This is a genomic window from Bacillus sp. PS217, from assembly GCF_037963535.1.
Taxonomy (GTDB): Bacteria; Bacillota; Bacilli; order Bacillales; family Bacillaceae; genus Bacillus; species Bacillus subtilis.
This window is the reverse complement of sequence record NZ_CP150157.1, coordinates 3709715-3765109: the sequence shown is the minus strand read 5'-3', so window position 1 is coordinate 3765109 and position 55395 is coordinate 3709715. Positions and strand designations below refer to the sequence as shown.

The 55395-nt window shown below is 44.3% G+C and carries 68 protein-coding genes and 3 pseudogenes (1 of these 71 running past the window's edge); 57 read left to right on the top strand and 14 right to left on the bottom strand.

Translation table 11 applies throughout. The features are described from left to right. The first annotated feature begins 36 nt into the window (after positions 1-36). The 4 genes from rpmE to NSQ83_RS19530 all read left to right on the top strand — a co-directional run bounded on the left by rpmE (position 37) and on the right by NSQ83_RS19530 (position 3941). Positions 37-237, top strand: coding sequence for a 50S ribosomal protein L31 (gene rpmE / locus NSQ83_RS19545; protein ID WP_003151132.1), 201 nt, complete (start codon positions 37-39; stop codon positions 235-237). 88 nt (positions 238-325) lie between these two features. Beyond that, entirely contained in the window at positions 326-913 is a 588-nt protein-coding gene (locus NSQ83_RS19540) for a thymidine kinase (protein WP_003243018.1), read from the top strand. A 289-nt stretch (positions 914-1202) separates the two neighbouring features. Further along, positions 1203-2900: an oxaloacetate-decarboxylating malate dehydrogenase gene (gene malS, locus NSQ83_RS19535; RefSeq protein ID WP_003244309.1), complete on the top strand. Its 1698-nt coding sequence runs from the start codon at positions 1203-1205 to the stop codon at positions 2898-2900. A gap of 81 nt (positions 2901-2981) precedes the next feature. After that, positions 2982-3941 (top strand): AEC family transporter, encoded by a 960-nt coding sequence (locus NSQ83_RS19530; protein ID WP_003242497.1) that lies wholly within the window; start codon positions 2982-2984, stop codon positions 3939-3941. Positions 3942-3975: 34 nt separating this feature from the next. On the opposite strand, the gene racA is transcribed toward NSQ83_RS19530, so the two are convergent. Both racA and NSQ83_RS19520 read right to left on the bottom strand, forming a co-directional pair. Continuing rightward, positions 3976-4530: a chromosome-anchoring protein RacA gene (racA, locus tag NSQ83_RS19525; protein WP_015251007.1), complete on the bottom strand. Its 555-nt coding sequence runs from the start codon at positions 4528-4530 to the stop codon at positions 3976-3978. 121 nt (positions 4531-4651) lie between these two features. Further along, entirely contained in the window at positions 4652-5038 is a 387-nt protein-coding gene (locus tag NSQ83_RS19520; RefSeq protein WP_015251008.1) for a VOC family protein, read from the bottom strand. A 125-nt stretch (positions 5039-5163) separates the two neighbouring features. Between NSQ83_RS19520 and prfA the strand changes: the two genes are divergently transcribed. The 3 genes from prfA to NSQ83_RS19505 are packed head-to-tail and all read left to right on the top strand — an operon-like array spanning position 5164 to position 7449. Continuing rightward, a complete protein-coding gene (prfA, locus tag NSQ83_RS19515; RefSeq protein ID WP_003227645.1) occupies positions 5164-6234 on the top strand; it encodes a peptide chain release factor 1 in 1071 nt (356 codons plus the stop codon). Position 6235: 1 nt separating this feature from the next. Further along, positions 6236-7102 carry a peptide chain release factor N(5)-glutamine methyltransferase gene (gene prmC / locus NSQ83_RS19510; RefSeq protein ID WP_003227647.1) on the top strand — a complete coding sequence of 289 codons (867 nt, stop codon included), beginning with the start codon at positions 6236-6238 and terminating at the stop codon, positions 7100-7102. A gap of 59 nt (positions 7103-7161) precedes the next feature. Beyond that, positions 7162-7449: a DUF5316 family protein gene (locus NSQ83_RS19505; protein WP_038429779.1), complete on the top strand. Its 288-nt coding sequence runs from the start codon at positions 7162-7164 to the stop codon at positions 7447-7449. A 16-nt stretch (positions 7450-7465) separates the two neighbouring features. Here the strand turns inward: NSQ83_RS19505 and NSQ83_RS19500 are convergent, their stop codons facing one another. After that, the gene (locus tag NSQ83_RS19500; protein ID WP_014478265.1) at positions 7466-7828 is read right to left on the bottom strand and encodes a UPF0715 family protein; all 363 of its coding nucleotides are present in this window, start codon (positions 7826-7828) and stop codon (positions 7466-7468) included. 140 nt (positions 7829-7968) lie between these two features. Between NSQ83_RS19500 and spoIIR the strand changes: the two genes are divergently transcribed. The 18 genes and pseudogenes from spoIIR to NSQ83_RS19410 all read left to right on the top strand — a co-directional run bounded on the left by spoIIR (position 7969) and on the right by NSQ83_RS19410 (position 22254). Then, positions 7969-8643, top strand: coding sequence for a stage II sporulation protein R (spoIIR, locus tag NSQ83_RS19495; RefSeq protein WP_003227654.1), 675 nt, complete (start codon positions 7969-7971; stop codon positions 8641-8643). A gap of 66 nt (positions 8644-8709) precedes the next feature. Continuing rightward, positions 8710-9153, top strand: a complete 444-nt coding sequence (locus tag NSQ83_RS19490) for a hypothetical protein (RefSeq protein WP_003244265.1) — start codon at positions 8710-8712, stop codon at positions 9151-9153. Between the two features lie 156 nt (positions 9154-9309). Next, entirely contained in the window at positions 9310-10350 is a 1041-nt protein-coding gene (locus NSQ83_RS19485) for an L-threonylcarbamoyladenylate synthase (protein WP_198878431.1), read from the top strand. A gap of 78 nt (positions 10351-10428) precedes the next feature. Beyond that, positions 10429-10986 (top strand): manganese efflux pump MntP family protein, encoded by a 558-nt coding sequence (locus tag NSQ83_RS19480; protein ID WP_003227661.1) that lies wholly within the window; start codon positions 10429-10431, stop codon positions 10984-10986. A 75-nt stretch (positions 10987-11061) separates the two neighbouring features. Continuing rightward, entirely contained in the window at positions 11062-11514 is a 453-nt protein-coding gene (gene prpB, locus NSQ83_RS19475) for a protein arginine phosphatase PrpB (RefSeq protein ID WP_014478261.1), read from the top strand. Between the two features lie 156 nt (positions 11515-11670). After that, on the top strand, positions 11671-12120 hold the full coding sequence (gene rpiB, locus NSQ83_RS19470) for a ribose 5-phosphate isomerase B (RefSeq protein ID WP_003221910.1): 450 nt from the start codon (positions 11671-11673) through the stop codon (positions 12118-12120). Positions 12121-12132: 12 nt separating this feature from the next. Continuing rightward, positions 12133-12675, top strand: coding sequence for a TIGR01440 family protein (locus tag NSQ83_RS19465; protein WP_106073312.1), 543 nt, complete (start codon positions 12133-12135; stop codon positions 12673-12675). A 206-nt stretch (positions 12676-12881) separates the two neighbouring features. Beyond that, complete coding sequence (gene glyA / locus NSQ83_RS19460; protein ID WP_003227669.1) at positions 12882-14129, top strand: serine hydroxymethyltransferase; 1248 nt, start codon at positions 12882-12884, stop codon at positions 14127-14129. Positions 14130-14263: 134 nt separating this feature from the next. After that, positions 14264-14893 (top strand): uracil phosphoribosyltransferase, encoded by a 630-nt coding sequence (upp, locus tag NSQ83_RS19455; RefSeq protein WP_003227670.1) that lies wholly within the window; start codon positions 14264-14266, stop codon positions 14891-14893. A gap of 422 nt (positions 14894-15315) precedes the next feature. Then, a complete protein-coding gene (gene atpI / locus NSQ83_RS19450) occupies positions 15316-15699 on the top strand; it encodes an ATP synthase subunit I (RefSeq protein WP_024571492.1) in 384 nt (127 codons plus the stop codon). Between the two features lie 7 nt (positions 15700-15706). Continuing rightward, a complete protein-coding gene (atpB, locus tag NSQ83_RS19445) occupies positions 15707-16441 on the top strand; it encodes a F0F1 ATP synthase subunit A (protein ID WP_003242621.1) in 735 nt (244 codons plus the stop codon). A gap of 45 nt (positions 16442-16486) precedes the next feature. After that, positions 16487-16699 carry a F0F1 ATP synthase subunit C gene (gene atpE, locus NSQ83_RS19440; protein ID WP_003151167.1) on the top strand — a complete coding sequence of 71 codons (213 nt, stop codon included), beginning with the start codon at positions 16487-16489 and terminating at the stop codon, positions 16697-16699. 162 nt (positions 16700-16861) lie between these two features. After that, positions 16862-17374, top strand: coding sequence for a F0F1 ATP synthase subunit B (gene atpF / locus NSQ83_RS19435; protein WP_003244051.1), 513 nt, complete (start codon positions 16862-16864; stop codon positions 17372-17374). Then, entirely contained in the window at positions 17371-17916 is a 546-nt protein-coding gene (locus tag NSQ83_RS19430; RefSeq protein WP_003227679.1) for a F0F1 ATP synthase subunit delta, read from the top strand. Before atpF ends, NSQ83_RS19430 begins: the two co-directional genes overlap by 4 nt. Before the next feature lie 16 nt (positions 17917-17932). Next, positions 17933-19426, top strand: a pseudogene (atpA, locus tag NSQ83_RS19425) (F0F1 ATP synthase subunit alpha); the annotation flags it as partial. Between the two features lie 95 nt (positions 19427-19521). After that, entirely contained in the window at positions 19522-20385 is an 864-nt protein-coding gene (gene atpG / locus NSQ83_RS19420; RefSeq protein WP_032727048.1) for an ATP synthase F1 subunit gamma, read from the top strand. A gap of 25 nt (positions 20386-20410) precedes the next feature. Continuing rightward, on the top strand, positions 20411-21832 hold the full coding sequence (gene atpD / locus NSQ83_RS19415; RefSeq protein WP_003227686.1) for a F0F1 ATP synthase subunit beta: 1422 nt from the start codon (positions 20411-20413) through the stop codon (positions 21830-21832). Positions 21833-21855: 23 nt separating this feature from the next. After that, positions 21856-22254 (top strand): F0F1 ATP synthase subunit epsilon, encoded by a 399-nt coding sequence (locus NSQ83_RS19410; RefSeq protein WP_021480810.1) that lies wholly within the window; start codon positions 21856-21858, stop codon positions 22252-22254. Positions 22255-22287: 33 nt separating this feature from the next. Here the strand turns inward: NSQ83_RS19410 and NSQ83_RS19405 are convergent, their stop codons facing one another. Next, positions 22288-22761, bottom strand: a complete 474-nt coding sequence (locus tag NSQ83_RS19405) for a hypothetical protein (RefSeq protein ID WP_003243900.1) — start codon at positions 22759-22761, stop codon at positions 22288-22290. Positions 22762-22930: 169 nt separating this feature from the next. On the opposite strand from NSQ83_RS19405, the gene NSQ83_RS19400 reads away from it, so the two are divergent. From NSQ83_RS19400 to NSQ83_RS19305, 20 genes and pseudogenes are all read left to right on the top strand, one after another. Continuing rightward, entirely contained in the window at positions 22931-23161 is a 231-nt protein-coding gene (locus tag NSQ83_RS19400; RefSeq protein WP_003227691.1) for a DUF1146 family protein, read from the top strand. Positions 23162-23295: 134 nt separating this feature from the next. Next, the gene (locus NSQ83_RS19395) at positions 23296-24036 is read left to right on the top strand and encodes a YwmB family TATA-box binding protein (protein ID WP_019712590.1); all 741 of its coding nucleotides are present in this window, start codon (positions 23296-23298) and stop codon (positions 24034-24036) included. A gap of 33 nt (positions 24037-24069) precedes the next feature. Next, the gene (gene murA / locus NSQ83_RS19390) at positions 24070-25380 is read left to right on the top strand and encodes a UDP-N-acetylglucosamine 1-carboxyvinyltransferase (RefSeq protein ID WP_029726057.1); all 1311 of its coding nucleotides are present in this window, start codon (positions 24070-24072) and stop codon (positions 25378-25380) included. A 195-nt stretch (positions 25381-25575) separates the two neighbouring features. Then, on the top strand, positions 25576-26607 hold the full coding sequence (gene spoIID, locus NSQ83_RS19385; RefSeq protein WP_198878432.1) for a stage II sporulation protein D: 1032 nt from the start codon (positions 25576-25578) through the stop codon (positions 26605-26607). A gap of 385 nt (positions 26608-26992) precedes the next feature. Continuing rightward, positions 26993-27676, top strand: a complete 684-nt coding sequence (locus tag NSQ83_RS19380) for a VWA domain-containing protein (protein WP_003227700.1) — start codon at positions 26993-26995, stop codon at positions 27674-27676. Positions 27677-27806: 130 nt separating this feature from the next. Beyond that, positions 27807-27947 (top strand): hypothetical protein, encoded by a 141-nt coding sequence (locus NSQ83_RS19375; protein ID WP_198878433.1) that lies wholly within the window; start codon positions 27807-27809, stop codon positions 27945-27947. Positions 27948-27999: 52 nt separating this feature from the next. Continuing rightward, positions 28000-28674: a VWA domain-containing protein gene (locus NSQ83_RS19370; RefSeq protein ID WP_003243553.1), complete on the top strand. Its 675-nt coding sequence runs from the start codon at positions 28000-28002 to the stop codon at positions 28672-28674. Between the two features lie 94 nt (positions 28675-28768). After that, on the top strand, positions 28769-28930 hold the full coding sequence (locus NSQ83_RS19365) for a hypothetical protein (RefSeq protein WP_003227706.1): 162 nt from the start codon (positions 28769-28771) through the stop codon (positions 28928-28930). 232 nt (positions 28931-29162) lie between these two features. Further along, positions 29163-29951, top strand: a complete 789-nt coding sequence (gene fdhD, locus NSQ83_RS19360; RefSeq protein ID WP_003227709.1) for a formate dehydrogenase accessory sulfurtransferase FdhD — start codon at positions 29163-29165, stop codon at positions 29949-29951. A 15-nt stretch (positions 29952-29966) separates the two neighbouring features. Further along, positions 29967-30992, top strand: a complete 1026-nt coding sequence (gene moaA / locus NSQ83_RS19355; RefSeq protein ID WP_015483814.1) for a GTP 3',8-cyclase MoaA — start codon at positions 29967-29969, stop codon at positions 30990-30992. 191 nt (positions 30993-31183) lie between these two features. Beyond that, positions 31184-32317, top strand: a complete 1134-nt coding sequence (rapB, locus tag NSQ83_RS19350) for a response regulator aspartate phosphatase RapB (protein WP_015251020.1) — start codon at positions 31184-31186, stop codon at positions 32315-32317. A 153-nt stretch (positions 32318-32470) separates the two neighbouring features. Continuing rightward, positions 32471-32950: a hypothetical protein gene (locus tag NSQ83_RS19345; protein WP_198878434.1), complete on the top strand. Its 480-nt coding sequence runs from the start codon at positions 32471-32473 to the stop codon at positions 32948-32950. A 72-nt stretch (positions 32951-33022) separates the two neighbouring features. Then, positions 33023-33211, top strand: coding sequence for a stress response protein CsbD (gene csbD, locus NSQ83_RS19340; RefSeq protein WP_003227718.1), 189 nt, complete (start codon positions 33023-33025; stop codon positions 33209-33211). Between the two features lie 214 nt (positions 33212-33425). After that, positions 33426-33638, top strand: a pseudogene (locus NSQ83_RS19335) (urea ABC transporter substrate-binding protein); the annotation flags it as partial. Between the two features lie 233 nt (positions 33639-33871). After that, positions 33872-34032 (top strand): annotated as a pseudogene (locus NSQ83_RS19330) (hypothetical protein). Positions 34033-34223: 191 nt separating this feature from the next. Further along, positions 34224-34541: an urease subunit gamma gene (ureA, locus tag NSQ83_RS19325; protein WP_198878435.1), complete on the top strand. Its 318-nt coding sequence runs from the start codon at positions 34224-34226 to the stop codon at positions 34539-34541. Then, complete coding sequence (gene ureB, locus NSQ83_RS19320) at positions 34538-34912, top strand: urease subunit beta (RefSeq protein ID WP_003227726.1); 375 nt, start codon at positions 34538-34540, stop codon at positions 34910-34912. Before ureA ends, ureB begins: the two co-directional genes overlap by 4 nt. Further along, positions 34909-36618 (top strand): urease subunit alpha, encoded by a 1710-nt coding sequence (gene ureC, locus NSQ83_RS19315; protein WP_198878436.1) that lies wholly within the window; start codon positions 34909-34911, stop codon positions 36616-36618. The genes ureB and ureC overlap by 4 nt, the downstream gene beginning before the upstream one ends. 134 nt (positions 36619-36752) lie before the next feature. Further along, positions 36753-37154: an Rrf2 family transcriptional regulator gene (locus NSQ83_RS19310; RefSeq protein ID WP_003227734.1), complete on the top strand. Its 402-nt coding sequence runs from the start codon at positions 36753-36755 to the stop codon at positions 37152-37154. Positions 37155-37221: 67 nt separating this feature from the next. Continuing rightward, positions 37222-37863, top strand: coding sequence for an NAD(P)-dependent oxidoreductase (locus tag NSQ83_RS19305; protein ID WP_015714860.1), 642 nt, complete (start codon positions 37222-37224; stop codon positions 37861-37863). A 34-nt stretch (positions 37864-37897) separates the two neighbouring features. Here NSQ83_RS19305 and NSQ83_RS19300 read toward each other — a convergent pair whose 3' ends face one another. After that, positions 37898-38281, bottom strand: coding sequence for a DUF5362 family protein (locus NSQ83_RS19300; RefSeq protein ID WP_014478231.1), 384 nt, complete (start codon positions 38279-38281; stop codon positions 37898-37900). Between the two features lie 144 nt (positions 38282-38425). On the opposite strand from NSQ83_RS19300, the gene mta reads away from it, so the two are divergent. Further along, positions 38426-39199: a transcriptional activator Mta gene (gene mta / locus NSQ83_RS19295; protein ID WP_198878437.1), complete on the top strand. Its 774-nt coding sequence runs from the start codon at positions 38426-38428 to the stop codon at positions 39197-39199. Between the two features lie 20 nt (positions 39200-39219). Here the strand turns inward: mta and cls are convergent, their stop codons facing one another. Further along, positions 39220-40668 carry a cardiolipin synthase gene (gene cls, locus NSQ83_RS19290; protein WP_003243311.1) on the bottom strand — a complete coding sequence of 483 codons (1449 nt, stop codon included), beginning with the start codon at positions 40666-40668 and terminating at the stop codon, positions 39220-39222. 242 nt (positions 40669-40910) lie between these two features. On the opposite strand from cls, the gene NSQ83_RS19285 reads away from it, so the two are divergent. Next, positions 40911-41345: a DUF5392 family protein gene (locus NSQ83_RS19285; RefSeq protein ID WP_003244359.1), complete on the top strand. Its 435-nt coding sequence runs from the start codon at positions 40911-40913 to the stop codon at positions 41343-41345. On the opposite strand, the gene NSQ83_RS19280 is transcribed toward NSQ83_RS19285, so the two are convergent. The 3 genes from NSQ83_RS19280 to NSQ83_RS19270 form a co-directional block, all read right to left on the bottom strand. Then, positions 41342-41473, bottom strand: coding sequence for a hypothetical protein (locus tag NSQ83_RS19280; RefSeq protein ID WP_003227748.1), 132 nt, complete (start codon positions 41471-41473; stop codon positions 41342-41344). The two genes, NSQ83_RS19285 and NSQ83_RS19280, sit on opposite strands and share 4 nt — an antisense overlap. Before the next feature lie 158 nt (positions 41474-41631). Continuing rightward, positions 41632-42150, bottom strand: coding sequence for a DUF5362 family protein (locus tag NSQ83_RS19275; RefSeq protein ID WP_198878438.1), 519 nt, complete (start codon positions 42148-42150; stop codon positions 41632-41634). Next, the gene (locus NSQ83_RS19270) at positions 42147-42638 is read right to left on the bottom strand and encodes a GNAT family N-acetyltransferase (protein ID WP_198878546.1); all 492 of its coding nucleotides are present in this window, start codon (positions 42636-42638) and stop codon (positions 42147-42149) included. Before NSQ83_RS19270 ends, NSQ83_RS19275 begins: the two co-directional genes overlap by 4 nt. 140 nt (positions 42639-42778) lie before the next feature. Here NSQ83_RS19270 and spoIIQ point away from each other — a divergent pair, with 140 nt between their 5' ends. Both spoIIQ and NSQ83_RS19260 read left to right on the top strand, forming a co-directional pair. Further along, positions 42779-43651: a stage II sporulation protein spoIIQ gene (gene spoIIQ / locus NSQ83_RS19265; RefSeq protein WP_014481160.1), complete on the top strand. Its 873-nt coding sequence runs from the start codon at positions 42779-42781 to the stop codon at positions 43649-43651. A gap of 110 nt (positions 43652-43761) precedes the next feature. Continuing rightward, the gene (locus tag NSQ83_RS19260) at positions 43762-44184 is read left to right on the top strand and encodes a VanZ family protein (protein WP_029726047.1); all 423 of its coding nucleotides are present in this window, start codon (positions 43762-43764) and stop codon (positions 44182-44184) included. Positions 44185-44224: 40 nt separating this feature from the next. On the opposite strand, the gene bcrC is transcribed toward NSQ83_RS19260, so the two are convergent. From bcrC to amtB, 3 genes are all read right to left on the bottom strand, one after another. Further along, entirely contained in the window at positions 44225-44806 is a 582-nt protein-coding gene (gene bcrC, locus NSQ83_RS19255) for an undecaprenyl-diphosphate phosphatase BcrC (RefSeq protein WP_198878439.1), read from the bottom strand. A gap of 181 nt (positions 44807-44987) precedes the next feature. Beyond that, on the bottom strand, positions 44988-45338 hold the full coding sequence (locus NSQ83_RS19250; RefSeq protein WP_003221829.1) for a P-II family nitrogen regulator: 351 nt from the start codon (positions 45336-45338) through the stop codon (positions 44988-44990). Between the two features lie 11 nt (positions 45339-45349). Continuing rightward, the gene (amtB, locus tag NSQ83_RS19245; protein ID WP_015251031.1) at positions 45350-46564 is read right to left on the bottom strand and encodes an ammonium transporter AmtB; all 1215 of its coding nucleotides are present in this window, start codon (positions 46562-46564) and stop codon (positions 45350-45352) included. Positions 46565-46845: 281 nt separating this feature from the next. Between amtB and NSQ83_RS19240 the strand changes: the two genes are divergently transcribed. From NSQ83_RS19240 to NSQ83_RS19220, 5 genes are all read left to right on the top strand, one after another. After that, the gene (locus tag NSQ83_RS19240; RefSeq protein ID WP_198878440.1) at positions 46846-47301 is read left to right on the top strand and encodes a DoxX family protein; all 456 of its coding nucleotides are present in this window, start codon (positions 46846-46848) and stop codon (positions 47299-47301) included. A 183-nt stretch (positions 47302-47484) separates the two neighbouring features. Further along, positions 47485-48054 (top strand): hydrolase, encoded by a 570-nt coding sequence (locus NSQ83_RS19235; protein ID WP_015251033.1) that lies wholly within the window; start codon positions 47485-47487, stop codon positions 48052-48054. Beyond that, entirely contained in the window at positions 48054-49412 is a 1359-nt protein-coding gene (locus NSQ83_RS19230; protein WP_029726045.1) for an MFS transporter, read from the top strand. Before NSQ83_RS19235 ends, NSQ83_RS19230 begins: the two co-directional genes overlap by 1 nt. Positions 49413-49590: 178 nt before the next feature. After that, a complete protein-coding gene (gene pucI / locus NSQ83_RS19225; protein ID WP_198878441.1) occupies positions 49591-51063 on the top strand; it encodes an allantoin permease in 1473 nt (490 codons plus the stop codon). Positions 51064-51166: 103 nt separating this feature from the next. Further along, positions 51167-52573 (top strand): right-handed parallel beta-helix repeat-containing protein, encoded by a 1407-nt coding sequence (locus NSQ83_RS19220; RefSeq protein ID WP_198878442.1) that lies wholly within the window; start codon positions 51167-51169, stop codon positions 52571-52573. 92 nt (positions 52574-52665) lie between these two features. On the opposite strand, the gene NSQ83_RS19215 is transcribed toward NSQ83_RS19220, so the two are convergent. Together NSQ83_RS19215 and NSQ83_RS19210 are read right to left on the bottom strand one after the other, a co-directional pair. Continuing rightward, positions 52666-53856: an MFS transporter gene (locus tag NSQ83_RS19215; protein WP_003227769.1), complete on the bottom strand. Its 1191-nt coding sequence runs from the start codon at positions 53854-53856 to the stop codon at positions 52666-52668. A 21-nt stretch (positions 53857-53877) separates the two neighbouring features. Further along, entirely contained in the window at positions 53878-54291 is a 414-nt protein-coding gene (locus NSQ83_RS19210) for a MarR family transcriptional regulator (RefSeq protein ID WP_003227771.1), read from the bottom strand. A gap of 224 nt (positions 54292-54515) precedes the next feature. Here NSQ83_RS19210 and NSQ83_RS19205 point away from each other — a divergent pair, with 224 nt between their 5' ends. The 3 genes from NSQ83_RS19205 to mbl form a co-directional block, all read left to right on the top strand. After that, a complete protein-coding gene (locus tag NSQ83_RS19205) occupies positions 54516-54626 on the top strand; it encodes a protein usd (protein WP_010886628.1) in 111 nt (36 codons plus the stop codon). Positions 54627-54640: 14 nt separating this feature from the next. Beyond that, a complete protein-coding gene (gene spoIIID / locus NSQ83_RS19200; RefSeq protein WP_003221804.1) occupies positions 54641-54922 on the top strand; it encodes a sporulation transcriptional regulator SpoIIID in 282 nt (93 codons plus the stop codon). A 165-nt stretch (positions 54923-55087) separates the two neighbouring features. Next, positions 55088-55395 carry the 5' portion of a cell shape-determining protein Mbl gene (gene mbl / locus NSQ83_RS19195; RefSeq protein WP_003227776.1) on the top strand. Its footprint extends 694 nt past the window's final position, so 308 of the gene's 1002 nt are visible here — the first part of the coding sequence; it begins with the start codon at positions 55088-55090; its stop codon lies beyond the right edge, outside the window.

Genomic DNA, 55395 nt, shown 5'->3' with positions numbered 1-55395 from the left:
TCCACACGGGATTCAGGGCGGAAGGAGATGGATACAATGAAAGCAGGAATTCATCCTAATTTCAAAAAAGCAACAGTTAAATGCGCTTGCGGAAATGAATTTGAAACAGGCTCAGTAAAAGAAGAGGTACGCGTTGAGATTTGCTCTGAATGCCACCCATTCTACACTGGCCGTCAAAAATTCGCTTCTGCTGATGGTCGTGTTGATCGCTTTAACAAAAAATACGGTCTTAAGTAATAATAGATTTCTCAACAGGCAAGCAGCAGTCTTGCCTGTTTTTTATATTGTCTAAAACACAGCTGGCAGAGAGAGGGGAGCGAAGCCTATGTACATAATGAAACAAAGCGGGTGGCTTGAGCTGATTTGCGGCAGCATGTTCTCGGGGAAATCTGAAGAGCTGATCAGAAGAGTGAAGAGAGCAACTTATGCCAAGCAGGAAGTCAGGGTATTTAAGCCTGTAATTGATAACCGATACAGCGAAGCTGCTGTTGTCTCCCATAATGGAACATCGATGACGAGCTATGCCATTTCGTCTGCTGCGGACATTTGGGATCACATCAGTGAAAGTACAGATGTGGTTGCGGTTGATGAAGTGCAGTTTTTTGATCAGGAAATTGTTGAGGTTTTATCATCTCTTGCCGATAAAGGCTACCGTGTGATAGCAGCAGGCCTTGATATGGATTTTAGGGGAGAGCCGTTCGGTGTCGTCCCGAATATCATGGCGATTGCGGAAAGTGTGACAAAGCTGCAAGCCGTCTGTTCTGTTTGCGGATCACCGGCGAGCAGAACACAGCGCCTCATTGACGGCAAACCTGCTTCTTACGATGATCCGGTCATTTTGGTTGGTGCAGCTGAATCATATGAAGCAAGATGCAGACATCATCACGAAGTCCCAGGTAAATCTAAAAAATAGTCCAAAACATGGGTATAAAGATAGAATGCACCGGCTAAAAACACCGGTGTTTTTTTTATATTCTGATAATATTCAATTAAAAAATTTAAATAAGTATATTAAAAAATTAAGTAATTTTCTTCCCTTGAATTTTGATTTTGACAGGCATACAATAGCTTACGTAATGTAAATAGTTTTGAGACATTGTTCGAATAATTGTCACAAAGTCGCATAAAGATCATGATCGGTCATATTTTAGATGGGTTATTACTTAACTTGGTTAACTATTTCAAGAAAGAAGGAGATTTGCTTGAATAACATAAAAAAAACGAAAGAAGGCCACTTAGAAACAACTCTTAGAGGAAAAGAAGTTTTATCTATTCCTACTTTAAATAAAGGCGTTGCTTTTTCACTAGAAGAAAGACAAGAACTCGGCTTAGAAGGGCTTCTGCCGCCAACTGTACTTTCTCTTGATCAACAAGCACAACGCGCGTACGAGCAATTCCAAGCGCAGCCTGACCGCCTTCGTCAAAATGTTTACTTAAGTGATCTTGCAAACCGTAACGAAGTTCTTTTCTATAAATTGCTGAAAAACCATCTTCGCGAAATGCTTCCTGTTGTGTACACGCCAACAGTTGGTGAAGCGATTCAGGAATACAGCCATGAATATAGAAGACCTCAAGGAATCTACTTATCAATCGATAACATTGACGGTATTGAAAAAGCGTTTGAAAACCTTCATGCGACAGCAGGCGATATTGATCTTATTGTTGCTACTGACTCCGAAAGCATTCTCGGTATCGGTGACTGGGGTGTAGGCGGTATTAATATCGCAATCGGTAAATTGGCTGTTTACACTGCTGCAGCTGGTATTGATCCTAGCCGTGTTATCCCGGTTGTGCTTGATGTCGGTACGAACAACGAAAAACTTCTAAACGATCCTTTATATATTGGTAACAAGCATGAACGTGTTCAAGGTGAACGCTACGAAGCTTTCATTGACGCTTATGTAAAAGCTGCATTGAAATTCTTCCCTAAAGCGCTTCTTCACTGGGAAGACCTTGGCAACAAAAATGCACGCAATATCATGAAAAAATACAATCATGAAATCCTGACATTTAATGATGATATTCAAGGTACTGGCGCGATTACACTTGCAGGTGTGCTTGCTGCTATGAAGAAAACCGGCGCTTCTATTAAAGATCAGCGTGTTGTTATCTTCGGTGCTGGTTCTGCTGGTATCGGTATTGCTGACCAAATCCGTGACACAATGGTGCTAGCCGGATTATCTGAAGAAGAAGCTAACAAACGTTTCTACACACTTGATTACAGAGGCTTGCTGACTGAAGACATCGAAGGCATCCTTGATTTCCAAAAACCTTACCTTCGCAATGCGGATGAAGTGAAAGACTGGAAGCGCGATGAAAAAGGTCAAATTCCATTCGATGAAGTTGTTCGTCAAGCGAAACCAACGATCTTGATTGGTACTTCTGGGGTTTCAGGTGCATTCACAGAGGAAATTGTAAAAGAAATGGCATCTCACGTAGACCGTCCGGTTATCATGCCGATGTCTAACCCGACTCACCTTGCTGAAGCTGTTCCTGAAGATCTGTTCAAATGGACTGACGGAAAAGTGCTTATTGCAACAGGAAGCCCATTTGACAATGTAGAATACAACGGTGTTTCTTATGAAATCGGACAATCTAACAACGCATTCGCGTTCCCTGGCCTTGGACTTGGTTCAATTGTAGCTGAAGCGCGTATCATTACACCTGCTATGTTTGCTGCAACTGCTGATGCGATTGCTGAAATGGTTGATCTTGAAACACCTGGAGCAGGATTGCTTCCAAGCATTGATAAGCTTCAAGAGGTTTCTATCCAAGTTGCGATTGCCGTTGCTGAAGCAGCAATTAAAGATGGCGTGGCAAATCGTCAGCCTGAAGATGTGAAACAAGCGGTACTTGATGCAATGTGGACACCTGAATACAAAAAAGTCATCGCGAAATAATTAGCGAGTAAATTTTTCTGTCCGAGGGAAAGCTTTTTGTAAAGCTAAAGTATACGGACATAGGATTTGGAGGAGAATATTTTGAGCATCTTAGATATCTTAATCCTCCTGGCGCCGATCTTCTTTGTTATCGTGCTGGGTTGGTTTGCAGGACATTTTGGAAGTTATGATGCCAAGTCGGCAAAAGGGGTAAGTACGTTAGTAACGAAATACGCACTTCCAGCTCACTTTATCGCTGGTATTTTGACAACTTCCAGAAGTGAATTTTTATCACAAGTACCTTTAATGATTTCTTTAATTATTGGGATTGTTGGTTTCTATATCATCATTCTTTTGGTTTGCAGATTTATTTTCAAGTATGATTTAACGAACTCATCTGTATTTTCTTTGAACTCTGCACAGCCGACATTCGCATTTATGGGTATCCCGGTATTGGGAAGCTTATTCGGAGCGAATGAAGTTGCGATTCCGATCGCGGTCACAGGTATCGTGGTTAACGCGATTCTTGATCCGCTCGCGATCATTATCGCTACTGTTGGTGAGTCTTCTAAGAAAAACGAAGAGAGTGGCGACAGCTTCTGGAAGATGACAGGAAAATCAATCCTGCATGGTCTTTGTGAGCCGCTTGCAGCTGCTCCGTTAATCAGTATGATCTTAGTGCTGGTTTTCAATTTCACTCTTCCTGAGCTGGGTGTTAAAATGCTTGATCAGCTTGGAAGCACAACATCTGGTGTTGCTCTCTTTGCTGTCGGTGTTACCGTTGGTATTCGTAAAATTAAACTCAGTATGCCGGCTATCGGTATTGCGTTACTAAAAGTTGCGGTTCAGCCTGCATTAATGTTCTTGATTGCTCTTGCTATCGGACTTCCGGCTGACCAAACAACAAAAGCAATCCTTCTTGTTGCATTCCCTGGTTCTGCCGTTGCAGCCATGATTGCGACTCGTTTCGAGAAACAAGAAGAAGAAACTGCAACTGCGTTTGTGGTCAGTGCGATTCTGTCATTGATTTCACTTCCAATCATTATCGCGCTTACTGCGTAACAAAAAAAGCTCCCTTTACGGGGAGCTTTTTGCTTTAGGTTTGAAATTTGAACAGTGACAGCAGCGGTTTTTTTCTTGTTTTGGTTTTTTCAGAAGCAGCAGCAGTCTCGGGGATCGGCTGAGCGGTGAATTCTTTCATTTGTGAGGTCAGTGATTGCAGATCTGCAAGAATATCATCGATTTCTCTGCGGTGCTGAAGCAGCTGGTAAGATACACCTTCATCGGCTTTTTGTTTCAGCTGGCGTTCCAGTTCCGACATCCTTGCCATCAATTCGCTTTCGTCCTGCCTTTGCTGTAAAAGGGTGTCCAGCTTTTGTTCAAGCTGCTCGATTCTTCGTTCTGTGTCGCTACTTGTTTTTTGGACAAGGAAGCCTGTGCGCTTTTTAGCGCTTTTCGGCAGATGAATATCCTGAATCGCCGTGCCTTCAGAGATTTGTTTTTGAACGGATTTTAGAACCTTCACGTCTTCTGCCGTGAACGAATAGTGTCCGAGCTCATTGCGTTCGGCCGGAAGATTCAGCTGCTTCACCCACCGCTGCACCGTTTTTGCGGAGACGCCGAGTTCACTTGCTACCATATTTGTATTCATGATCCCATACCTCCTTTTAAGCTAGGTATTCGACCATAGAATGCGGTTCCCTTCCCGTTAGACAAAACAAGAAAAGATTCGGCAAAGAAAGTGGGTATCTCCTTTTTTTCTTCAAAAACTGTTATTGTTCATACAGTTCTAATGGAAGCTGGTCAGGATCAAAAAAGAAGGTGAAACGCTTGCCGGTCAGCGGATCTGTTCTGATTGGCTCTGTTTCGATTCCTTTTTCATGAAGCTCCTGAACCGCCTTATCCAAGCTGACGACTGTAAAGGCGAGGTGACGCAGGCCTGCGGCTTCAGGCCGGGTTTGTCGTTCGGGCGGATCGGGAAACGAGAACAGCTCAATGACATACGAGCCGTTAAGCGACAAATCAAGCTTATAGGAGCCGCGCTCTTCGCGGTACGTTTCTTGAATCACCTGAAAACCAAGCTTATGTACGTAGAAAGCTTTCGACTTTTCGTAATCTGAACATATGATTGCAATATGATGTATGGATTTCAGCAACATCATCCCTCCTCGAATTCCAGTATAGCAGAGGGGGCTTTTCCAGCTGGGATTGAAATGCTTTTGACTGGGGTTAATCACTATACTATAATGAGAATGTTACGCACAGGAAAACAGAGGTGAAGACCGTGTTAGACCGTTTAAAATCAATTGAAGAACGATACGAGAAATTAAATGAGCTTTTGAGCGATCCAGAAGTAGTCAACGATCCGAAAAAGCTAAGAGAATATTCAAAAGAGCAATCTGATATACAAGAAACAGTTGACGTATATAGACAATACAGAGATGCGTCAGAACAGCTGGCTGATGCAAAAGCGATGCTTGAAGAGAAGCTGGACGCTGAGATGCGCGACATGGTGAAGGAAGAGATTTCTGAACTTCAGAAGGAAACGGAAACACTGTCAGAACGGCTGAAAGTGCTCTTGATCCCGAAAGATCCTAATGATGACAAAAACGTTATTATGGAGATCCGCGGGGCTGCGGGAGGCGAGGAAGCCGCTTTATTCGCGGGCAACCTGTACAGAATGTATTCCCGTTATGCCGAGCTTCAGGGCTGGAAAACAGAGGTCATGGAAGCGAATGTAACCGGAACAGGCGGCTACAAAGAGATCATCTTTATGATTACGGGAAGCGGCGCGTATTCTAAACTCAAATATGAAAACGGCGCCCACCGCGTACAGCGTGTTCCGGAAACAGAATCAGGCGGACGCATCCATACATCCACTGCAACAGTAGCATGTCTTCCTGAGGCAGAAGAGGTAGAGGTTGACATCCATGAGAAGGATATCCGTGTCGATACGTTTGCTTCAAGCGGACCGGGAGGACAAAGCGTTAACACAACAATGTCTGCGGTTCGTCTGACTCACTTGCCGACAGGTGTAGTTGTATCATGCCAGGATGAAAAATCTCAAATTAAGAACAAAGAAAAAGCAATGAAGGTTCTCCGTGCCAGAATCTATGATAAATTTCAGCAGGAAGCCCAGGCTGAATATGATCAAACACGGAAATCAGCAGTCGGATCTGGTGACCGCTCTGAACGTATCCGCACATACAACTTCCCGCAAAACCGTGTGACGGATCACAGAATCGGTTTGACGATTCAAAAGCTTGATCAGATTCTTGAAGGAAAACTTGACGAAGTGGTTGAAGCGCTGATTGTTGAAGATCAGGCAAGCAAGCTTCAGCAGTCGGAAGGTTAAGATGAAGACGATATTCGAAGCCCTGAAATGGGCTTCTTCTTATTTAACCGAAGCGGGAAGAGAAGAAAATGCGGCCGAGCTCCTATTGCTTTATGATACCGGAATGGAGAGAAGCAAGCTGCTCGCAAGCTTACAGGAACCGATTGGTGAAGACGAACTGTATCGCTTTAAGCGTCACGTTGAGATGCATAAAGAGGGCGTGCCGGTTCAATACATTATAGGAAAAGAGTTTTTTTATGGACGGGAATTTATGGTGAATGATGATGTGCTGATCCCGCGGCCGGAAACTGAAGAAGTTGTCTTTCATTTGCTTGAAAAATATCGGAGTGTTTTTTCTGAAGACGGCAAGCTCGAAGTTGTTGACGTTGGTACAGGGAGCGGCGCAATAGCCGTCACGCTTGCGCTTGAAAACCAAAGCTTTTCTGTGTCGGCGGTCGATATTTCGAAAGAGGCGCTGCAAGTCGCCTCTGCCAATGCAGAAAAACTTGGAGCGAATGTGCGCTTTTATCAGGGCGATCTGCTTGAGCCTTTTATTAAGGCGGGAAAAAAAGCGGATATCATTGTCTCAAACCCGCCATATATTTCAGAGGAAGAAATGGCTGATTTATCGGAAATTGTCCGTTTTCATGAGCCGCTGCACGCACTCACCGATGGCGGAGACGGGCTGAAATTTTATAAGCGGTTTATGGAAGACATTCCGCTTGTCATGAAGGATAAAGTATTTGTTGTTTTTGAAATCGGCTGGAAACAGGGAGCGGCGGTCAAAGACCTGATCCTCAAGGCGTTTAAGGGGGCGGAAGTGGAAGTGCTGAAAGATATTAATGGAAAAGACAGAACCATATGCGCTCTGATTCATAAAAATAAATAAGCAGCTTGCTGGCGAGTGAATGGATCAAGCTGTTTAACACCAGCAAAGGGGATGTAAACATGAAAAAGGCCCTGACAGCAGGAATCCTGCTCATTGCGATTGAGAGCATGATTGGCACCATTTTTCCGCAGGCTCTTTCATATGAAGCGATTTTTGGCGTTGCGTCTCTCGCTTTAGTGGGGCTCGCGATCATTACATCGGGTTTGGCTGTAAGCGGAAGCGATCAGCGGGCAAACTACCATTCAGAAACCAAAGAAGGCCGTACATCTCGCATGAAAATGGCGGCCGCTTTCTTTGTTGCGGCGATACCTTCCATTCTATGTTATTTGCTGACGATTTTGTTTTAATAAAAAAGGAAGCCTCTTAGGCTTCCTTTTTTTGCAGTAAAACAGAATCCCATATCCAATAGATAAGAGCTGTTAATACAGCGAAAAGATAGAAGGCTGTATTTTGAAACAAAGATTGTCCCGAAGGCTGAAGCACGCCGAAAATGATCGCGTTGGCAATAAAAGCAGCGGCAAGGTAATACAGCAGATACAAAGGGCTGAACCGTTTCGGCTTTTTATTCATCATGATTTGAAGCGGCAGTGCGAAGATCAAATAAGGAAACAGAAAATAAAATGCCATTGTGATGAGAGCGGCAATGATAAATGAATGAATATAAATTACTGAATAAAGAACGGACATCGTGAATGCTGATAACAGCACTGTATAATTGTATTTCATCTTAAACCTCCTAAAACACTATCGTACCATAAATAAGATTAACAGCTTGCTAGATTTTTTTCACCCTGCACGTTTACCCCCGGCTCTCCTTGTCCATAATAGGGCTAGAAACAAAGCACGGAGAGGAACGGTGGGGACCGATGAAAAAAACAGTAATCATTTGTATATATATCTTTCTTTTATTATCTGGAGCGCTCGTAGGGCTGGCAAAAGAAGAGACGGCACAGAAATCGGAAAATCAGCCGGTGGTCATACCGGATCAGGCGATTCGTTTGAGAATATTGGCAAACAGCGATAGTGATCAAGACCAGCAATTAAAACGTCATATAAGAGACGCGGTGAATAAAGAAATCACAACTTGGGTAAAGGATATTACTTCTATTGAAGAAGCGCGTCGCGTGATTCGTTCAAAGCTGCCTGAAATCAAAGCAATTGCAAAGGAAACAATGGAGAAAGAAGGAGCGAATCAGTCGATATCCGTTGATTTTGACAAAATCTCGTTTCCGACAAAGCTTTACGGCAACATGGTATATCCTGCCGGTGAGTATGAAGCGATTTTGATTACGCTTGGAAACGGAGACGGCGCCAACTGGTGGTGTGTGCTGTTCCCGCCCCTCTGCTTTCTCGATTTTTCTAACGGGGAAGCCGTCAAAGAACAAGAAGATAAAGAAGCCTCAAAAAAGCAGACTGAAAAAGTGCTTGAGGACGTAACCGCTAAAGCGGAAAAAGCCAAAAAAGAAGAGAACGAAGAAAAAGAAGACGGCACAGAAGTGAAATTCTTTTTAGTCGAATGGATTTCCGACCTTTTTTCCTAATCATCTGGTCTAAAAATAGATTTGCCTCATAGATTGGAAGAAAGAACGCAAAAACGGGGTGAACGGATGTTTTATCAACTGCGGGTGGCAAGGGAAAAAGACGGAGATGTGCTCGAGGCATTTTTAAAACAGGCAAAAACCAGCTATGAAGGCGTGAAAGAAGGCTTCACTCAATTTCTTATGCTGGAGGACAGTGAGAAAAACATTGCCGGATGCCTCGGTATTGAAAAAATAAGCTGTGACCAGGGGCTGCTGCGATCACTTGTCATATCGGACAAGCTTCACCAAGGCCACATCGTCACGCTTTTTCAAAGCATGGAGGTGCTGTGCGAAAAGCATCAGATCAAAACCGTGTACCTAGTAGCAAATCAGCATTCCTCTGCGGACTTTTTGACGGCCATGGGTTTTGAAAGAGCTGAGAGTGTACCGGAGGAGCTGTTTTCTTCTGATCACTTCTGTGAATCGCGGCAAACAGAAGGAGCCGTTTTGATGAAAAAAGCGTCTGGATAAGTGCAGTTTATACACATACTTATCCACTTCTTCATTAGCGTTGTCCACAATTTGTGGATAACGCTTGTTTTATTACAGGACATCTTTTATACTTTCAAAAGGATTACACGCGTAAAACAATCGTTTTATTGTTGTGAATAAGGAGTTTGGTCAGAAATGAAAACGAAAAGATGGTTTGTGGATGTAACTGACGAGTTATCCACAAATGATCCACAAATTGCACAAGCAGCCGCTTTGCTCCGAGAAAATGAGGTCGTTGCCTTTCCGACAGAAACAGTATATGGCCTAGGCGCAAACGCAAAAAATACGGATGCCGTCAAAAAAATATATGAGGCGAAAGGGCGGCCGAGCGATAATCCCCTGATTGTCCACATTGCGGATATCAGCCAGCTTGAGGATTTAACGGGCCCAGCGCCGGAAAAGGCGAAAACATTGATGAAACGGTTTTGGCCGGGAGCACTTACGCTCATTCTGCCTTGCAAACCTGGTGCGCTTTCACCTCGTGTAACGGCAGGTCTTGAAACGGTTGCCATTAGAATGCCGGATCACCCGCTTGCCCTTGCATTGATTCGCGAATCGGGACTGCCGATTGCAGCACCGAGCGCCAATCTATCAGGCAAGCCAAGTCCCACAAAAGCGGAGCATGTGGTTCACGACTTGGATGGCCGCATAGCCGGTATTATGGATGGAGGCCCTACCGGAATCGGGGTCGAATCAACTGTGCTTTCATGTGCGGACGACATCCCTGTTCTCTTGCGTCCTGGCGGCATTACGAAGGAACAAATTGAAGCGGTGATCGGGCCGATTCATGTGGATAAAGGGCTCAGCGATCAAAACGAGAAGCCGATTTCTCCAGGGATGAAATATACACATTATGCGCCGACAGCGCCTCTTGCCATTTGCGAAGGCAGCCCAGAGCGCATTCAGCACCTCATTCAAGAATATCAACAGGGCGGAAGACGGGTCGGTGTCCTGACGACAGAAGAAAACGCGGGCGTTTATTCCGCTGATTATGTGAAGAGCTGCGGAAGACGGGCTCAGCTTGAGACTGTTGCGGCAGGGCTGTATGATGCTTTGCGCAGCTTTGATGAGAATAAGGTGGATTTCATTATAGCGGAATCCTTTCCGGATACAGGTGTCGGTCTTGCTATTATGAACAGGCTGATGAAAGCCGCCGGAGGAAGAGTGATTCGCTGAAAGCAGTCAGATGTTCTAACCCTTTTTGGACACGCATAGGCTAAAAAAGCGGGGCGTGTCCAAGGGGGTTATTTATGTATGTCGGATTTGTTTATAGGCGAACTGATTACATTAAGCATCATGGCGTTTGCTTTAGGGATGGATGCTTTTTCTGTCGGCCTTGGAATGGGCATGGTCAAACTTAGAAAGAAGCAGATATTCTATATTGGTTTCATCATCGGCCTCTTTCACGTCATCATGCCTCTCGCAGGGATGGCGGCCGGTAACATGCTGTCAGGGCTCCTCGGCGTGTTAGCGGTTTATATCGGTGGGGCGCTGCTTTTTGTTCTTGGGGTTCAAATGCTTATGGCCTCTTTTAAACAGTCAGAAGAACGATTCATGTCACCGGCAGGGCCGGGCTTATTGCTGTTTGCCATCGGCGTCAGCCTTGACAGCTTTTCCGTCGGCTTGAGCTTGGGGATATACGGCTCGCATCCGCTCCTCACAATTACCCTGTTCGGGCTGTTCAGCATGATGTTGACATGGCTGGGCCTGCTGGTCGGAAAACAAGTGCAGTCATGGCTTGGCACATACAGCGAAGCGCTCGGGGGCATCATATTAATCGTGTTTGGATTAAAGCTGCTTTTGCCAATTTAATATACCAATAAAAGAAACGAAGTCGCCGTTTCTTTTTTCTTCATATATAATAGAGAAAAATAAGGGGTGACTGACATGGATATTATTTTTGTCTGTACTGGAAATACGTGCCGCAGCCCAATGGCTGAGGCGCTTTTTAAATCAATTGCAGAAATGGAAGGGCTGAATGTCAATGTCCGCTCGGCAGGCGTGTTTGCTTCACCTAATGGGAAAGCGACGCCTCATGCAGTCGAAGCGCTGTTTGAAAAACACATTGCCCTTAATCATGTGTCTTCTCCATTAACTGAAGAACATATGGAGTCGGCTGATTTGGTTCTGGCTATGACCCATCAGCACAAGCAGATCATTGCCAGCCAATTTGGACGTTATCGTGATAAAGTGTTTACGTTAAAAGAATATGTCACAGGCAGCCATGGTGATGTCCTCGATCCGTTCGGCGGCTCAATTGACATCTATAAACAAACGCGAGATGAGCTTGAAGAGCTTCTTCGGCAGCTGGCAAAACAGCTGAAAAAAGACCGTAGATAAGTTGTCAGAAAATCTGCAAACAGGTCATTTGCAAATCCTGCGTGAAGGAGTAGAATATAGTGAAAAGCACATCATATGGTGTGAATCAAAGAGCGGACAGGCTGCGCGGTCAATAAAGCGGGCGGGCCGCATCACACACGCTGGGAGGAAAAGCAGATGAAAGTAGCCATTGCATCGGATCATGGCGGCGTTCACATTCGAAATGAAATCAAAGAGTTAATGGACGAATTGCAAATTGAATATATTGATATGGGCTGTGACTGCGGCAGCGGCTCTGTCGATTATCCGGATTATGCTTTTCCGGTGGCCGAAAAAGTGGTTAGCGGCGAAGTTGACAGAGGCATTTTAATTTGCGGGACAGGCATCGGCATGAGCATTTCCGCTAATAAAGTAAAAGGGATTCGCTGCGCGCTGGCGCACGATACCTTCAGCGCGAAGGCGACGAGGGAGCATAATGACACAAACATCCTTGCGATGGGTGAACGGGTGATCGGACCTGGTTTGGCTCGGGAAATCGCAAAAATCTGGCTGACTACTGAGTTTACCGGGGGAAGACACCAAACGCGTATTGGAAAAATCTCAGATTATGAAGAGAAAAACCTGTAGGGGTGCTGTTTAATGAATGAGTTGAAACAAACGTGGAAGACGATGCTGTCTGAGTTTCAGGACCAAGCGGAATTGAAACAAGATCAGCTCTTCGTCCTTGGATGCAGCACGAGCGAAGTGGCCGGCAGCCGGATCGGCACATCGGGCAGTGTAGATATCGCTGAAAGCATCTACAGCGGACTTGCTGAGCTCCGGGAAAAAACGGGAGTCCATCTGGCGTTTCAATGCTGCGAGCATTTAAACAGAGCGCTTGTCGTCGAAGCAGAAACAGCCAAGCTGTTCAGGCTTCCAACCGTTTCTGCCGTGCCCGTTCCAAAAGCGGGCGGCGCGATGGCGTCTTATGCGTTTAAGCAGATGAAGTCTCCTGTTCTTGTTGAAACCATTCAGGCTGACGCCGGAATTGATATAGGCGATACGTTTATCGGCATGCATCTGAAGCCGGTGGCTGTCCCTGTGCGTGTCTCTCAAAACAGCCTCGGTTCAGCTCATGTGACATTGGCGCGTACACGGCCGAAACTAATCGGCGGAGTGCGGGCGGTTTATGAGTGCGAATGAAAGGACTGCATAGCCAGTCTTTTCTTTTATTTTAAGACAGTGAAATAAATTCCGAACTTTAAATTAAATTTAAGTTATTAATATTCGTTTTTACCAATAAAAATTTAGATTTTTTAAAAATAATCTTTTACATCGGCCTTAAAAACCATGTACAATAGTGATGGTAAAAACAAAGAACAGGATACGGATAGGAGAGGATCTCGCTGATGAAACATTTACCTGCGCAAGACGAACAAGTGTTTAACGCCATTAAAAATGAGCGTGAACGCCAACAGACTAAGATCGAATTGATTGCTTCTGAGAACTTTGTAAGTGAAGCGGTTATGGAAGCACAAGGATCTGTTTTGACAAATAAGTACGCAGAAGGATATCCGGGCAAACGCTACTACGGCGGATGCGAGCACGTCGATGTCGTTGAAGATATCGCCCGTGACCGCGCGAAGGAAATCTTTGGAGCGGAGCATGTAAACGTTCAGCCTCATTCAGGCGCGCAAGCAAACATGGCCGTGTACTTCACGATTTTGGAGCAAGGCGATACTGTACTTGGGATGAACCTCTCCCACGGCGGCCATTTAACACACGGAAGCCCAGTCAACTTCAGCGGTGTTCAATATAACTTTGTTGAGTACGGCGTAGATAAAGAAACTCAATATATTGATTACGATGACGTGCGTGAAAAAGCCCTCGCTCATAAACCGAAGCTTATCGTAGCAGGAGCAAGTGCGTATCCTCGTACAATCGACTTTAAGAAATTCCGTGAAATTGCTGATGAAGTCGGCGCTTACTTCATGGTGGATATGGCACATATCGCAGGACTTGTTGCGGCAGGCCTTCATCCAAACCCGGTTCCTTACGCTGATTTCGTTACAACAACAACACATAAAACACTTCGCGGTCCTCGCGGCGGTATGATCCTTTGCCGTGAAGAGTTTGGCAAGAAAATTGATAAATCGATCTTCCCTGGAATTCAAGGCGGCCCTCTGATGCACGTTATTGCCGCAAAAGCTGTTTCATTCGGTGAAGTATTGCAGGACGATTTCAAAACATATGCACAAAACGTCATTTCAAACGCGAAACGTCTGGCTGAAGCCTTAACGAAAGAGGGCATCCAGCTCGTTTCAGGCGGAACAGACAACCACCTTATCCTTGTTGACCTTCGTTCGCTCGGACTGACTGGTAAGGTTGCGGAGCATGTACTTGATGAAATTGGTATTACGTCTAACAAAAACGCGATTCCATATGATCCTGAAAAACCTTTCGTAACAAGCGGCATCCGTCTTGGGACAGCTGCTGTAACCAGCCGTGGTTTTGACGGAGACGCATTAGAAGAAGTCGGTGCTATCATTGCGCTTGCATTGAAAAACCACGAAGACGAAGGAAAACTTGAAGAAGCAAGACAGCGTGTAGCTGCTCTGACTGATAAATTTCCTTTATATAAAGAATTAGATTATTAAGATCCTAAAACCCGCTGGGGCTTATGCCCGGCGGGTTTTTTGACGATGTTCTTGAAACTCAATGTCTTTTTTTGTAGAATCAATAGAAGTGTGTAATTGTTGATGGGACAATAAAAAAGGAGCTGAAACACAGTATGGGAAAGGTTTATGTATTTGATCATCCTTTAATTCAGCACAAGCTGACATATATACGGAATGAAAATACAGGTACGAAGGATTTTAGAGAGTTAGTAGATGAAGTGGCTACACTCATGGCATTTGAAATTACCCGCGATCTTCCTCTGGAAGAAGTGGATATCAATACACCGGTTCAGGCTGCGAAATCGAAAGTCATCTCAGGGAAAAAACTCGGAGTGGTTCCTATCCTCAGAGCAGGATTGGGAATGGTTGACGGCATTTTAAAGCTGATTCCTGCGGCAAAAGTGGGACATGTCGGCCTTTACCGTGATCCAGAAACCTTAAAACCCGTGGAATACTATGTCAAGCTTCCTTCTGATGTGGAAGAGCGTGAATTCATCGTGGTTGACCCGATGCTCGCTACAGGCGGTTCCGCAGTTGAAGCCATTCACAGCCTTAAAAAACGCGGTGCGAAAAATATCCGTTTCATGTGTCTTGTAGCAGCGCCGGAGGGTGTGGAAGAATTGCAGAAGCATCATTCGGACGTTGATATTTACATTGCGGCGCTAGATGAAAAATTAAATGAAAAAGGATATATTGTTCCAGGTCTCGGAGATGCGGGTGACCGCATGTTTGGAACAAAATAAAAAATGAAATCCCCAAAAGGGGGTTTCATTTTTTTATCCAGTTTTTTGCTATTCGGTGAATCTGTATACAATTATAGGTGAAAATGTGAACATTCTGTGGAGACGTAAAGTATAAAAAGTTTTTTAACTTTAAACAGATTGACACATGTTAGGGGCTATTGTATGCTAAACGAGGGTATTATGAGAAGGTTTTCATAGCTTTCATTATAGTCCTCATCCTCAATGTAAATCCTCTCAGCAAACCCGTATTATGAGGATTTATTTAAGCGAATGAAACAGCATCCCTGCAAGGCTTGCGGATGAATGATTTTTTCGAACAGGCCCGTTTTGCCGGTCAAAAAAGGTCTTCTACTAAGGGTTAACCGCTGATTTTTGCCGTATCCAAGCTATACATTATTTTTTCATCAGGAGACAGATAATTGATGGACGATCCCAAGCTTACATTTAGCAGACAACGCAAATATTTATTGTTCATTTTGGCAGTGTATGTACTGGGTTATGGTTTAACAGCGTATAAAACCGTTTTTTTAGGCCTTATTCTGGGAACTGTTTTCAGTTTGTTTAATTTTTTACTGCTCGTCAGGAGAATGAATGCTTTTGACAGAGCTGTTGAGAAAGGAAAGTCCATACGATCTCTTGGGAGCGCAGCGCGGTGGTGCAATGCGATTCTTGCTGTGGCTGTTGCCTTTAAAAATCCCGAATATTTTCATATGGCAAGTACAGTTATTGGATTAATGACAATATACCCTGTCATTATGATAGATTCCTTTATCCAGCTTAAACGTTCATCAATGGAAGAGAGGTGAAAACCCTTTGAATCATGGTTACAGAACTATAGAATTTCTAGGTCTTACTTTTAATCTGACAAACATTCTGATGATTACTGTGGCGAGTGTGATTGTTTTATTGATTGCTATATTGACGACAAGAACGCTTTCGATCCGTCCCGGAAAAGCCCAGAACTTTATGGAATGGATTGTTGATTTCGTCCGCAATATTATTGGCAGTACAATGGATTTAAAAACAGGGGCTAACTTCTTGGCACTTGGTGTCACATTGCTGATGTACATATTTGTGTCGAATATGCTGGGGCTGCCGTTCTCTATTACAATCGGACATGAGCTCTGGTGGAAGTCTCCGACAGCCGATCCTGCCATTACATTAACGCTAGCCGTGATGGTTGTTGCTTTAACCCACTACTATGGTGTGAAGATGAAAGGGCTCAAGGAATATTCCAAAGACTATTTAAGACCTGTTCCATTCATGCTCCCGATGAAAATCATCGAAGAGTTTGCGAATACGCTGACTCTAGGTTTGCGGCTGTATGGTAACATCTTCGCCGGTGAGATTCTTCTCGGCCTGCTTGCGGGATTAGCAACAAGCCATTATTCGCAAAGCGTGGCTCTCGGTCTTGTCGGTACAATCGGTGCCATTCTGCCGATGCTGGCATGGCAAGCATTCAGTTTATTTATTGGTGCTATCCAGGCATTTATCTTTACAATGCTGACGATGGTGTACATGTCTCATAAAATCAGTCATGATCATTAAAACATTATATCCAAACGGATAACATTTTAAAGGAGGAACTTTTTCATGAATTTAATAGCAGCTGCGATTGCAATTGGTTTAGGCGCACTTGGTGCAGGTATTGGTAACGGTTTGATTGTTTCACGTACGGTAGAGGGGATTGCCCGTCAGCCGGAAGCAGGTAAAGAACTGAGAACTCTTATGTTCATGGGTATCGCATTAGTTGAAGCCCTTCCTATTATCGCTGTCGTTATCGCATTCTTAGCGTTCTTTGGCTAAGCATAAAAGCCTTATATGAACTAAAAATGGCGAAGATCATTCCAAGAGAACCTTCGCCATTGCTTTATGTCTGATAAGCATCCCGCCTTGCCGGCTGAAAAGAGACAAGTGCGGCTGCTGGATCAGCAAAGAAAAACCTGCAGAAGGGAGTTGCCGTAGTAGATGTCTCAATTACCACTTGAACTAGGATTGTCGTTTAACGGCGGAGATATCCTGTTCCAACTGTTAGCTATGTTAATCTTATTAGCGCTTCTGAAGAAATACGCTTTAGGGCCGCTATTAAACATAATGAAACAGCGTGAAGACCACATCGCTGGAGAAATTACGTCTGCTGAAGAAAAAAATAAAGAAGCGCAGCAGCTGATTGAAGAGCAGCGCGTTCTTTTAAAAGAAGCAAGACAAGAATCCCAAACTCTTATCGAAAACGCAAAGAAACTGGGAGAGAAGCAAAAAGAAGAGATTATTCAGGCTGCACGTGCAGAATCTGAACGTCTGAAAGAAGCAGCAAGAACTGAAATCGTGAAGGAAAAAGAACAGGCGGTTTCTGCTCTCCGTGAGCAAGTAGCGTCTCTTTCTGTCATGATTGCGTCGAAAGTGATCGAAAAAGAACTGGATGAACAAGCGCAAGAGAAATTGATCCAGGACTATCTTAAAGAGGTAGGAGAAAGCCGATGAGTGGATCAGCTGTCTCTAAACGATATGCATCAGCTCTTTTTGATATAGCCAATGAGTCCGCTCAGCTGAATCAAGTAGAAGAAGAGCTAACTGTTGTAAAACAAGTATTTCAAAATGAAAAAGCGCTTAATGATGTGTTGAACCATCCGAAGGTGCCGGCTGCGAAGAAAAAAGAGCTGATCCAAAATGCATTTGGCTCTTTGTCACAGTCCGTGCTTAATACGATTTTTCTTTTGATTGACCGCCATCGTGCCGCGATTGTGCCTGAGCTCACAGATGAGTTTATCAAACTCGCAAATGAGGCCCGTCAAACAGAAGACGCAATCGTATATTCAGTGAAACCGCTGACGGATGCGGAAATTTTACCATTATCACAAGTGTTTGCAAAAAAAGCCGGAGTCGCTTCACTGAGAATCAGAAATGAAGTGCAGACGGATTTAATAGGCGGCATTAAAGTCCGCATTGGAAACCGGATTTATGACGGCAGCGTAAGCGGGAAGCTTCAGCGCATTGAACGTCAATTAGCCGGGGAAAATCGATAGAAGGGGTGAAACCTAAGTGAGCATCAAAGCTGAAGAGATTAGCACGCTGATAAAACAGCAAATACAAAATTATCAATCTGATATTGAAGTTCAAGACGTAGGTACAGTCATCCAAGTCGGTGACGGTATTGCACGTGTGCACGGCCTTGACAACTGTATGGCCGGTGAACTTGTCGAATTTTCAAACGGTGTTTTGGGTATGGCTCAAAACCTTGAAGAATCAAACGTAGGTATCGTCATCTTAGGACCTTTCAGTGAGATCCGTGAGGGAGACGAAGTAAAAAGAACAGGCCGCATCATGGAGGTTCCTGTTGGTGAAGAGTTAATCGGCCGTATTGTAAATCCGTTAGGCCAGCCGGTAGACGGACTTGGCCCGATCCTTACAAGCAAAACTCGTCCGATTGAGAGCCCTGCACCAGGCGTTATGGACCGTAAATCCGTTCATGAACCGCTTCAAACCGGTATCAAAGCGATCGATGCACTGATTCCAATCGGCCGCGGCCAGCGTGAGCTGATCATCGGTGACCGTCAAACAGGTAAAACATCTGTTGCGATCGATGCGATCCTGAACCAAAAAGACCAAGACATGATCTGCGTATATGTTGCGATCGGCCAAAAAGAATCAACAGTCCGCGGCGTAGTAGAAACATTGCGTAAACACGGCGCGCTTGATTATACAATTGTTGTAACGGCGTCTGCGTCACAGCCGGCACCGCTTCTGTACCTGGCACCGTATGCTGGGGTTACAATGGCAGAAGAATTTATGTACAGCGGCAAGCACGTTCTTGTTGTATACGATGATCTTTCTAAACAAGCGGCTGCTTACCGTGAGCTGTCCTTGCTTCTTCGCCGTCCGCCAGGCCGTGAAGCGTTCCCTGGGGATGTATTCTATCTTCATTCCCGTCTGCTTGAGCGTGCAGCAAAGCTTAGCGACGCGAAAGGCGCAGGATCAATTACAGCTCTGCCGTTCGTAGAAACACAAGCCGGAGATATCTCTGCTTATATTCCGACGAACGTCATTTCCATCACCGACGGACAGATCTTCCTGCAATCTGATTTGTTCTTCTCAGGCGTACGTCCAGCGATCAATGCCGGATTGTCTGTATCCCGTGTCGGCGGCTCAGCGCAAATCAAAGCGATGAAAAAAGTATCAGGTACTTTGCGTCTTGACCTTGCGTCATACCGTGAGCTGGAAGCATTCGCTCAATTCGGTTCTGACCTCGACCAAGCGACTCAGGCAAAACTGAACCGCGGTGCGCGTACAGTTGAAGTGCTGAAGCAGGATCTGAACAAGCCGCTTCCGGTTGAAAAGCAAGTAGCCATTCTTTATGCGCTGACAAAAGGATATCTCGATGATATTCCTGTGGCGGATATCAGACGTTTTGAAGAAGAGTACTACATGTACCTTGACCAAAACCATAAAGACCTGCTTGACGGAATTGCGAAAACAGGAAACCTTCCTGCTGATGAAGACTTCAATGCTGCAATCGAAGGCTTCAAACGCACATTTATTTGCACCAAGCAACTAACTCGAATGCTGATGAGAGAAAAAGGTTCTCTTTTTCTCTCTTTTTACGCAGATGAAGAGAAAAGGTGGTGAAATCTTTGGCCTCATTACGCGATATTAAGTCAAGGATCACGTCAACGAAAAAAACAAGTCAGATTACAAAAGCCATGCAGATGGTATCTGCGGCTAAGCTGAATCGTGCTGAAAACAATGCAAAATCATTTGTGCCATATATGGATAAAATCCAAGAGGTTGTGTCAAACGTCGGAAGAGTTTCCGGCAACGTAAAGCATCCGATGCTTCTCAGCAGAGAAGTGAAAAAAACGGCATACCTTGTCATTACGTCTGACCGCGGTCTTGCCGGCGCTTTTAACAGTTCGGTTTTACGGAGTGCTTATCAGGCCATGCAAGAACGTCATCAGTCTAAGGATGAGTATGCGGTGATTGCCATCGGAAGAGTGGGCCGTGATTTCTTTAAGAAACGTGAGATTCCGATCATTTCCGAGTTAACAGGACTTGGGGATGAAGTGACGTTTACAGAAATTAAAGATCTTGCCCGTCAAACGATCCAAATGTTTATAGACGGTGCGTTTGATGAATTGCACCTTGTTTATAACCATTTTGTCAGCGCCATTACTCAAGAAGTAACGGAGAAAAAACTTCTGCCGTTATCTGATTTGGGCAACGGCGGCGGAAAAAGAACGGCGTCTTATGAATTTGAACCATCTGAAGAGGAGGTTCTGGAGGTTTTGCTTCCTCAATATGCAGAAAGCTTAATCTTCGGTGCGCTTCTTGACAGTAAAGCAAGTGAGCACGCTGCAAGAATGACGGCGATGAAAAATGCGACAGACAACGCGAAGGAACTTATCGATTCACTTTCGCTTTCTTACAACCGCGCTCGCCAAGCAGCCATCACACAAGAAATTACGGAAATTGTCGGCGGAGCAGCCGCTTTAGAATAGAAAGATTTTGTCAGGAGGGATAGCGATGAAGAAAGGACGCGTTAGCCAGGTATTAGGACCGGTCGTCGACGTGCGTTTTGAAGACGGTCACTTGCCTGAAATTTATAATGCGATTAAAATTTCACAGCCAGCTGCAAGTGAAAACGAAGTAGGTATTGATTTAACGCTTGAGGTCGCTCTTCATTTAGGTGATGATACAGTCCGTACAATCGCAATGGCATCTACAGATGGTGTTCAGCGCGGTATGGAAGCTGTAGATACAGGAGCGCCAATCTCAGTACCGGTTGGTGATGTAACACTTGGACGTGTATTTAACGTTCTCGGAGAAAATATTGATTTGAATGAGCCGGTTCCTGCGGATGCGAAAAAGGATCCGATTCACAGACAGGCGCCTTCATTCGATCAGCTTTCAACAGAAGTTGAAATTCTTGAAACAGGTATTAAAGTTGTTGATTTGCTTGCTCCTTACATTAAGGGCGGTAAAATCGGATTGTTCGGTGGTGCCGGTGTAGGTAAAACCGTATTAATCCAGGAATTAATCAACAATATCGCGCAAGAGCACGGCGGTATCTCTGTATTCGCCGGCGTAGGAGAGCGTACTCGTGAAGGGAACGACCTTTTCTACGAAATGAGTGACTCTGGCGTAATCAACAAAACAGCCATGGTATTCGGACAAATGAACGAGCCGCCGGGCGCACGTATGCGTGTTGCTTTGACAGGCCTTACAATGGCTGAGCACTTCCGTGATGTACAAGGACAGGACGTACTGTTCTTCATCGATAACATTTTCCGTTTCACACAAGCGGGTTCAGAGGTTTCAGCCCTTCTTGGCCGTATGCCTTCAGCGGTTGGTTATCAGCCGACGCTTGCAACTGAGATGGGTCAGCTCCAAGAGCGTATCACGTCTACGAACGTTGGATCAGTTACATCTATCCAGGCGATCTACGTGCCTGCCGATGACTACACTGACCCGGCGCCGGCGACAACGTTCGCTCACTTGGATGCGACAACAAACCTTGAGCGTAAATTAACTGAAATGGGTATTTACCCTGCGGTTGATCCGTTGGCATCTACATCACGCGCCCTTGCTCCTGAAATTGTTGGAGAAGAGCACTATGCGGTTGCGCGTGAAGTACAGTCAACGCTTCAGCGTTACAAAGAGCTTCAAGATATCATTGCGATTCTCGGTATGGATGAATTAGGCGAGGAAGACAAACTTGTCGTTCACCGCGCTCGTCGTATCCAGTTCTTCCTTTCTCAGAACTTCCACGTGGCTGAACAGTTCACTGGACAAAAAGGTTCTTACGTGCCTGTAAAAGAGACGGTACAAGGCTTCAAAGAAATCTTAGCCGGTAAATATGACCATCTTCCAGAAGATGCATTCCGTCTTGTAGGCCGTATCGAAGAAGTTGTTGAGAAAGCAAAAGAAATGGGTGTAGAAGTTTAATCTGGTCCTAGGAGGGTAAAAGCATGAAGACCGTTAAAGTCAATATCGTTACTCCCGACGGCCCAGTATACGATGCGGATATCGAAATGGTGAGTGTGAGAGCCGAAAGCGGCGATCTCGGTATTTTGCCAGGCCATATTCCAACCGTGGCTCCTCTTAAAATCGGCGCTGTCCGTCTGAAAAAAGACGGGCAGACTGAAATGGTTGCCGTCAGCGGCGGATTTGTCGAAGTCCGTCCTGATCAGGTCACCATCCTTGCCCAGGCTGCCGAGACAGCGGAAGGCATCGATAAAGAGCGCGCTGAAGCTGCACGCCAGCGGGCGCAGGAGCGTTTGAATACTCAATCAGATGATACTGACATTCGTCGGGCTGAGCTTGCGTTACAGCGGGCTTTGAACAGATTGGATGTAGCAGGGAAATAAGAAAAAATCCTTCTCTTTATGAGAAGGATTTTTTTATGAACGAACAAGAGAATCAAACAGCGACAGCAGCGGGCGATCCTCTTTTGGACGCAGGTATAAACCATCACAGGCATTCATTGTATGCCACGATTTGCGATGTCTTCTAAAGCCAAGTGTATAAGCGCCGTCTTTATAGGGATAAGGTTTTACAACCCATTCAGCATCTTCATGGCGGGCAATCACGCAATCTATAAGATAAACACTGATCATTTTCTCGAATTCTTCAATAGGAAGATTCCAATCAGCAAGCAAAAGTTCTTGTATACTTTGAAAATAGAGGTTTTCAAGCTCTTCAAGGCTTTCTCTCGTATAGGTAAGAGAAATGTTAAAAAACTGACACAATTCATTCAGTTCTTCAATCTGTGACTGTCTATAATCATAATAGAATGCAATTGCTTCCCATTCCTGATCAAAAATTGGCAGGTCCTCACCATATTGCTTTTCAGGCTGAAAAAACGAATGATTCACATTTGCCAGCTCCTTTCCAATAAAGTATACCATGTAAAAGAATCGCACTTTAAGCGGGGATTAGCCCTAGATTTGGCTGATTATTCCGTTCTGTATAAAATGTATCATCTTTATCTGTGCTTCTTATATAATAAGAAAGGGTATGAACGCAGAGAAAGGAGTGTAATAGATGAGTGTATTGGGACAGCAGGCTGCAATCGGCATTGTCGTTCACCTTATTTTTATAGCAGTGACTTGGTGGGCGTTGCAAGCCGTCAATATAGATCCGTTAATCAAAAAAGGCAAAGTCGTGCAGGCAAGACTCCTGATGATTTTGCTGACAATTGCCATTGGAACGGCCGTTGCCAATTTCTTTTTAGATTACCTCAATTATTCACAGCAGCTTCCCTATCTATTTTAATAGGTTTTGAACATTATTCTCATTAAATGGTTGGGAGAAGCGGGTTGAAGCGAATAGCTCGAGTTTTGACGAAGATTTTTACGTATGGCGCCTCTTGCCTCCGGTAAAACTGGGGATAAGGGGGAGAGATGAACATGAAGAAAAAACAAGTAAGCCACGCTATTATCATTTCCGTCATGTTAAGCTTCGTCATTGCTGTTTTCCATACCATTCATGCGAGTGAATTAACGCCGTTAGCACAGATGGCAGAGGGGATGGAACGCCAAGATGTGTCAATAGATAAGTGGACATTGCATGCAAAACAAAACATGTCACTGACCGAAAAAGAATTTTATCAAAAAGTGCAACGTTTAAAATCAGAGTATCGTCAATATGATTGGACGATTGCACAGGAAGATAAAGTCGTAAAGGCAATTGGCACATATACTGACAAAAAAAATCGTACTTCTTTTAGACTGCAGCTTGTCACAACCCTCAAAAAACACAATCCAACTTCGTATTTATTATATGAGCAAATGAGTCTAGAGACACCGGATAGCTGGAATGATACATATGAACAGTTTGAACGGGAGACACTTGGGATATTCCAAGAAAAAGTAGTTATTTTTACTTGTCTAAATGGTCACTTAGATGATAATATGAATATTGTTTTGCAAAAAAAAGCAAATCAGTTATTAAATGAATTTCAAGCAAGATCAGTAGAACATGTAGTTGAGCCAAATTTCGTTTCTATTTCTGCGTTTACAGATGAGTGGGAAGAGTACATTATGACCTCGAAACATAAAATGAATTTGCAAATTGCACTTAGAAGTGCAGGAATGGGCGGAAAACATACCGTTACGGTTGGCACACCAATCGTTACGACTGAATATTAATATAGAGAATTTAGGGACGCGGAGGGGAATACCTTGGAAAAAATCATCGTCCGCGGCGGTCAGAAGTTAAACGGCACAGTCAAAGTTGAAGGCGCTAAAAATGCCGTTTTACCTGTTATCGCTGCATCTTTATTAGCAAGTGAAGAAAAAAGCGTAATTTGTGATGTACCTACGCTCTCCGATGTATATACAATTAACGAAGTGTTGCGTCATTTAGGAGCAGATGTGCATTTTGAAAATAATGAAGTGACTGTAAATGCTTCATACGCTTTGCAAACTGAAGCACCTTTTGAATATGTTCGTAAAATGCGTGCGTCTGTGCTTGTCATGGGGCCGCTTCTTGCGCGTACAGGTCATGCAAGAGTTGCACTTCCGGGCGGATGCGCAATTGGTTCCAGACCGATTGATCAGCATTTAAAAGGTTTTGAAGCAATGGGCGCAAAAATCAAAGTCGGTAATGGCTTCATTGAAGCTGAAGTAAAAGGCCGACTGCAAGGCGCAAAAATTTATCTGGACTTCCCAAGTGTAGGAGCTACAGAGAACCTGATTATGGCAGCCGCTCTAGCTGAAGGAACAACAACGCTGGAAAACGTGGCAAAAGAACCCGAAATCGTTGATTTAGCAAACTATATCAACGGCATGGGCGGAAAAATCCGCGGAGCTGGCACCGGCACCATCAAAATTGAAGGAGTCGAAAAGCTTCACGGCGTAAAACACCATATTATTCCTGACCGTATTGAAGCGGGCACATTTATGGTTGCTGCTGCAATCACTGAAGGAAACGTATTAGTAAAAGGAGCGGTTCCTGAACACCTCACCTCTTTAATTGCAAAAATGGAAGAGATGGGTGTAACAATTAAGGATGAAGGTGAAGGTCTGCGTGTCATCGGCCCGAAAGAACTTAAACCGATTGACATCAAAACAATGCCTCACCCGGGCTTCCCGACTGATATGCAGTCACAAATGATGGCGCTTCTGCTTCGTGCAAGCGGCACAAGCATGATTACAGAAACCGTTTTTGAAAACCGTTTTATGCATGCGGAAGAATTCCGCCGTATGAATGGTGATATCAAGATTGAAGGACGTTCTGTCATCATTAACGGTCCTGTACAGCTTCAGGGAGCTGAAGTTGCAGCGACTGATTTGCGTGCAGGTGCAGCGCTGATTCTTGCGGGGTTAGTGGCTGAAGGTCACACACGTGTTACTGAATTGAAGCACTTAGACCGCGGTTACGTTGATTTCCATCAGAAGCTTGCCGCTCTGGGCGCAGACATCGAACGTGTAAATGATGAGTCTGCTTCTGAGCAAGAGAATAAAGAAGTCGTTTCTGACTTAAATGCATAAACTTACTTGAAAATCAGTATGTCACTCTGGCATACTGGTTTTTTATTTTTTGTGTATTATCATCATTATGCGCAAAATAGCAAAAAAGAATACGTAAATGACAAATAAAGTTTCTGTCCAAAACGAGAGTCATATTAGCTTGTTCCTGCCCATAGACTAGACTAGAGTCGAATCCCGAGCAGGAGGCAGCTGAATATGAAACAATTCGCAATCACACTATCCGTACTATGTGCATTGATTCTCTTGGTTCCCACACTCTTGGTTATACCATTCCAGTATAATAAGGAAGCGGGGGCCAGTGTAGAATCAGAAAAGACAGCAGTCAGCACGAAACCAGCATCGAAAGGAGCAGAAACATTGAAAGCATCACCTGTTTCTATTCCCGTCTATCGAACCGCAAATCAATCCGTAGAAAACATTCCGCTTGAAGAGTATGTGATTGGAGTCGTCGCCTCCGAAATGCCGGCAACCTTTGAATCTGAAGCACTGAAAGCCCAGGCCCTCGCCGCCAGAACATTTATTGTCAGACTGATGGTGTCAAATTCAGCGGTTGAGGCTCCTAAAGGCTCACTGGTGGATGATACACAGATGTTCCAGGTGTATAAAAACAAAGCGGAGCTGAAAAAACAGTGGGGCACAAGCTATGAGACAAAACTGAAGAAAATCACAGCTGCGGTAGCCAGTACACAAGGCAAAATCTTAACGTACAACAACCAGCCGATTGAAGCATCCTTTTTCTCCACAAGCAACGGCTACACAGAGAATGCAGAAGCTTATTGGACAAGTGCTATCCCATATTTAAAAAGCGTCAAAAGCCCATGGGATAAAAAGTCTCCGAAATATAAGGAAACGAAAACCTTTACAGCGGCAGAATTTCAGCAAAAGCTTGGCGTCAAGCTGGATGGATCTAGCGCAGTAGGGAAGATTACCGGCGAGACACCGGGCCACCAGGTCGCAACTGCCGTCATTAACGGCAAGACGCTGAAAGGAAGAGACATACGTGAAAAGTTGGGTCTCAACTCCGCCGATTTTGAATGGAAGCGAAATGGAGACACAATTACAGTCACGACGAGAGGATTTGGCCACGGTGTGGGGATGAGCCAATACGGAGCGAATTTTATGGCCAAAGAAGGCAAAACGGTTGATGACATTGTAAAGTACTATTACCAAGGCACACAAATTTCTGAGGCAGATGCGTTTTTGAATAAATATATGGCGAAAAAGTAGAAAAAGACGCTCATTGGGCGTCTTTTTCTGTTCCTGAATATCTTTTATCTAAGAGCAGCTGAAACGGTTTAGAGGAGCTTCTGACCGTCTTTAAGGATCAGTCCTTTTTTCCTGATTTCAGGCTTTGAGATTGTGGTAAAGTCATCCACATTTGTCGACAGACTTCGACAGACTCATATAACGAAAGTCGAAAGGCGGACAATCTTCTCTTTTCATAGGGGCGTTAGGTGGAAATCACTAATAAAAACATAGGTTTCTATGCAAAAGTAAACAACAGCAATGGGGAAGCCCGCCCTATTTATTTCTCGGTTTTTGTTGATTACGATAGATTATGTTCAGCGTTGAACATCTGCACGCAGAAACAAATTGGTAAAGGGGTACGAACATGAAGAAAAGATTTTCACTGATCATGATGACAGGATTGCTTTTTGGATTAACTTCACCTGCTTTTGCAGCTGAAAAGACAGAAACGGAGGCTAAAGCGCCGGCGAACGTGGCGGTCTTGCTTGATGCCAGCGGAAGTATGGCGAAAAGAATAGATGGTGTATCTAAATTTAATTCAGCCAAAAAAGAAATTTCAAAGTTTGCGAGCTCATTGCCAGAAGGAACTCAGGTGAAAATGAGCGTGTTTGGCTCTGAAGGAAACAATAAAAATTCCGGAAAAGTTCAGTCATGTGAAGCCATTCGCAACGTATACGGCTTCCAAAGCTTTAACGAGCAAAGCTTCCTCAATTCTCTCAATACAATTGGGCCGACTGGCTGGACGCCAATTGCCAAAGCGCTGAACGAGGCGAAATCTTCTTTTGACCAGCTTGATGCAAAAGGGGAAAAAGTGGTGTATCTGTTGACAGACGGTGAGGAAACGTGCGGAGGAAACCCGATTAAAACAGCAAAGGAACTGCAAAAAGACAATATCACTGTTAATGTGATCGGCTTTGATTATAAAGAGGGATACAAAGGCCAGCTGAACGCAATTGCGAAAGTAGGCGGCGGTGAATACTTCCCGGCTTATACCCAAAAAGATGTTGAGAAAATTTTCACTCAGCAATCACTAATGTTATCTAAATAAGAAAAAAGAGGCTGGTGATGGTCAGCCTCTTTTTGTATGTAACAAAAACTTCAAAACTAATTAGCTGTCTGCCTGTAGCATAGTAGCAGATTTCCGTTTTTCTGTCATAATCAAGGCGAAAAAAGAATGAATGATCACACAATCTGTTTATGCTTTCTGGGCGGAAATGGCTAAAAATGAACGGTATTTCAAGCGATTTTGGACAGATCGTGAAAGCAGCACAAAAGGCAGCATGTCCTATATCTTTTTGCATTTTCGTATTCTAGCATAAAGAAGAATCCAACATATAGTTGGAAAATATGAAAAAGAAAGGAAGTAATCATATGAAAAAATTGCTGGCTGCCGGTATCATTGGATTGTTGACTGTTTCCATTGCCTCCCCGTCTTTTGCCGCTGAGAAACAGGCTGATACAAATGTAGCTGTTTTGTTTGACGGAAGCGGAAGCATGGTTCAAAAAACAGGAGGAGAGCGCAAAATAGACATTGCCAAAAAATCAGTAAAATCTTTTGCCGAACTTCTTCCGAAGGATACAAATCTTATGCTTCGCGTTTTCGGGCATGCAGGGAACAATAAACTGTCCGGTAAAGCCCTTTCGTGCAGTACGACGGAAACCATTTACGGCCTTCATCCATATGAAGGGTCTCTGTTTGACAATTCATTGAGTGAGCTCAAGCCGACTGGATGGACACCGATTGCCAAAGCACTTGCAGACACAAGAAAAGAATTTGAAGCATTTGACGCAGACGGGAAAAACGTGGTGTATTTAATCACTGACGGTGAAGAAACGTGCGGCGGAGACCCTGCGGCAGAAATCGAAAAGCTCCGTGCATCAAATGTGGATACGATTGTAAACATCATTGGCTTCAACTTTGATGTCAAGGGTAATGAAGAGATGAAACAAGCAGCTGTCGCTGGCGGCGGAGAATATATTTCAGCGAACAGTGCGGATGAGTTCGAACAGGCTTGGGAAAAAGAAGCACAAAAATTTACTGAGTAAGGAACCTAAAGATCAGGCGCTCCCCAAGGCGCCTTATTTTATTGGTTTAAAAACAATTTGGCCGGGAATGATACCCTAAAAAGGGGTTGAACATATGAAATTATTCGGAATGATTTTTCTTATAGCCACCGTTGCATTCATATTGCTTGGTGTTCTTCTAAAACTGGCAGCCTTCTTTTTTGTCAGCATTCTCACCTTGATCGCAGCTATTGTGCTGTTTACGGTTCTGAAAAAGAATCAGCATAATCAAACATAGAGTCCTTTATACAGAGGTGTGTCAGCGTGTCGACAAACCCCGCGTTCGTTGTCAATGCACATTGGTAAAAGGAACGGCGGCTAAATGCTTAGGCGTCCTGCCTAAACACCGCCGTCATCACATCCTGTGAAAGCCCTTTATATAGAGGGCTCTTTTTGTGTCTCAGAATTCGACAAAATCCGAGGAGTGTGAAAAAATATAAAGGCAGGAACATTGCGGAGGGGAAGAGACATTGAACGATAAAGTAACTGCGGTCAGGGATGTATGGCGCTATGAACAAGGGGAAATAAGCAAAGTAGAAGACCGGATGGTGACGGAATTCCCTTTGACAGTGATACTGAATGGCAGTGAATTTGTGACGCTCGTTTGTACGCCTGAGCATATCGAAGAGCTTGTCATCGGATTTCTCGCATCAGAGGGTGTTATACGATTTCAAAAAGAAATTAAAAGGTTTACAATAGATGAAAGTCTCGGTTTTGTATATGTCGACCTCGTTCACCCTGAGACATTGGATCAAAAGGATTATACGAAACGGGTGATCGGCTCATGCTGCGGAAAGGGCCGTCATTTTTATTTTCAGCAGGATGTCAAAACAGCCAAGACGGCTGTCAGCCAAATCAAGATATCGCCTGAGGCATGTCTGGCGCTTATGAAAGACATGCAGCAAGGGAGCGGGACGTTTCAGGATACGGGAGGCGTCCATAATGCGGCGCTTTGCGACACAGAGAAGCTTCTGTTGATGCGCACCGATATCGGTCGGCACAACGCACTTGATAAACTATACGGACACTGCCTTCTAAACGGGATGTCCGTACGCGACAAACTGATTGTGTTCAGCGGCAGAATCTCATCAGAGGTCCTGTTAAAAGCGGCCAAAATCGGCGTGTCGATTGTCATTTCCAAGTCGGCCCCGACGGAGCTTGCGATTCAAATGGCTGAAGAATTGAATATCACAGCGATTGGATTTGTCAGAAACGGATCATTTAATGTATATACACACCCTGAGAGAATCAGGGAGTAGGAAGGGGCTGTAGCTATGATTACAGAGTCGCGTCAGATGTTGGATAAAAGAAACAGACCGCTGAGAGACCTTCGCATTTCTGTTACAGACCGCTGCAACTTCCGATGCACGTACTGTATGCCCGCCGAATTATTCGGCCCGGATTATCCTTTTTTAAAGAAAGAGGAGCTGCTTTCATTTGAGGAGCTGGAACGGCTTGCGACATTGTTTGTCACAAGATTTGGCGTTGAAAAAATCCGCTTGACCGGCGGAGAGCCCCTCATGAGAAAGGATATGCCGGAATTAATCAAAAAACTGGCCCGCATACCGGGTATTCGTGACATCGCGATGACGACAAACGGATCACTGCTGCCTGTTTATGCTAAGAGGCTCAAGGAGGCTGGGCTGAAAAGGGTTACGATCAGCCTTGATTCTTTAGAAGACGAGCGTTTTAAGAAGATAAACGGGCGCGGTGTTTCTGTCAGCAAGGTGCTGGAAGGCATTGAAGCGGCGAAGCAAGCGGGGCTCGGTGTTAAAATCAATATGGTCGTTCAAAAGGGCGTCAATGAAAAAGATATACTGCCTATGGCCCGTTATTTTAAAGAAAAAGGGCATATCCTGAGATTCATTGAATTTATGGACGTAGGCAACACCAACCAATGGGAAAAAAAAGACGTCATGACAAAGGCGGAAATCATAGATTTGATCAATGAACACATGCCTGTTGAGCCGATAGCGCCTAATTATATAGGCGAAGTGGCTTCCAGATTCCGCTACTTGGACGGCTCCGGAGAAATCGGCGTCATATCATCTGTATCTGATGCATTCTGCGGATCTTGCAACAGAGCCCGTCTTTCTGCGAGAGGAGAGCTGTTTACCTGCTTATTCGCTTCAAGCGGATTTGACCTCAGAGCTCCGGTTCGCCAGGAATTAAGTGATGACGAACTATCAGAAATGATCGGGACAGTATGGAAAAATCGGATCGATCAGTATTCAGTCGATCGTACGCTATCAAAAGCATCTGGCAAAAAGAAAGTGGAAATGTCTTATATTGGCGGTTAATTTGAAGTCAAAAGCTTATCGGCACTGTCCGGTAAGCTTTTTTATTAGAATCCGAGTGCAAAAAATACGTAGAAAAACCGAAATATATAAGGATAGGCATAAAGAAGGAATCATTGTAAGAAAATTTAATTCCAAAGCCATACATTATGATAAAATATAACCAATTAGAAAATAGAAAGGGTTGGAGGGGCATGGCCGCGTACGAGATCCCGTCATCTCAAGTAGGAGTGAAAATCAATAAGTGGTATAAGCACATTTTAGCATTTCAAGTGGCTGATGCCGTAAAGCTGAAAGAAGAAATTGATCTAGATATCGAACAGATGGAAGAGGATCAGCTGCTTCTCCTGTATTATCAGCTGATCAGCTACCGGCACCAAATTATGCTGGATTATGTAAAGCCTGACCTGCACGAGGAATCTCAGCTTCAATATCGTGAATTGATCAAAACGCTGGAAAGCAATCAGGACAGCATCTCCGGATTATCTGAGTATTATTTTCACTTGTTTAGAGGAATGTACGAATTTGAACAGAACAATTACATCTCGGCTATATCCTTTTATCGGAAAGCTGAGAAGATGCTTGCGTTTGTAGAAGATGAAATTGAAAGAGCGGAATTTCATTTTAAAGTGGCGGAAGTCTTTTATATTATGAAGCAGACGCACTTTTCCATGAACCATGCCGTACAGGCGCTGGAGACGTATAAGGCTCACGATTTTTACAGAGTCAGAAGAATTCAATGCCATTTCGTCATATCAGGAAACTACATTGACTACAGAAATTATGAAAAAGCGCTTGAACATTTAGATGACGCGTATCGCCTTGCTTTATTGGAAGGACAGCCCCGTTTGATCGGATCAGCCCTTTATAATATCGGGAATTGCTATGATGACAAGGGGGAGCTGGATCAGGCCGCCGAATACTTTGAAAAAGCGCTTCCTGTCTTCGAGGATTATCAGCTGGAACAGCTTCCAAAAGCGCTCTTCAGCCTGACTCGCGTTCTTTTCAAAAAACAAGATAGCGAAGCCGCGATACGGTACTATGAAAAAGGGATTGCCATTGCCCAAAAACGAAACGACTTCTTCAGTCTGGCAAAATATAAATTTCTGCAGGCATTATATGTGGAATCTGTCAATTTGGATATGATTCAAGAAGTATTTGATTATATGGAAGAAAAGGGCCTGTATGTATATATTGAAGAATTTGCTTTAGATGCTGCCTCTTATTTCAGTCATCGCGAACAATATAAAGAAGCGGTGTATTTTTATGAAAAAGCGGTCAGCATGAGAGAGATGATTCAAAGGAACGATTGTTTATATGAAGTATGAGACAAAACCATCTGCTGGCAGATGGTTTTTTTTTATGCAAAAAAAGGGGAGCATCGGAACGTTTATTTCCGGGGAGAACAGGAAAAATCGCTACAGCACTGTTTTTTGAACAAAAGCCGTTTTGGGATGCATCTGCACGTGAGGGGGAATTCAATGTTTGGTTTTAATGATATGGTGAAGTTTCTGTGGTCTTTCCTCATTGTTTTGCCGCTTGTACAGATTATACATGTTTCAGGGCACAGCTTTATGGCTTTTATTTTTGGCGGAAAAGGATCGTTGGATATAGGCATGGGAAAAACGCTGCTTAAAATTGGACCCATACGGTTCAGAACGATTTATTTTATCGATTCTTTTTGCCGGTACGGGGAGTTGAAAATTGACAATCGATGCTCAAATGCACTCGTGTATGCAGGGGGCTGCTTGTTTAACCTCATCACGATTTTTGCAATCAATCTGCTGATTATACACAGTGTATTAAAGCCGAATGTGTTTTTCTATCAGTTTGTCTATTTTTCTACGTATTATGTGTTTTTTGCCCTGCTGCCGGTCCGATATTCAGAGAAAAAGTCATCAGACGGGCTGGCGATATACAAGGTGCTCCGTTACGGAGAGCGCTACGAAATCGATAAATAACATTAGAATGTTTAATGCCTCTCAGATCGGGAAGGTAACAAGTACACACATAATTGAGAGGGGAGAATTAACATGGGTAACGATAGTGTAAAAGACAAAATGAAGGGCGGCTTTAATAAAGCCAAAGGAGAAGTGAAGGATAAAGTCGGAGATATGGCTGACAGAACGGACATGCAGGCTGAAGGCAAAAAAGATAAGGCAAAAGGCGAAATCCAAAAGGATATCGGGAAAGCCAAGGATAAATTTTCAGATAAAGATTAATCGTACGGAAGAGGCAGGAAACGAAATGTTTCTTGTCTTTTTTTTTTTTCGCTTTTTCTGATGTGAATAAATATAACAAAAAAAGAAGCTGATTTGGTCAAGGTAACTAAATTTTTTAAATATTCTTTGAATTAATAGGCCTCTTCTATATAATGATGACATAAGTTGTAAACTTTTATAACATCATTTGAAGAAATCAAACAAAGGGGTTTTGATGACGGAATGTACTGCACCGAAGAAAGTGTCGGAAGCCACGGGAGTGCGAAAAAACAGTTGATATCGACACAAGCGGGGATTCAGTGAAGACCGGAATTCTTCACTCGTTAAGAGGAACGGTGGCGATCAGCGAAGTGACCGTCCATGATACGGAGTTAATGGCAATAGTCGGGTTCTAGGTATTGTGGAGGACGGCGCCTCAGACTGGCCTGCATGCCATGCTTCCGGTTGCGGAGCAAAACAACAGGCTGCCATCAGGAATGTAACGTCTGGTTATGACCAATCGATGGTTTAGCACAGCCTTAGCATAGAGGTTCACCCGGGGCAGATTGTTGCTGTATTAGGCCGACTCCGGCTAAACAGGGGGGCTATTTATTTTAATCAAACGTTTGTTCAAAACGAAAAGGCGGCCAACAGCAGCAGCTTGCAATCACCAGAGCGCTGATGGTAAATCTGAAAAATATTTTACTTAATGAACAATTGGGAGGAATTCAGATTTTAATTGTCGAACTAGTCAGACAAGTTATTATAGAAATTTCCAGAAAAAAAGACATTTCTGTTATCTTAGTCGGGCGCAGTCTGGAAAACGCGTTAATCTGTGCTGACTATCTTTCTGTGATCGACAGGGGAACGGCTGTTACCATGGGAAGGCCTAAAGAAACGGCATGCCGCTTTGAAAGGCATCTTACCGTATGACCCCCATTCTCGAAGAAAGGGAGGTGATGTCCCGCCTGACTGTTCCGCAAATTCGTAGTAGCCGCATCTGCTTTATATGACAAAAGAAGGAGGACTACAGATGAAACTGACACCGGTTGAACAAGAAAAATTGCTCATTTTTGCAGCGGGGGAATTAGCCAAACAGCGAAAGGCGCGGGGCGTTCTGCTGAACTATCCTGAGGCTGCTGCTTATATCACCTGCTTTATTATGGAAGGCGCACGTGATGGGAAGGGAGTAGCAGAGCTGATGGAAGCCGGCCGCCATGTATTAACGGAAAAAGATGTGATGGGGGGTGTGCCTGAGATGCTGGACAGCATTCAGGTGGAGGCCACATTTCCGGATGGTGTAAAGCTTGTTACGGTACATCAGCCAATTTCTGCGGAGGTGAAGTCATGAAGCCGGGAGCATTTCAAATTGCTGAGGGAACCATTACGATTAATGAAGGCCGTGAGATACGGGAGGTAACGGTAAAAAACACCGGATCACGCTCCATTCAAGTCGGTTCGCATTTTCATTTTGCGGAGGCCAACGGGGCTTTATTATTTGACCGTGAGCTGGCGATCGGCATGCGTCTTGATGTTCCATCAGGCACGTCGGTCCGTTTTGAGCCGGGAGAGCAGAAAACGGTCTCACTAGTGGAAATCAGAGGACGCAAGACAATTAGAGGGCTGAACGGAATGGCCGACACGTTTATCGATGAACGCGGCAAAGAAAAAACGTTGGCCAACTTAAAACAAGCCGGCTGGATGGAGGGTGTAATCCGATGAAAATGTCACGGGAGGAATATGCGGAGCTGTTTGGCCCGACAACGGGCGATAAAATCAGATTGGGTGACACGGATTTATGGATCGAAGTCGAAAAGGATTTCACAGTATATGGTGAAGAAATGATCTTTGGCGGCGGAAAAACAATCCGCGACGGCATGGGCCAAAACGGCAGAATCACAGGGAAGGACGGCGCTTTGGATTTGGTTATCACCAACGTCGTGCTATTGGATTACACAGGCATTGTCAAAGCGGATGTCGGTGTGAAAGACGGCCGGATTGTCGGTGTCGGAAAAAGCGGAAATCCTGATATCATGGATGGAGTCGATCCGCACATGGTCATCGGAGCGGGGACAGAGGTGATTTCCGGTGAAGGCAAAATTTTAACAGCCGGGGGAGTGGACACGCACATTCATTTTATTTGTCCTCAGCAGATGGAAGTTGCGCTTTCTTCAGGTGTGACGACCCTTTTGGGAGGCGGAACAGGACCCGCTACAGGAAGCAAAGCGACAACATGTACGTCCGGGGCGTGGTATATGGCGAGGATGCTGGAAGCGGCCGAGGAGTTTCCGATCAATGTCGGCTTCTTAGGAAAAGGGAATGCATCCGATAAAGCGCCGCTGATCGAGCAGGTGGAAGCAGGCGCCATCGGCCTTAAGCTTCATGAAGACTGGGGCACGACGCCAAGCGCCATTAAAACGTGTATGGAAGTCGTGGACGAGGCTGATATTCAAGTTGCCATCCATACCGATACGATTAACGAAGCGGGCTTTTTGGAAAACACGCTCGACGCGATCGGGGACCGGGTCATTCATACTTATCACATTGAAGGTGCAGGCGGCGGCCATGCCCCGGATATTATGAAGCTCGCTTCTTACGCGAACATTCTGCCGTCATCTACAACGCCAACCATTCCTTATACCGTTAATACGATGGATGAGCATCTTGACATGATGATGGTCTGCCACCATTTAGATGCGAAAGTGCCTGAAGATGTGGCGTTCAGCCATTCCAGAATCAGGGCGGCGACGATTGCCGCGGAGGATATTCTCCATGATATCGGTGCGATCAGCATGACATCATCGGATTCCCAAGCGATGGGACGGGTCGGTGAAGTGATCATCCGAACATGGCAGGTAGCCGATAAAATGAAAAAACAGCGCGGCGCTCTTGCCGGTGAAAACGGTAATGACAATGTGCGCGCAAAAAGGTACATTGCCAAATACACGATTAATCCGGCAATTACGCACGGGCTCAGCCATGAAGTCGGCTCGGTGGAAAAAGGGAAGCTTGCTGATCTCGTTCTGTGGGACCCGGTATTTTTCGGCGTAAAACCGGAACTGGTCTTAAAGGGCGGCATGATTGCACGTGCGCAAATGGGAGATCCGAACGCGTCCATCCCGACTCCTGAACCGGTTTTCATGCGCCAAATGTATGCGTCTTACGGAAAAGCCAACCGCTCAACCTCGATTACATTTATGTCTCAGGCAAGCATAGAGCGTGGTGTGGCGGAAAGCTTAGGGCTGGAAAAAGGGATTTCTCCAGTCAAAAATATCAGAAAGCTGAGCAAGCTGGATATGAAGCTGAATTCGGCTTTGCCGAAGATTGAGATTGATCCAAAAACCTATCAGGTCTTTGCTGACGGGGAGGAATTGTCTTGCCAGCCTGTCGATTATGTCCCACTTGGACAAAGATATTTCTTATTTTGATAAGACGCGGCCGGAGTGCATCCGGCCGTTCTATTGACTAAAAACGGTGCACAAAACCCGTGTATTTAGTGTATATTAGATGTTGACAAACGAATCAAATGTAACTATTATAGTTACAACGGTGGTGAAAAAACATGATTAACAGCCGTCTTGCTGTTGCCATTCATATTTTATCCCTCATCTCGATGGATGAAAAAACATCTTCAGAAATCATTGCAGACAGTGTCAACACGAATCCAGTAGTCGTGCGAAGAATGATCAGCCTGCTGAAAAAAGCTGATATTCTCACATCACGCGCAGGGGTGCCGGGTGCAAGCCTTAAAAAAGATCCTGCTGATATTTCTCTTTTAGAAGTGTACCGGGCTGTCCAAAAGCAAGAAGAACTCTTTGCGGTTCATGAAAACCCGAATCCGAAATGTCCGGTAGGGAAAAAAATTCAGAACGCTCTGGATGAAACGTTTGAAAGTGTGCAAAGAGCGATGGAAAATGAACTGGCGAGCAAGTCATTAAAAGATGTTATGAATCATCTCTTTTAATCAAAAGGGATGACTTCTCACCGCTAAAATGTAACTAAAATTGTTACAAATAAGGAGGAAATGAAAAATGAAAATTGGTATTATAGGCGCAAGCGGGAAAGCGGGAAACGAGATTTTGAAAGAAGCGAAAACAAGAGGCCATGAAGTGACAGCCATCGTCAGAAACGCTTCAAAAGTGCAGGAGCAGGACGTAGCGGTTTTGGAGAAAGATGTGTTTGAACTTACTGCGGAAGACATCAAGCCTTTCGACGCGGTCGTAAACGCTTTTGGAGCAGCACCCGGCCAAGAACATCTTCATGTTGAAGCAGGAAGAGCACTCATCAGCATCTTAAAGGACGCGAAGCACACAAGATTGCTTGTTGTTGGCGGAGCGGGAAGCCTGTTTGTTGATGAAGCCAAAACAACCCGTTTAATGGATACGCCGGAATTTCCGAAAGAATATTTGCCAACTGCATCAAATCAAGGCGAGAACCTGAAAGATTTGCAGCAGACAGACTCCATTTCCTGGACGTTCCTCAGTCCTGCGGCATTTTTTGATCCGGCAGGAAAACGGACTGGCTCTTACCAAAAAGGAAAAGACAATGTCATCGTAAATGCAAAAGGCGACAGCTATATCAGCTATGCAGATTATGCCATTGCTGTACTGGACGAGCTTGAACATCCCGAACACAAAAATGAACGCTTCACAGTGGTAAGCGAAGCGGAATAATAAAAAACCCGGAGCCAGCTCCGGGTTTTTCTCATTAATAAGTGCTGTACGTATCGCTGAAAAGGCCGTCAGCAATCCCAAGCATTAAAAAGATGAAGAAGGCGATAATCGCAAGAATGGATACAGCAATGCTTACGATCAAATAAATCCCTTGCATCTTTACGAATTTCGCGTAATTCTCCAGCATTAAGTCTTCAGACTGTCCGCTATTGTGTTCAGCCATTTGGCCTGCTTCCCTAGCTGACCTCATCAAAAAGATACCGGAAATAATTTGCAGTACGCCTGGCACGGCACCGATTAGAAAAATGAACGCGCCTGAAAGCGCGGTAATTGCGCCCATAATAATAAATAAAATGCCTGTAGCTTTTCCCCATTTCGAAATACTGATGAGGGTTTTGTTCATTGTTTCAGGATTCATGTATACTGGCTCCCCTTTACAAAAAAATACTCACTTTTCTTTTATACACTATTTGTGAGAAGTTTTGTATATAGAAAATAACATTTTGGGGATTGACCCTAACGTTGCGTGATTGTTTACGATAAAAAAGAGGAGGTGTTATGTATGAAATATCAAGTTAAACAAGTGGCGGAGATATCAGGTGTTAGCATTCGGACGCTCCATCACTATGACAATATTGAGCTTCTGAATCCTTCAGCGCTTACTGATGCTGGGTATCGTTTGTACAGTGACGCAGACCTGGAAAGACTGCAGCAGATTTTATTTTTCAAGGAAATCGGGTTTCGTCTGGATGAGATTAAAGAGATGCTGGATCATCCGAATTTTGACCGGAAAGCGGCACTTCAGTTGCAAAAGGAGATATTGATGAAGAAAAAACAAAGAATGGATGAGATGATTCAAACAATTGACAGGACGCTTTTGTCCGTTGATGGAGGGGAAACGATGAATAAGAGGGATTTATTTGCCGGATTAAGCATGAAAGACATTGAAGAGCATCAGCAGACATACGCTGATGAAGTCAGAAAGCTGTATGGTAAGGAAATCGCAGAAGAAACAGAGAAAAGGACATCTGCATACTCGGCAGATGATTGGCGCACAATCATGGCTGAATTTGATTCGATTTACAGACGAATTGCGGCGCGAATGATACATGGGCCCGATGATGCAGAGGTTCAGGCCGCTGTGGGGGCATTTCGCGATCATATTTGCCAATATCATTACGATTGCACACTCGACATTTTCAGAGGACTCGGGGAAGTGTATATCACTGACGAGCGATTTACCGATTCAATCAATCAATATGGAGAAGGTCTTGCCGCTTTTTTGCGGGAGGCGATCATCATTTACTGTGACCATCAGGAAAACCCCCGGCCGTAAAGGCCGGGGGTTTTCGCATCTTATAAGATCGGCGACAACAGCCGCGAGACGGATTCTTTTATTCGAATCCACAACGGGCGCTGCAGATACTCCTCATAGGTGAATTTTCTGGATACTAGCAAATCTTCTTTAAAAGTCGAAACCAGTTTTTTAGCAATGGTGATATCGTAAATAAATGCATTAACCTCAAAATTCAGCCTGAAGCTTCGGACATCAATGTTCGCTGTGCCGACTGAAGCGATTTCGTCATCCACCACGATGGTTTTCGCGTGAATAAAGCCGTTATCGTAAATATAGACAGTGGCTCCGGCTTTCAGCAGATCGCCGATATACGAAAGTGTTGCCCAGTATACAAAGGCATGATCAGGCTTGTTCGGAATCATAATGTTAACGTCAATGCCCGAAAGGCAAGCGATCCTTAAAGCATCCAACAGGCTTGCATCTGGGATAAAATAAGGTGTTTGAATCAAAATGGAACGCTTGGCGTTTGAAATCATTTTGATGTAGCCATTTTTAATTTGTTCCCATTCCGAATCAGGGCCGCTTGTGACAATCTGCATCCCGACGTTGCCTTTTGGGCCGTAATCAGGAAAGTGATTTGGAATATATGTCAGCGTATGGTGATGAGAAGCTTGGTTCCAGTCAAGGATGAATCGTGTTTGGATGGCGTGCACGGCCGTTCCTTGCAGCCGGATATGCGTATCCCGCCAATAACCGAATTTCGGATTAAGCCCTAGATACTCATCTCCGACGTTAAAGCCTCCGACATAACCGGTCATTCCGTCTATGATCACAAGCTTTCGATGGTTTCGGTAATTCAGCCGCAGGTTAATCGGCCTGAGCTTTGACGGGAAAAAGACCTCCACATGCCCGCCAGCCTCGCGAAGCTCTTTAAAAAACTTTTTTCTCAGCGTTCGGGACCCGAGTTCATCATAAAGCACTCTGACCTGAACACCTTCTTTCGCCTTTTGGATGAGAGCGTCCCGCAATTTTTTGCCTAATTCATCGCCTTTATAAATATAATACTGTAAATGGATATGATCCTTAGCCTTTGAAATGTCACTCAGCAGCCGCTGAAATTTATCCCGTCCATCTGTAATGACGTCAACTGAATTATCCTCTGTAAACACAGCATGGTTATTCATAATCAGCATATAAATTAAATCTTTGTTATCAAAGGTTGCCCGGTTGTTAAACTGAAATTGCTTGGTTTCTAAATCTTCAAGCTGATGTTTCAGCAGCCTTTCAATTCCAATCTTTTTCCGGTCTTCCCATTGAAACAAATGCTTGCGTCTGAGATTATGGCCGAATAATAAGTATAAAATAAAGCCTAAAACGGGAATAAAGAAAAGAACAAGCAGCCACGCCCAAGATGCACTGGCATCGCGCCGTTCTTTGAAGATGACAATGATGGCCAAAAGAATATTTAAAATGAAAAAAAGTGATAAAAGGATGGAAGAAATACTCACTTTGTAACCCCGCTCATTCATATTTATCAAGAAGATTGCCATTAGTATTCCATGAATAACAGTGATCTGATTCCCATTACAAATTATAACACTCACATTTTAAAAGAATAAAGAGCGGCGATCCAGATTCTTCGTGAAAAATACGGGCAGATTTCTTTAAAACCAGCTTGCACCTGCGTTAAAATAAACACATATGATAACGTTCGTGAAGCTTGAAACATCAAATAAAGGGGGAGGATTACATGAACTTTTATAGAGTCGAACAAATGCCGGGGTTCATCAAAACAGAAATGCAAAAAATTCAAAAGGCCGTACAGCCTTTCATGAAAAAAACCGTCATTTACCGTTTTCTTGCTATTCCGCTTGCTGCATTCTCTCTCTTTAATTTAGCTGCTTTTCTATTTCATGCTTCAGCTGACAGGGAGTCCCTGATCAGCGCAGGCATATTCGCCCTTTTGGCGGCGCTCGGGCTCGCATTTTTTAAAGAGGCAGGCTATCAGCATAAACAAATCCAAAAAACGGTTCACATCTATATGCTGAACAGGATCAAAAAGAGCGAAATCCTTTCAGAAGAGCGGAAAAGCTCCTACGCACGACAAATAAAGGAAGAGCCTTTTGCGATGCGGAGTTTTGTTGAATTTTTGACTGAGGAAGACAGACGCAAAAAAATGTATTAAAGAAGATCTGCACCCGGATTGTTGAGATTTTCCAGACGATCCGGGTGTGTTTTTTTGCATGCAGACACCCGAAATAAAAAGTGCGGTTTCGGATTGATTCCGACTTCATCCGTTTTTTTGATATTCATTTCTGGGTAACAGCGTTGCTTTGTTGATTTCCTCTACTAGAGATGTCTATTGTATGCTTGCTTCAGGATTTGGTGTTTACGCCGGCCTGCTTTGAATAGTCAAATAAAATAGGCATGGTTCCGTTTATATGGAACTCATGCCCTGTCCTGTCTCATCATTATTCAAACACCGGATCATCCTCATAATAATAGGAATCCGAATCTTCATACGTATCGGTGTTTTCATAAGCGGCTATGCCGATAATCACCAGCAAGAAAATGGCCAAAATGATGCCAATCAGGCCCATGGCGATACTGGATGCTGCGTAAAACAGCTGCATTTTAATAAACGTTCCATAGTTCTCAAGCATGCTTTCACCTGCGGCGCCGGTAAGAGTTCCTTCGGCTTCCGCGGCTGCTTTTGCTGAGCGCATCAAAAATACGCCTGAAATAATGAGCAGTACGCCCGGGATGGCGCCAATCACTGTCATCAAGGCGGTCAGAGTGACCAGCGATCCCATAATGATTAACAAGATGCCAGAAATTTTTCCCCACTTGGCAATGTCGGATAGCGACTTGACAGCGGAGGCGCTCAGCTGGCGGGTCTCCTGTTCAACAGGTGCAGTCTCCTGTTCAGCGAGGCTATTTTCTTCATTATGATGTTCAATTTCGTTTTCATCTTTATCCAGACTAATCATGAAAGCTCTCTCCCTAAAATTTTTAAATCGTATCTTTTCCCGTCCATTTCGGCGATGCCGGGGAATAATCCCCATTCTGCAAACCCGTGCTTTTCAAACAGCTTCAGGCTTGGTTTATTATGCCTGAAAATGAAGGCCATAAGTGAGCGGATGCCAAGATTCGGGGCAATGCGGAGCGCTTCTTGAAGCAAATATGATCCAACACCTTTGCCGCGGCATGCTTCGTCAATGTATATGCTGACTTCCGCTGTTTTATTATAGGCTGGCCTTCCATAAAATGTTTCAAAGCTGATCCAGGCAGCGACGTTTCCGTTTTCATCCTCGGCCACATAGAGCGGACGTGCCTCTGTATGTCCCGAAAACCATTCCATCCGGTCTTCAGGAGTTACCGGTTCGGTATCGGCTGTTACCATTCGAGAAGCAATCGTTGAATTATAAATCGCCACAACAGCCTCCAGATCTTTATTTTCAGCAAGGCGCAATGTCATGTTCATACGTTTTTGGCACTCCTCTCAAAAAAATACATATTTTCGTTCAGTCTGTGCAAACTACATCTAAAAAAGTTTTTTTGGATAGGTTGTATATATTTTCAGAAAAGTGTTCAGAATGTTGCTGAGGTGATGAAACAATGAGAGAGGAAGAAAAGAAAACTTCTCAAGTCAAAAAACTTCAGCAGTTTTTTCGTAAACGCTGGGTGTTCCCTGCAATTTACTTAGTCAGTGCGGCCGTCATTTTAACAGCTGTCCTTTGGTATCAATCAGTATCAAATGATGAGGTAAAGGATCAGTTAGCTGATAACGGCGGAAACTCCGCATATGACAACAACGACGATGCAGTTGAAGTAGGAAAGTCAATGGAAAATGTCGCAATGCCGGTTGTTGATTCTGAAAACGTTTCTGTTGTGAAAAAGTTCTATGAAACCGATGCCGCAAAAGAAGAGAAAGAAGCAGCACTCGTTACCTATAATAACACGTACAGCCTAAGCAAAGGAATTGACTTAGCTGAGAAAGACGGAAAAGATTTCGATGTCTCTGCTTCTCTGAGTGGTACGGTTGTTAAAGCTGAAAAAGATCCAGTGCTGGGATATGTTGTGGAAGTAGAACATGCCGACGGTTTATCGACTGTGTATCAATCTCTTTCCGAAGTAAGCGTTGAGCAAGGTGACAAAGTAAAACAAAATCAAGTGATCGGAAAATCTGGCAAGAACCTTTACAGTGAAGACAGCGGAAACCACGTGCACTTTGAAATCCGTAAAGATGGGGTCGCAATGAATCCGTTAAACTTTATGGACAAACCAGTTTCTTCTATTGAAAAAGCAGCAGCTGCTGAAGAAAAAGCTGCCACCCAAGAAACAGAAGAATCCATTCAGCAATCTTCCGAGAAAAAGGACGGATCAACTGAAAAAGGAACAGAAGAAAAATCCGGTGAGAAAAAGGATGATTCAACTGACAAATCTGGTTCCAAAGAAAGCAGCACAACAGAAGACACTGAACAGTCTTAATGAAGAAAACGTCTATCCTTGTGATGGGCGTTTTTTTCTGTTACTTTTTGCTTTGTTTTACCGTCTATGTAGTTACATGTAGGCACGTACGTTATAAAGGAGGTTATGTCATGAACCGCCTATTGCTCGCAGGCTGGATCTTTTTTATCCTGCTCTCTGTCTGTACGGAAAGCTTCAGCGGCATGGTCGTGTCACAAACGGTGGCTTTTCATTTTCAGCCGCACCCTGATATGTCTCGTTTTTTAGACATGGATTTTACAGAGCTTGCTATACCTGAAGCGCTTATTCAAAAAATCGGGCACGCGTTTTCCTTCTTTGTGCTGACCTATTTGCTGTGGAAACAGCGGGGCAGCATAAGATCAGCTGCAGCCGGCTCGTTCGCGTTTGCTTTTTTCACAGAAGTTCTTCAGCTCTTCTTCAGCAGGAATGGTTGTATCCGGGATGTGCTCATCGATGCTGTTGGTATTGGATTGTTTTATGGTTTATATGTGTTGGCGAAGCGAAGAAAACAAGAGATGTATGAAAAATATTAAAGCCGGCTGTCTTGATTTCAGACGCCGGCTTTTGTCTTTCTTAGAAATTTTGATCGGTTGGTTTTTTCGTCAGTTTATTGATAATGGCTTCGTAGATCCTCACGACCAAATCGACGAACGGGCGAAGCAGGTCTGAAAATCTAAAGAAAAGGAACCCGATAATGATGGCGACAACGAGGCTGCCCAATACATCTACCGGATAGTGATGTCCCACCCAAATTCTCGAAAAGCCTGTCAAAAGCCCAAAAATGACAAGCGGCCAGCCGATTTTGCGGTTTCTGAAAAGCATCGCAATAGAAATCGCTAATGCACCTGTCGTGTGGTCACTTGGAAATGAAGCATCCGCAGCATGCGGAATCAGTGTATGCACTGTATGCGCAACGAACGGGCGCGGTTCGAAATAAATAAGCGTAATCAAATAGTTGATCACAAGGCCTGCAATTCCTGTGATGCCTGCGTATAGCACATGTTTTCTGCTTTGTGTGTTCCCAAACAGCCAGATTGCCAATAGGATAAGGGCATAGGCGACAATGGCATATTCCGTGATGAAGACCATAATGGAATCGAGAACTGAATTGTGATGAGATAGTCCATGGATTGCTTTAAAAATTTCGTAGTTCAAATAATCACCTTTTACATTTTTATATTTAGTAGACTAATCTTACTCATGAAAAGTTTCAAATAAAAATAGAGATTGTCTGAAATAACGGCGCTTGAAGAGAATTCGAAGAGGAATCGCGGTTTCTGGGGGGGATTCTGTGCACAAAAAAAGAGATCCGGAGTGTCCGAATCTCGTACCGATATTAAAGTGCTTCAGGTCCTTCTTCGCCTGTGCGGATGTTGATCGTATTGCTGATTTCATAGACAAATATTTTACCGTCACCCGGTGATCCCGTTTTCAGCACCCTTTTAGCGGTCTCAGTCACTTGATCAACAGGAACCTTGCTGACCACAATTTCTATTTTTAAACGCTCGTATACATTGCTTTCTATTTTTACCCCTCGATAGAGCTCCGTATGTGCTTTTTGAAGGCCGCAGCCGTGTACATTGGAGAAAGTCAGAGAGGTCACTCCGATTTTTCCGAGTTCCTGCTTCAGCTTTTCAAAATTTGCCGGACGCGTTACAATTTCTACCTTGAACATTTGACCGCTCATAGCGTCACTCCTCACATAGAATCTTGATATGCTTTTTCCCCGTGCATCGTTAAGTCAAGCCCAAGTGACTCTTCTTCTTCAGTTGCGCGAAGGGGAAGGAAGAGGCTTACAAATTTAATAATAACGAAAGTGACAATAAATACAAAAACATAAGTGGCGGCGATGGCGACGATTTGTTTCCAGATTAAGCTTGCATCACCGTAAAATAACCCATCTGCGCCCGCTGAGTTAACAGAGGTTGTTGCGAATAATCCTGTTGCGATTCCGCCCCATGTGCCGCCGATCCCGTGCAGGCCAAAGGCGTCAAGCGCGTCGTCGTATCCGAATTTCTTTTTAAGCGAGAATACGCCCCAGAAACAAACTGCCCCGCCGATGATGCCGATAATAATAGAAGCGAACGGTGTGACAAATCCGGCAGCCGGCGTAATGGCGACAAGCCCGGCAATTGCACCAGATACCGCTCCGAGCATTGTCGGTTTTTTGTTAATGATCCATTCTACTAAGATCCAGCCGGCGATCCCGGCTGCAGCCGCGGTGTTTGTGTTGATGAAGGCGTACATGGCCACACCATCTAAGGTCAATGCGCTGCCGACGTTAAAGCCGAACCAGCCGAACCAAATCAAAGCTCCTCCTAAGAAGGTGTAAATGAGGTTATGCGGAGAAGACGCTGTACCGTCTTTCCGTTTGCCGAGCACAATGGCAAGAACAAGTCCTGCCACCCCGGAGGAAATATGAACAACATTGCCGCCAGCGAAATCGAGCGCTCCAAGCTGGCCGATCCAGCCGCCGCCCCATACCCAGTGCGCTACGGGTGTGTAAACCAAAGAGGCCCATAAAACCGAGAATAAAAGAAAAGCGCCGAATCGCATCCGCTCTGCAAAAGCCCCGGAAATAATCGCTGTAGTCAGAACGGCGAACGTCATTTGGAACATCATAAATAACGAGTGGGGGATGGTATCGCTGTAATCTCCTGGATCAAATCCGACCCCTTTGAGGCCTGCCCACTCCAGCCCGCCGATGATTGAATTGCCTGGTGCGAAGGCAAGTGTATATCCGAACAGCACCCAAACGATGGAAACGATGGCAATGGAAGAGAAACTGTGCATGGCAGTGCTCAGCACATTTTTGCTCTTTACCATTCCTCCATAAAATAACGCTAATCCCGGGGTCATCAGCCACACGAGTAAAGCGCAAAAGAACATAAAAACTGTATCGCCCATTTGCATGTCTCATTCCTCCGTATCTTTCAGAATAAAAAGCAATTATTATATTTCTTCATTATAGAGAAAAAAGAATGATAAAACATTTTCATGTAAGATTTCCTGACATGGTTTTTAAGAAATGTTATCGAGGGACGGAAAGAAAGGAGAACGGCATTTTTTACAATATAAGACTTTATATCTATAAAAGAAGCTATTCATATGGGCGGAAAAGGGAATTGACATTAATTAGAATACTCTATACTGTATTAAGTGTACTACATCAAATAATACACTGAGGGGGATGTATGATGAATAAAGGCGGCAGGCTGAGGAGAGCATTACGCAAGTCGATTCCTGCGACGTTCCGATTGTTTTTAGCCTTTAATTTTTTCGTGTACGGTCTGGCGAAAGTGGTGATTGGCCAGTTTGGCGAGGTGACGCCTGAAATCGAGGCGGCTGCCGGGAAGGGGTTTACGATCGCGTGGACATTTTTCGGTTATTCTCATGTCTATGAACTGTTTATAGGTTTTGGTGAAATCCTGGCAGCTGTTTTATTACTGATTCCGCGAACGGCTGCATTAGGGGCGGTTATTTTTATGCCCATTATTGTGAACATCGTCTTGATTAACTATTGTTTTGATATTGGCGTGCAGGATCTTAGCACGATATTAATGGTTATGTGTCTTTGGATGGACCGCCGCAAATTCATGGGCATTTTTAGGCAGGAACCGATAGACAGCAGGCAGGTGATGAAGCGATGACGCCCCTTATGATTACTGTGCTTGCCGGTTTGTTCGTATGCACAACCTGTTACTACTACATAAAAGAAAAATCATGAGAAAACGCTCCTTCTGAGAATTTCACAAGCATCATAAAAGAACTTAGGCAGTGTGAAGAGTAAAATATGCAATGTGAGAAACACTAACAGTATCAGGAGGAGACGTATGATGAATACACTCAACATTGATTTTCAAAAAACAGCATTGGTTATCATTGATTTACAAAAGGGAATTGTGCCGATTGATCAAAGCGGCCAGGTTGTCCCGAACGCGAAAAAGCTCGTAGATGAATTTCGGAAACATAACGGGTTCATCAGCTTTGTAAATGTAGCCTTTCATGATGGAGCGGACGCCCTGAAGCCGCAAACGGATGAGCCTGCGCAGGGAGGTTCAGGGAAAATGCCTGCGGACTGGGCCGAATTTGTTCCGGAAATCGGTGTGCAGGATGGCGATTATACTGTGACAAAACGGCAATGGGGTGCTTTTTTTGGCACAGATTTAGACTTGCAGCTCAGACGCCGCGGCATTGATACGATTGTATTGTGCGGCATCGCAACGAATATCGGGGTGGAAAGCACAGCACGGGAGGCATTTCAGCTTGGCTATCAGCAGATTTTTATTACAGATGCCATGTCCACATTTAGCGATGAAGAGCATGAAGCCACACTGCGCTTTATTTTCCCGAGAATCGGTAAATCGCGGACAACGGAAGAGTTTCTGGAACAAGTGAAATGATGTTATCGAAAAAAAGCCGGGCTGTTTTTTTAACAGCGGTGGCTTCGGGAACAATGCTGAATCCGCTGAACTCGTCTATGATCTCTCTTGCGCTCCATAGCATCCAGCATGAGTTTCACCTCTCGTTTACAACGGTTTCCTGGCTGATTTCCTCGTTTTACTTGGCGAGTGCCGTGGCACAGCCCGTAACGGGGAAGCTCGGTGATTTGATTGGGCGGAAACGCTTGTTTTTATTCGGGCTTATTCTTGTTGCGGTTTCTGCCATCGGGGCGCCGTTTGCGCCGACGTTTATGACATTATTGGTCATGCGGCTGTTTCAATCGGTGGGGAGCAGTGCGATTTATCCGTCAGGTGTCGGCTTGATTCGGAATCATATTCATGAACGCCAAGCTTCAGCCTTGGCTGTACTCTCTATTTTTGCGTCAGCCATGACGGCGCTGGGGCCTACAGTCGGCGGGTTTTTGATTGTATGGGGAGGCTGGCCGGCGATCTTTATCGTTAATTTGCCGTTTATTATCCTCAGCTTCTTATTGGGCCTGTATATGTTCCCGAAAGATCAGAAAAAAGGGGCAGGAATCAAAACCATTATTCAGCAGCTCGACATTCTTGGAATTGTTTTATTTGCCGGGGGAATCATTTTCCTTCTATCCTTTTTGCTGTCGTTCAGCACGTCGCCGCATGCGGTTGAAGGTGTGCTTGGCTTGCTTCTGCTCTGTGCGTTTGTCTGGCGCGAACTGAAAACGGATAAGCCGTTTATTGATGTCCGTCTGTTTAAAACACAGCGAAACCTGTCAGCCGTGTATGTTCAGTTTATTTTATTGAATGTTTTCTTCTATTGTTTATTTTTTGGTTTGCCAAGTTACTTTCAGGATGAAATGCATCTTTCTGTTCAAACGAGCGGCCTGTTTATGCTGTTTATGTCTGGAATGAGCATCGTTGTGTCACCTCTAACCGGCAAATGGATCGACCGATCTGGTGTCGTCAAGCCGATCTTTGCGGGAGCACTTTTGATGACGGCTGGAGCCGTGCTCTTAACCATCTTTTTTATCAATGTCCAGACCATCGGTAAAGGGCTCATTCTGTCGCTCTTGGGTATAGGCTACGGACTGGGCAATGTCGCGCTTCAGGCAGCGATGCTAAAAACGAGTCCTTCCAACATGGTAGGAACGACTTCAGGCCTGTTTCAAACCTGCCGTTACCTAGGATCGATTTTGTCTTCGGTGATCCTTGGCATTCTTTTTGGTAAAGAAATCACGGCAGCCCATTTTGATATGATGGGAATCATTATGATCATAGCGGGCGGAGCAAGCCTGTTAATGGCTGTGAGGTTTGCTGCATTAATGAAAACTGCATCTTGAGAAAGAGACGGGCTCTGAGGTCTGTCTCTTTTTCTTGTTTAAGCTGTTCAAATACAAACGGGAAAATTGTATATCATAGCCAGTGTTATTGTCTGACTCTTCAGTTATATTAAGTGACATCTGATGTCAAAAAACATAACGTGATGACATATAGACAATATGGAAAGGGGAGCCGGCTATGAAATTAAAAGAGAGTCAGCAGCAATCCAACAGGCTGAGCAATGAAGATCTGGTGCCTTTGGGACAGGAAAAACGGACGTGGAAAGCAATGAACTTTGCCTCCATTTGGATGGGATGTATACATAACATACCGACCTACGCGACGGTGGGAGGATTAATTGCGATCGGCCTTTCGCCTTGGCAGGTGCTGGCGATCATTATTACGGCATCACTTATCCTATTTGGCGCTCTTGCCTTAAACGGCCATGCGGGGACAAAATACGGGCTGCCGTTTCCCGTGATCATTCGGGCTTCTTACGGGATATACGGCGCAAATATCCCCGCGCTTCTAAGGGCGTTTACAGCTATCATGTGGCTTGGCATCCAGACCTTTGCGGGTAGCACGGCACTGAACATTTTGCTTTTGAATATGTGGCCGGGCTGGGGAGAAATTGGTGGCGAGTGGAACATTCTCGGCATTCACTTGTCTGGTTTGCTTTCCTTTGTATTCTTTTGGGCCATTCATTTACTCGTATTGCATCACGGCATGGAGTCGATTAAACGTTTTGAGGTGTGGGCAGGGCCTTTAGTGTATCTGGTATTTGGCGGCATGGTATGGTGGGCCGTTGATATTGCCGGAGGATTGGGCCCGATATACTCTCAACCAGGAAAGTTTCATACGTTTTCAGAAACATTCTGGCCGTTTGCTGCCGGAGTTACTGGCATCATCGGCATCTGGGCGACATTGATCTTAAATATACCTGATTTTACACGCTTTGCTGAAACACAAAAAGAGCAAATCAAAGGACAATTTTACGGTTTACCGGGAACGTTTGCGCTGTTCGCATTCGCAAGTATTACGGTGACCTCCGGCTCGCAGGTCGCGTTCGGAGAGCCGATTTGGGATGTTGTCGATATTTTGGCGCGATTTGATAACCCTTATGTCATCGTCTTGTCCGTGATCACGCTCTGCATCGCCACGATCTCTGTAAATGTCGCGGCGAACATCGTATCGCCCGCTTATGATATAGCGAATGCCCTGCCGAAATATATCAATTTCAAACGTGGCAGCTTTATCACAGCGTTGCTCGCTTTATTTACGGTTCCGTGGAAGCTGATGGAGAGCGCGACAAGCGTGTATGCGTTTCTTGGCTTAATAGGCGGCATGCTTGGACCGGTGGCAGGCGTGATGATGGCCGACTATTTTATCATTCGCAAATGTGAGCTCTCGGTAGATGACCTGTATTCCGAAACAGGACGGTATGTGTATTGGAAGGGCTACAATTACCGTGCGTTTGCAGCCACAATGTTAGGAGCGCTGATTTCGCTGATTGGCATGTATGTTCCTGCATTGAAAAGCTTATACGATATTTCTTGGTTTGTAGGTGTGCTGATCTCCTTTCTTTTCTACATTGTTCTGATGCGTGTTCACCCGCCTGCATCATTGGCAATTGAAACGGTTGAACATGCGCAGGTCAGCCAGGCTGAATAAGATCTATTTAGACGGTATATTTTCATATTTTTGAATGGTTTTCCATAAATAGAACATTTATAATTGTTTTAAAATCTATTCTAAAACGAAATGGGAATCGAAAATGAGAAAATGGTATTTTATTCTTTTGGCGGGTGTTTTAACGTCTGTCATCCTCGCTTTCGTTTATGATAAGACAAAAGCGAATGAGGAAGGATCTGGGGATTATCTGTATGTTTCGCCAAATGGCAGTGATCAAAATGAAGGAACAAAAGAAAAGCCGTTTCGTACATTGGCACACGCATCTGAGAAGGCTGCTGCCGGCACAACTGTCATGATTCGGGAGGGCACGTATCATGAAATCCTTGATGTAAAGCACAGCGGTACGGACGGAAAGCCTATCACATTCCGAAACTATGAAAATGAAAACGTCGTGATTAGCGGTGAATCCGTTGCGAACGCTGAATATGAAACACCGCTTATTCGTATTCACGATAAACATGATATTGCCATCAGCGGTTTAACAATTCAAGATCTTTCTGTTTCATCTGAGGAAGCAACTGCTATAGGGATTTATGTATCAGGGTCCAGCGGTCATATCGCCATTAAGGATAATCACATCCGGGGGATTAAGACAACTGCGGATGAAGGAAATGCTCACGGAATCGCAGTTTATGGGACTGGCAGCATGAAAGACATCCGAATCGAGGACAATACAGTTGAGAAACTGACGCTTGGAGCGAGTGAAGCAGTTGTGCTGAACGGTAATATCGACGGCTTCACAGTTGCAGGCAATGTGGTCCGCAACAATAATAACATCGGGATTGATCTAATTGGTTATGAGGGAACCGCGGATAAAAACGATTACGTGCGAAACGGAGTCGTAGAAAACAATACAGTTTATCAAAACTCGACTTACGGCAATCCTGCTTATGGAGATGAATACTCAGCGGGCGGGATTTATGTCGATGGAGGACACAAGATCGAAATTAAGAACAACACAGTTTACGATAACGATATTGGGATTGAAGCAACGTCTGAACACAAAGGAAAGTATGCAAATGCCATTCAGATCACTGACAACAAAGTGTACAACAATGCGTACACCGGTATTTCAATCGGAGGATATGACAAAAAGCGGGGCGGCACCAGCAATTCTCTGATTGCCCGCAATATTCTGTACCGGAATGACACAAAGGGACTGTACGGCGGACAGTTGCTGCTGCAGTACGATACGAAAAACAACACAATTGAAAAGAATATATTGACGGCCGGTGATTCCAGATTATTTATCGGAAACGATTTTACAGAAAATGAAGGAAATACGGTCAATCATAACGTGTACCACAAGGAAGCGGATCAAGACGGCATATGGATGTGGAAAAAGAAAGAATATGATTCATTTTCTTCGTATCGAAAAGCAACAAAAAACGATCAGCAATCCATTTATGCCGATCCGATGTTTCGTGATGAAGCGTCCTATGATTTTTCGTTAGATCCTGATTCACCTGCGCGGCCTGTCATTGAATAATTGCTATAAGCGGCGTTCTCTCGTTCAACCGAGAGGGACGCCGTTTTTTATATGCAAAAAAGACTGCCGGGATTTCCCGGCAGTCTGACAAGTTATTCTGCAATAGACACTTTTCCTTCAGCCTCAGCAGGTTTTTTCTGGCTCCACGTGTAGAGAAGCAGGGCAATTAAAACGAACAGCCCCGCTGTTAAATAAATGGCAGAGAAGCCGGCAGATGCTACAAACAATCCGAATACATAAGATCCTACAGCAATTCCGCTGTCAAAGAAGGTAAAGAACGTTGCCGTTGCAAAACCGGAGCGGTGAGCCGGAGATTTCTGAATCGCCAATGTTTGCATGCAAGGAACGATTGATCCGTAGCCAAGACCGATAACCGCCCCTGAAAGCAGAAGCATTAAGCCGCTATGTGTGAAGGACAGCATGCAGAGTCCAACAGAGAAAATCAGGATTGATGGGTAAATGACAATGCCCGGTCCGACTTTGTCGAACAATTTCCCTGTGAACGGGCGTGCAATCATCATTGTCACCGCAAAGCAAACAAAGAAATATCCGCTGATATCCGAAAGGTCAACTGATTTGGCGAATACAGACAGATATGATGTGACTGTTGAATAACAGAAAGAAATAAACAAACCGACCGTCGCAATTTTGAGTGCGCCCTTTTCAAACATATCCGAGAACGCAAAACGGAATACAGTCGTACCGCTGTCTTTACTTTGCGGCACTTTTATCAAGAACGAAACAAGTAAGCCCGCAACCATAAACAGCGCAAAGGCTGTAAAGAATACAGGAAAGCTTACCACTCTCATCAAATTCAGACCAAGGAAAGGCCCGATCGCCATAGCGAGGTTCATAGACATGGCAAAGTATCCAAGCCCTTCACCGCGCCGTTTGGCTGGAATAATATCAGCGGCAATTGCACCTGTAACAGTCGTTAAAATGCTGAACCAAATCCCTTGGAAGAACCGCAATCCGAGCAGCAGGGAAAAGTTATGAATCGGCATATACAGAAAAGATGATAGGGCGAAGAGCGCCATTGATACAATCGCCATTCTTTTCTTCCCGAAACGCTCAACGATGGCTCCGGAGAAAGGCCGTGTAATGATCGCAGACAGAAGGAACAGGCTGATTAAAAGCCCGCCTTGTGATTCTGTGCCGCCAAGCTCTTGCAGCGTATAGATCGGCAATACAGTTAAAAATGTATAAAAGAACACAAACACAAATAAATTGACAAGCAGGACCATAATAAAATCCTTGGTCCATATCGCATCCGCTTTTTTCAAATGTATGTCACTTCCTTATTTTCATTGTTGTAAAAACATGCGGAATAAATGAGAAAAAGCTTCTTTATCTTCATCCCGGAAATCTGCAAGCAGCTCTTCCTCGAATTTCAGCATTTTCACATTGATTTCTTCGTATTTTTTCTCGGCTTCTTTTGTGAGGACAACAAGTTTTTCCCGTTTGTCTTCACCTTGCCGTCTCTGAACCCAGCCGTTCTCCTCCAGGCGTTTGATCGTCCGAGTCACAGTCGGCGCTTCCACATTTAAATAGGACCAAATCTCTTTTTGAGTCATTGGTCCGATCGTACGCAAACAATATAAAACTGACCATTGAGATGAATAAAGGCCGAATGGCTCTAGCTGTTCATTGGCTTTCTTGGCAATCAGGCGGGCGCTTTGGTTGATTTGATGAATGAGGTGTCTGTTGACGTAGGACATGTCGGTCTCCTTCTAAAAAACTTACCTAAGTAACTAATTGCTTATTTCATTTTACAGGAGCGATCAATAGTTGTAAAGATGAAAATTTAGTGACGCGAAATAGTTTGCTGAATCTGAAAAAGTTTGTTTCACCCCTTGTCCTTATTGAGTTTTTAGCATATTCCCAAAAGAATGCTAATACACTGTTACAAACCTAACAAAGAGAGTGTTTGAGGTGAGGGATCGTGGGCATATTTCACAAACTTACTTTTAAAACCATACAACGAAGAAGCGGCATAATGAACGACTCTTTACAGAATACGGATCTCATTTCACACTTCTCACATCCATTTTAGGGAGGTCGAGTGGTGTGCACGATTACATCAAAGAGCGAACAATCAAGATAGGGAAGTACATCGTGGAGACAAAGAAAACCGTTCGTGTCATTGCGAAGGAATTTGGTGTTTCCAAAAGTACAGTACACAAGGATTTAACAGAGCGTCTGCCTGAAATTAACCCCGACTTGGCAAACGAAGTGAAAGAAATACTCGATTATCATAAATCCATCAGGCATTTAAGAGGAGGAGAAGCGACAAAGCTCAAATATAAAAAAGATGAAATTCTCGAAGGAGAGCCTGTTCAGCAATCGTAATCACCTGGCATTGCCTTCTTGAAATCGTTCATAAAACATCCGCAAAAATTTGTAAAGAACTTATTGTGCTTCCAACTTTTTTTCTATATTTTATGATAATATATATAATTAGGGCACAATGTGGATATTTACTGTGAAACAGATTTTCAAGGAGGATATAAATAGATGTTTGCAAGGGATATTGGTATTGACCTCGGTACTGCAAATGTACTGATCCATGTTAAAGGTAAAGGAATTGTTCTGAATGAACCTTCCGTTGTTGCACTTGATAAAAACAGCGGCAAAGTGCTGGCGGTTGGAGAAGAGGCAAGACGAATGGTTGGACGTACACCTGGGAATATTGTTGCGATTCGCCCGCTGAAAGACGGAGTTATTGCTGACTTTGAAGTAACAGAAGCAATGCTGAAACATTTTATTAACAAGCTGAATGTAAAAGGCCTGTTCTCAAAGCCGCGCATGCTCATTTGCTGCCC

Coding starts and splice junctions, on each gene's coding strand:
- rpmE (WP_003151132.1), top strand. CDS start 37: ATGAAAGCAGGAATTCATCCTAATTTCAAAAAAGCAACAGTTAAATGC.
- NSQ83_RS19540 (WP_003243018.1), top strand. CDS start 326: ATGTACATAATGAAACAAAGCGGGTGGCTTGAGCTGATTTGCGGCAGC.
- racA (WP_015251007.1), bottom strand. CDS start 4,530: ATGAATACAAATATGGTAGCAAGTGAACTCGGCGTCTCCGCAAAAACG.
- NSQ83_RS19520 (WP_015251008.1), bottom strand. CDS start 5,038: ATGTTGCTGAAATCCATACATCATATTGCAATCATATGTTCAGATTAC.
- prmC (WP_003227647.1), top strand. CDS start 6,236: ATGAAGACGATATTCGAAGCCCTGAAATGGGCTTCTTCTTATTTAACC.
- NSQ83_RS19505 (WP_038429779.1), top strand. CDS start 7,162: ATGAAAAAGGCCCTGACAGCAGGAATCCTGCTCATTGCGATTGAGAGC.
- NSQ83_RS19500 (WP_014478265.1), bottom strand. CDS start 7,828: ATGAAATACAATTATACAGTGCTGTTATCAGCATTCACGATGTCCGTT.
- spoIIR (WP_003227654.1), top strand. CDS start 7,969: ATGAAAAAAACAGTAATCATTTGTATATATATCTTTCTTTTATTATCT.
- NSQ83_RS19490 (WP_003244265.1), top strand. CDS start 8,710: ATGTTTTATCAACTGCGGGTGGCAAGGGAAAAAGACGGAGATGTGCTC.
- NSQ83_RS19485 (WP_198878431.1), top strand. CDS start 9,310: ATGAAAACGAAAAGATGGTTTGTGGATGTAACTGACGAGTTATCCACA.
- NSQ83_RS19480 (WP_003227661.1), top strand. CDS start 10,429: ATGTCGGATTTGTTTATAGGCGAACTGATTACATTAAGCATCATGGCG.
- prpB (WP_014478261.1), top strand. CDS start 11,062: ATGGATATTATTTTTGTCTGTACTGGAAATACGTGCCGCAGCCCAATG.
- rpiB (WP_003221910.1), top strand. CDS start 11,671: ATGAAAGTAGCCATTGCATCGGATCATGGCGGCGTTCACATTCGAAAT.
- NSQ83_RS19465 (WP_106073312.1), top strand. CDS start 12,133: ATGAATGAGTTGAAACAAACGTGGAAGACGATGCTGTCTGAGTTTCAG.
- glyA (WP_003227669.1), top strand. CDS start 12,882: ATGAAACATTTACCTGCGCAAGACGAACAAGTGTTTAACGCCATTAAA.
- upp (WP_003227670.1), top strand. CDS start 14,264: ATGGGAAAGGTTTATGTATTTGATCATCCTTTAATTCAGCACAAGCTG.
- atpI (WP_024571492.1), top strand. CDS start 15,316: ATGGACGATCCCAAGCTTACATTTAGCAGACAACGCAAATATTTATTG.
- atpE (WP_003151167.1), top strand. CDS start 16,487: ATGAATTTAATAGCAGCTGCGATTGCAATTGGTTTAGGCGCACTTGGT.
- atpF (WP_003244051.1), top strand. CDS start 16,862: ATGTCTCAATTACCACTTGAACTAGGATTGTCGTTTAACGGCGGAGAT.
- NSQ83_RS19430 (WP_003227679.1), top strand. CDS start 17,371: ATGAGTGGATCAGCTGTCTCTAAACGATATGCATCAGCTCTTTTTGAT.
- atpD (WP_003227686.1), top strand. CDS start 20,411: ATGAAGAAAGGACGCGTTAGCCAGGTATTAGGACCGGTCGTCGACGTG.
- NSQ83_RS19410 (WP_021480810.1), top strand. CDS start 21,856: ATGAAGACCGTTAAAGTCAATATCGTTACTCCCGACGGCCCAGTATAC.
- NSQ83_RS19400 (WP_003227691.1), top strand. CDS start 22,931: ATGAGTGTATTGGGACAGCAGGCTGCAATCGGCATTGTCGTTCACCTT.
- NSQ83_RS19395 (WP_019712590.1), top strand. CDS start 23,296: ATGAAGAAAAAACAAGTAAGCCACGCTATTATCATTTCCGTCATGTTA.
- spoIID (WP_198878432.1), top strand. CDS start 25,576: ATGAAACAATTCGCAATCACACTATCCGTACTATGTGCATTGATTCTC.
- NSQ83_RS19380 (WP_003227700.1), top strand. CDS start 26,993: ATGAAGAAAAGATTTTCACTGATCATGATGACAGGATTGCTTTTTGGA.
- NSQ83_RS19375 (WP_198878433.1), top strand. CDS start 27,807: ATGATCACACAATCTGTTTATGCTTTCTGGGCGGAAATGGCTAAAAAT.
- NSQ83_RS19370 (WP_003243553.1), top strand. CDS start 28,000: ATGAAAAAATTGCTGGCTGCCGGTATCATTGGATTGTTGACTGTTTCC.
- NSQ83_RS19365 (WP_003227706.1), top strand. CDS start 28,769: ATGAAATTATTCGGAATGATTTTTCTTATAGCCACCGTTGCATTCATA.
- moaA (WP_015483814.1), top strand. CDS start 29,967: ATGATTACAGAGTCGCGTCAGATGTTGGATAAAAGAAACAGACCGCTG.
- rapB (WP_015251020.1), top strand. CDS start 31,184: ATGGCCGCGTACGAGATCCCGTCATCTCAAGTAGGAGTGAAAATCAAT.
- NSQ83_RS19345 (WP_198878434.1), top strand. CDS start 32,471: ATGTTTGGTTTTAATGATATGGTGAAGTTTCTGTGGTCTTTCCTCATT.
- csbD (WP_003227718.1), top strand. CDS start 33,023: ATGGGTAACGATAGTGTAAAAGACAAAATGAAGGGCGGCTTTAATAAA.
- ureA (WP_198878435.1), top strand. CDS start 34,224: ATGAAACTGACACCGGTTGAACAAGAAAAATTGCTCATTTTTGCAGCG.
- ureB (WP_003227726.1), top strand. CDS start 34,538: ATGAAGCCGGGAGCATTTCAAATTGCTGAGGGAACCATTACGATTAAT.
- ureC (WP_198878436.1), top strand. CDS start 34,909: ATGAAAATGTCACGGGAGGAATATGCGGAGCTGTTTGGCCCGACAACG.
- NSQ83_RS19310 (WP_003227734.1), top strand. CDS start 36,753: ATGATTAACAGCCGTCTTGCTGTTGCCATTCATATTTTATCCCTCATC.
- NSQ83_RS19305 (WP_015714860.1), top strand. CDS start 37,222: ATGAAAATTGGTATTATAGGCGCAAGCGGGAAAGCGGGAAACGAGATT.
- NSQ83_RS19300 (WP_014478231.1), bottom strand. CDS start 38,281: ATGAATCCTGAAACAATGAACAAAACCCTCATCAGTATTTCGAAATGG.
- mta (WP_198878437.1), top strand. CDS start 38,426: ATGAAATATCAAGTTAAACAAGTGGCGGAGATATCAGGTGTTAGCATT.
- NSQ83_RS19285 (WP_003244359.1), top strand. CDS start 40,911: ATGAACTTTTATAGAGTCGAACAAATGCCGGGGTTCATCAAAACAGAA.
- NSQ83_RS19280 (WP_003227748.1), bottom strand. CDS start 41,473: ATGAATATCAAAAAAACGGATGAAGTCGGAATCAATCCGAAACCGCAC.
- NSQ83_RS19275 (WP_198878438.1), bottom strand. CDS start 42,150: ATGATTAGTCTGGATAAAGATGAAAACGAAATTGAACATCATAATGAA.
- NSQ83_RS19270 (WP_198878546.1), bottom strand. CDS start 42,638: ATGACATTGCGCCTTGCTGAAAATAAAGATCTGGAGGCTGTTGTGGCG.
- spoIIQ (WP_014481160.1), top strand. CDS start 42,779: ATGAGAGAGGAAGAAAAGAAAACTTCTCAAGTCAAAAAACTTCAGCAG.
- NSQ83_RS19260 (WP_029726047.1), top strand. CDS start 43,762: ATGAACCGCCTATTGCTCGCAGGCTGGATCTTTTTTATCCTGCTCTCT.
- NSQ83_RS19250 (WP_003221829.1), bottom strand. CDS start 45,338: ATGAGCGGTCAAATGTTCAAGGTAGAAATTGTAACGCGTCCGGCAAAT.
- amtB (WP_015251031.1), bottom strand. CDS start 46,564: ATGCAAATGGGCGATACAGTTTTTATGTTCTTTTGCGCTTTACTCGTG.
- NSQ83_RS19240 (WP_198878440.1), top strand. CDS start 46,846: ATGATGAATAAAGGCGGCAGGCTGAGGAGAGCATTACGCAAGTCGATT.
- NSQ83_RS19235 (WP_015251033.1), top strand. CDS start 47,485: ATGATGAATACACTCAACATTGATTTTCAAAAAACAGCATTGGTTATC.
- NSQ83_RS19230 (WP_029726045.1), top strand. CDS start 48,054: ATGTTATCGAAAAAAAGCCGGGCTGTTTTTTTAACAGCGGTGGCTTCG.
- pucI (WP_198878441.1), top strand. CDS start 49,591: ATGAAATTAAAAGAGAGTCAGCAGCAATCCAACAGGCTGAGCAATGAA.
- NSQ83_RS19220 (WP_198878442.1), top strand. CDS start 51,167: ATGAGAAAATGGTATTTTATTCTTTTGGCGGGTGTTTTAACGTCTGTC.
- NSQ83_RS19210 (WP_003227771.1), bottom strand. CDS start 54,291: ATGTCCTACGTCAACAGACACCTCATTCATCAAATCAACCAAAGCGCC.